Below are 55992 nucleotides of genomic sequence, written 5' to 3'. Positions count from 1 at the left end.
CACCGTCCACGGCCTGGGCCACGCCTGGGCCAAGCAGGTCGTTGACCTTGTCGACGATGCGCTTGGCGGTGGTGAAGTCGGGGCGATTGAGGTTCAGGGTCAGGGTATTGCCCTGGTTGAAACCGCTCGGCACTGCACGCTCGACACTGGCACCACCCGGAATTCGACCCGCCGACGGCACGTTGACGGTGATCTTCGAGCCGTCACGGCCCTCGGCGTCGAAGCCGCCCACCACCAGGTTGCCCTGGGCGATGGCGTAGACATTGCCGTCGATACCCTTGAGCGGGGTCATCAGCAGGCTGCCGCCGCGCAGGCTCTTCGAGTTGCCGATCGAGGAAACGGTAATGTCCACCACCTGGCCAGGCTTGGCGAAGGCCGGCAGGTCGGCATGCACCGACACCGCCGCCACGTTCTTCAACTGCACGTTACCGGAGCCGGCCGGCACCTTGATGCCGAACTGCGACAGCATGTTGTTGAAGGTTTGCAGGGTGAACGGCGTCTGGGTGGTCTGGTCACCCGTGCCGTTCAGGCCCACTACCAAGCCGTAACCGATCAACTGGTTGGAACGCACGCCAGAGATGCTGGCGATGTCCTTCAGGCGCTCGGCGTGGGCCGCGAAGGCACAGGACAGGAGCAGGGTTGCGGCAATCAGCTGCCTCAGGTTGAACATGGTCATCCGTACTCAGAAAGGCCAAAGCGGGCTGATGAAGAAGCGGTCCAGCCACCCGGGCTGGCTGGCGTCGGCGAACGAGCCGGTACCCGAATAGGTGATGCGCGCGTCGGCCACACGGGTGGACGGCACGGTGTTGTCGGTGGCGATGTCGTCGGCGCGCACCATGCCTGCGATGCGCACCAGCTCTTCGCCGGTGTTCAGGGTCAGCCACTTCTCGCCGCGCACGGCGATGATGCCGTTGGGCAGCACTTCGGCCACGGTCACGGTGATCGAACCGGTCAGGGTGTTGCCCTGGGTGGCCTTGCTGTCGCCTTTGGTGGCACGCTCGCCGTTGTAGCCGGCCTCCAGCGACAGATCGCCACCGCCGAACGGGTTGTTGGTGTTCGGCGTGCTGCCAAACAGCGAGGTCAAGCCGATGTCGGCCTTGCTGTTTTTCTGGATCTGCGAACCTGCGTTCTTGCTGGCCGAGGTTTTCTCGTTGAGGGTGATGGTGATGATGTCACCCACCCGGAACGCCTTGCGGTCGCTGTACAGGTTCTGCTCGAAACCGGCCTGGTAGATCGAGCCGTTGTTGGCCGCTGCCGGCAATGGGGTGCGCGGCAACACCGGCGCGTAGTACGGGTCGTTGGGCTTGGGCGTCGGTGCGACGCAACCTGCCAGCAACACCGCCCCCCCCAGGGCGAAAACGGACAACAGACGATTCATGACGCTTACCTCACGGGTGCAACGGAGTGGCTGGGCTTAGAGCTGCTGGGTAACGAACGACAGCATCTGGTCGGCGGTGGAAATGACCTTGGAGTTCATTTCGTAGGCACGCTGGGTGGTGATCATGTTCACCAGCTCTTCCACGGTGCTGACGTTGGAGTTTTCCAGGGTCTGCTGCTGGGTGGTGCCGAAACCGTTCAGGCCTGGGGTGCCGACTTGCGGCGCACCACTGGCGGCGGTTTCCAGGAACAGGTTGTCGCCGATCGCCTGCAGGCCAGCTGGGTTGATGAAGTCGGCGGTCTGGATGTTGCCGATCACCTGTGCGGCCGGGTTGCCGGCGGTGGTGATCGACACGGTACCGTCCTGGCCGACGGTGAAGGTCTGCGCGTCGTTCGGCACCACGATGGCAGGCTCCAGGGCATAGCCGTTGGCGGTGACGATCTGGCCGTCGGAGTTCAGGTGGAAGGTACCGTCACGGGTGTACGACACGGTGCCGTCCGGCTGCAGGATCTGGAAGAAACCACGGCCGTTGACCGCCATGTCCAGCGGGTTCTCGGTGGTTTGCAGGCTGCCGGCGACGAAGCTTTTCTGGGTGCCGACAATGCGCACACCGGTACCGACCTGCAGGCCCGAAGGCAGCTCGCTGTCCTGGGTCGATTGCGCGCCAGGCTGACGCTTGATCTGGTACAGCAGGTCGGCGAACTCGGCGCGATCACGTTTGAAGCCGGTGGTCGAGACGCTGGCCAGGTTGTTGGAAATGACCGTCAGGTTGGTGTCCTGGGCGGACAAGCCGGTTTTAGCGACCCAAAGAGCCGGAAGCATGTAAGTTCTCCTCGTGCGCCTGTTTTACGGCACCCGTTCAAAAGTGATTAGCCGATTTGCAAAACCCGAGCCATGGCTTCATCGCCTTCTTTGGCCGTGTTCATCATCTTGACGTGCAGTTCGAACTGGCGAGACAGCGCCAGCACCGAGGTCATTTCCTCGACAGCATTGACGTTGCTGCCTTCCAGGAAGCCAGCCACCACCCGCACGTTGACGTCGGCATCGGCCGGCTGGCCGGAGGTGGTGTGAATCAGACCGTCCAGGCCCTTGGTCAGGCCTTTGGTGTCCGGGTTGACCAGCTTGATGCGGTCGACCTCGGCCATCACCCGCGGGTCTTCACCCATGGAGCGGATGCTGATGGTGCCGTCGGCGCCCACTTCCACTTTCTGCTCGGGTGGAATGGCGATTGGGCCACCGTTGCCGATCACCGGCATGCCATTGCCGGCACGCAGCACGCCGAGGGCATCGATGTTCAGGCTGCCGGTGCGCACATAGGCTTCGCTGCCGTCCGGTGCCTGCACGGCGATGAAGCCTTTGCCGGTCACCGCCACGTCGAGGTCGCGGCCGGTTTCAACCAGCGGGCCTTCACTGAAGTCGGTGGCCGGGCGCTCGGTCATGGCGAAGGCGCGCGCCGGAAAGCTGTCACCGAACACCGGCATCGAACGGGCCTGCTCCAGGTCACGCTGAAAACCGTTGGTGGAAATGTTCGCCAGGTTGTTGGCGTGGGCCTTCTGCGCCAGCGCGTTCTGGCTGGCACCGGTCATGGCCACATAAAGCAACTTGTCCACAGTATCTCCTCTGCGCGTCGCTGCCGCGCTGTCACTGGGCAGGTTCGAAGCAATAATCGAACCAAGTCTGAAAGCGCCTGTTTACGGGGGTTTCAGCGTGACGAGGGGCAAAAAACGTCAGTTTGTCGGCGGATGTTTGCCGCCTGCGGCAAGGGCATGCTCAAAAGGTGCGGCAAGCGGCGTTGTTGTAGGGGCCGGAATGGCGCACCCAACCTTCGCCCGGGTTGCTGGCCGAGCACATGAAGCGGCCGGTGGCCAGGCTTTGCCATTGGTAGAACGGGGCGGGAGCGGCCGAGAGCGGCAAGGCCATGGCCAGAAGGGCTGTGAGCAGTAGCCGTTTCATCGGCGTGAACCTCAAAAATCTGGGGCCGCTTTGCGGCCCCAATTGCACAACACCCAATCAACCAACAACCATCAGGTCATCTGGATGATGGTCTGCATGATGGTGCTTTCGGTGGAAATGGTCTTGGCGTTGGCCTGGTAGTTGCTCTGCGCCTTGATCAGGTTGACCAGTTCACCGGTCAGGTCGACGTTGGAGTCTTCCAGCGCGCCACCGGTAATCTGGCCCAAGGTGCCGGTGTCTGGGGCGCCGATCACCGGCACGCCCGAAGCATAGGACTCTTTCCAGCTGGTGCCGCCAATCGGGGTCAGGCCCTGCAGGTTGGCAAAGTTGGCGATGGCCACCTGGCCGATCACCTTGTCCTGGCCGTTGGTGAAGTTGGCGAACATGTTGCCGCTTTCATCGATGGTCAGGCCCGACAGCTCACCGGTGGCAAAGCCATCCTGGCTCTTGGCGGTAGTGGCGGAGGCGGCGTTGTACTGGGTGGTGCCAAGCATGTCCAGGTTGACCCCGGCGACGTTGGCGGTAGCACCGTTGGCACCCCATACACCGGCAGCGTTCTTCTGCGCCGGGATCCAGTTGCCGAGGGTAAAGGTCTTGTTGGCCGCGATGGTCAGGCCACCGGTTACCGGGCCGGCGGTCATGGCAGCAGTATCCAGGGTGCCGTCAGACTTGAACGGCAGCTTGTTGGCCAGCGGCGTGGTCGAAGTCGGGTCCGCCGGGTTGCGGCCGTCGATGGTGGTGTACATGGTCCAGGAGTTGCTGGCAGCATCTTTCACGAAGTACTGGTTCAGCTGGTGCGCGTTACCCTGGCTGTCGTACACGTCGGTATTGAACGTGTAGTTGTAGGTGCCGGTGTTGGTCGGGTCGAACGGCGTCTGGGTCGGCGCGGTGGCGGTGGAGTTGAGGTTGACGTTCTCGGAGATGCGCCCAGTCGGGTTCGGCGTCAGGTTCGAGGTGTCGATCTGCAGGTTGGTCAGCACACCCTGGATGATCTTGCCGTTGGCGTCCACCGCATAACCTTGCAGGTTGGCGCCCGACGAGCTGACCACGTAGCCGTCCTTGTCGCTGTAGAAGGCACCGGCACGGGTGTAGATTTTCGAGCCGTTGTCGTTCATCACGAAGAAGCCGTTGCCATCGATGGCCATGTCCAGCGCCTGGCCGGTGCCATTGATGTTGCCTGGGGTGAACAGCTGCGACACGGCGGCCGTCTTCACACCTGTACCCACCACGTTCTTGCCGGCACTGGTGCCGCGAATGGAGTTGGAATACTGGTCGGCGAACTCCGCGCGCGACGACTTGAAGCCGGTGGTGGCGACGTTGGCAATGTTGTTGCCGGTAACGTTCAGGGCCTTGTTCGCTGCATAGAGGCCGCTAAGGCCGATATTGAAAGACATGTGTAACTCCTGTCGTTTTGCTCAGGCCCTAGATGCCGATGCTTTGGATTTTGGAAAGTGCGACACTGCCCAGCCCAGCCAGGTTGAGTGTCATCTCCGAACCGTTGGTACCCATGGTCACACTGGTCACCGAGGCTGGCAGGTTGGTGGTCATGGCCGTGGCCTTGCCATCGATCGAAGCGGTGGCCTTGAAGGTGTAGGTACCCGCAGCCGCTACTTCGCCGTCATCGTTCTTGCCATCCCAGGTGAAGTCGATCTTGCCGGCTTTCTGAGTGCCCAGGTCGAGGGTGCGTACCAGTTTGTCGTCCTTGTCGTAGATGCCCACCGAGGTGGAGGTGCTGGACGACGTCAGGTTGACCGTGCCTTTCATATCCTTGCTGGTGTCGACCACGGCCTTGTCGGTCTGGACAATCACATTGCGCCCGACCAGCGATGAAGCCTGCAGTGCTTGGGAGGATTGCAGCCCTGCCGCGATGTAGGTCACCGAATCATTGAGCGACTGCATGCTCTCGAGGCTGCTGAACTGTGCCAGCTGCGCCACGAACTCGCCGTTTTCCTGCGGGTCGAGCGGGTTCTGGTTCTTCATCTGGGTAACCAGCAACTGCAGGAAGGCATCCTTGCCCAGTGCGCTGCCGGCAGCGCCGGTGCTGCTGTCGTTCTTCGACGTCTGCTTCTGCAGCGAGGTCAGGTACGCACTGCTGACGTCAGAGGTGGAATTGGTAGTGGTCATGTCGGCTTCCTATCACTGCCCCAGGGTCAGGACTTTCTGCATCATGCTCTTGGCCGTGTTCATAAGCTCGGCGTTGGTCTGGAAGGCGCGGCTGGCAGAGATCATGTCAGCCATCTCTTCGACCACATTGACGTTCGGGTAGTAGACGTAGCCGTCCTTGTTCGCCGCTGGGTGGTTTGGCTCGTAGCGCGCCTCAAGGGTGCTCTGGTCTTCGACGATGCCTTTTACCTGCACGCCCTGCCCCGCTTCGCCCTGGTCTTCGAACAGCGACTGGCTGCTGCCGGCCTGTGCGTTCTGGAAGGTGGTGGCGAACACCGGATGGCGGGCGCGGTAGGTCTGGTCGATGCTCGAAGACACGGTCTCAGCGTTGGCGATGTTGGAGGCCACGGTGTTCAGGCGCGTGTTCTGCGCGCTCATGCCGCTACCGGCAATGTTGAAGACACTGGAAAGGGACATGGTCATTCTCCCCGCAGGGCGGAAACCAGCCCTTTGAATTTACTGTTGAGCAAGGTGAAGCTGGCCTGGAAGCCAATGGCGTTTTCGGTGTAGTTCGATTGCTCGATCTGCGCGTCCACGGTGTTCTGGTCGATCGACGGCTGCAGCGGCGTGCGGTACTTGAGGGTTTCATCCGCCATGGCCAGGCCATCGGCCTCGATGTGCCGGCTGTTGGTACGCTCAAGGCTGAAACGGCCGCCGCTCTGCTGCTTGTCGCTTTCAGCGGCGAGCACCGAGGCGAAGTCCATGTCACGTGCTTTGTAGTTGGGCGTATCGGCGTTGGCGATGTTGTTGGCCAGCACTTCGGCGCGCTGGGCGCGGAAGCCCAGGGCCTTTTCGTGAATACCAAGCGCCTTGTCGAAGCTGATGCTCATGTCGGGGAAACCTTCGGAGGTTGACCGGAATTTCGTTGAGCAAGGTGTAGCAAGGGCTGTGCCAACCCAGGAAAAGCCCACAGATACGGGGCTGCGATGCAAGGTGCTGTCAAGGTGATGCCAGAAAAGCGGCAAAGGCCTTCCGCCCTGAGCGGCGAAAGCGGCAATTGCCGGGCGGCAAAAGCGGCAAAACAAAAAATTGACGTCAAACCATCGAGACCACATAGACCGCTGTAGGAGCAGCCTTGTGCTGCGAAGAGGCCGGTGCAAGCACAGTTAATCTACTGTTTGCTCACCGGCCTCTTCGCAGCACAAGGCTGCTCCTACAAAGGCCCTATTTGGCCTGGTAGATGATGCCCGGGCTGCACTGCACCATCTGGTAATGGTCCGGCAAGCCGTTCAGCGCTTCCGAGGCGCCGAGGAACAGGTAGCCACCCGGCTTCAGGGTGCTGTGAATGCGCAGCAAGATGTCCCGCTTCACCTGCGCCGAGAAGTAGATCAGCACGTTGCGGCAGAACACGATGTCGAACTTGCCCAGGCTGGCATAGCTGTCCAGCAGGTTGAACGAGCGGAACTCGACGCGGCTGCGAATTGCCGGCTTGACCGCCCAACGCCCCGGCCCCTTGGGGTCGAAATAACGCTGCAGGCGCTCCTGGGACAAACCACGGGCGATCGCCAGGCTGTCGTACTCACCGGTCTTGCAGTTGTTCAACATAGTGCCCGACAGGTCGGTGGCAACGATCTGCGCGCCCATCTTCAGCTGGCCGAGGTTGCTGCGCTCGAACTCGTCGATGGCCATGGAGATGGAGTACGGCTCCTGCCCCGACGAACAGGCCGCCGACCACATGCGCAGGCGCTGGCCGGGGTTGTTGCGGATGAACTCGGGGATGACCTTGTTCTTCAGCACCTCGAACGGGTAGGTATCGCGAAACCACAGGGTCTCGTTGGTGGTCATGGCATCGACCACCTGCTCGCGCAAACCGCCGCGCGGCTGGGCCTGGATGCGCTGCACCAGCTCACCCAGGCTCTTGATGCCCTGTTGCTCCATCAGCTTGTTGAGACGGCTGGAAACCAGGTACTGCTTATTCTCGCCCAACAGGATGCCACAGGCTTTCTCCAGGAAGACCCGGAACTGTTCGAAATCCAAATTACCCGTAGACACTACTGCCGCCTCTTTTCAATCACTGGTGCCGGGGCACGCCCCGGCTGCTTCATTGCGCTGCCTTGATCCGGTCGACCACCCGCTGGGCCAGGTCGTCCGGCTTGAACTTGGCCAGGAAGTCATCGGCGCCGACCTTCTTGACCATTGCCTGGTTGAACACCCCGGAAAGCGAAGTATGCAGGCAGATGTGCAATTTTTGCATACGCGGGTCGCTGCGGATCTCCGCCGTGAGCGTGTAGCCGTCCATTTCCGGCATTTCAATGTCCGAGATCATCATCAAGAACTCTTCTTCCGGCTTTTTGCCCTCGTCCACCAGCTGGCGCAGGTAGTTCAGGGCCTGGCGGCCATCGTTGAGCGCCACCACTTCGACACCTACGGTCTGCAGGCAACGGCTGACCTGCTTGCGCGCCACCGACGAGTCGTCGACGGTCAGCACCCGCATCAGCACGGCCTTGTCCTGCACCTCGGCATCGATCACCCCGGCCGATACCGACTCGGACGACGGCGACACTTCGGCCAGCACCTTTTCCACGTCGATGATCTCGACCATGCGGTTGTCCACCCGGGTGACCGCGGTCAGGTAGTGGTCACGGCCGGTACCCTTGGGTGGCGGATGGATTTCTTCCCAGTTCATGTTGACGATGCGCTCCACCGAATGCACCAGGAAGCCCTGGGTCTTGGTGTTGTACTCGGTGATGATCACGAAGCTATTGCGCGTGTCTTCCTGCAGCGGTCGCAACCCGGTCGCCATCGACAAGTCGAGGATCGGGATGGTCGCCCCGCGAATATTGGCAACGCCACGCACCACCGGGTGCGCCTTGGGCAGCAGGGTCAGTGCAGGGCATTGCAGCACTTCCCTGACCTTGAATACGTTGATGCCGTAAAGCTGTTCGCCATTGAGGCGGAACAGCAGCAATTCCAGGCGATTCTGCCCCACCAGCTGCGTGCGCTGGTTGACCGAATCCATAACACCCGCCATGCCAGACTCCTTCTATTTCAGCCTTTCGTTGCAACTCAGGTAGCGAGTCGGCACGGGCTTTGCTTTTTTGAGCGTCATGCACACGAAAACGACATTTTTCCGACGATTGACGCGCCTGCTGACTGGCTCGCTGGCCACGCTGTGCCTGCTGGTGCCCGGCGTTCGCACGGTAGCGGACGCGTTTACCTTGCCTGAACAGCTTATCGGTGTCACCCAAGGGTTTCTTGAATTCACCGTCGAAGATTACCTGGCCACCACCCAGACCGCCGGCCGCTATGAAATCCAGGTCAACCCGCTGGACCCGCGTCTGCGCATGCCGCTGTGCAGCCAGCAGCTGGACGCCTCGCTGGAAAGCCCCGCCCAGCCGCTGGGCCGGGTGACGGTGCGGGTGCGCTGTGACGGCGCGGCGCCGTGGACGGTGTTTGTCCCCGCCACCGTGCGGCTGTTCCGCGACGTGGTGGTGGTAACCCGCCCGCTCAAACGCGACAACACGGTAGGCGAAGGTGACGTGGCCCTGCGCGAGCGGGATGTCGGCACCTTGGGCCAGGGCTTTCTGACCGAGCTGGATCAGGCGGTGGGCATGAAGATGCTGCGACCCACGGTGATCGACCAGGTGCTCACCCCACAACACCTGGAACAGGCCGAGGTGGTACGCAAGGGTGACCAGGTGGTGATCATTGCCCGCAGTGGCAGCCTGAGCGTGCGCATGCCGGGCGAAGCCCTGAGCAAGGGCGGCCTGAGCGAGCAGATACGGGTGCGCAACCTCAATTCCAAACGGGTGGTCAAGGCCAGGGTGACCGGCCCCGGCCAAGTCGAGGTCAGTATGTAGGCCAGCCACCAGATTGCGCTGGCAGAGAGGAACCGCTTTTCCTAAACTGTGTCAGAAAACGGGTTCGCGAGCTTGCTGACAGGCGGCAATGCATTTGTGCCTAAAGTTTCTATCGGGTTGGCCGAAAACAAGGCAAGCGTCCAAATACCCAGAGGTTTCTGATCATGGTCATCGACTTCAGTCGTGTGAATAACTCTCCGTCCGTCACGGGCGGCGTGCGCGGCAACAGCGCGCCCGGTAGCGCCGAAAAACCGGCAGCCAGCCAGGAAGCGGCAAGTGCCACCAGCACCAGCGGAGAAGCGGTACACCTCAGCCAAGAGGCACAGCAGTTGCAGAAGATCAGCGACAAGCTGCGCGACGAGCCGGTGGTCAACAGCGCCCGTGTGGCCCAGTTGAAACAGGCGATCGCCGACGGCAGCTACCAGGTCGATGCCGGCCGGGTCGCCAGCAAACTGCTCGATTTCGAAGCCCAGCGCTGACCGTACGGCGCGCTGACTTCACGGACGCTAGAAAAGCCAAGAGTTAGCCATGCACGACACCACCTTGCTGCAATTGATCGAAGATGACATTGCCCCGATGCAGGAACTGCTCGACCTTCTGCACAAGGAGGCGATCGCCCTGCATGGCCGCGACATGCCGTTGCTGGAGCAAATCCTGGCGCGCAAACAGTCGTTGATCATCTTGCTCGAGCAGCATGGCCAGCGCCGCAGCCAGTTGCTCGGCAGCCTGGGCCTGAGTGCCGATCGCGCAGGCGTGCAAGCGGTGGCCGCGCAGTCGCCGCAAGGTGATGTGATGCTGCAGCGGCTCGACATGCTGTCGCAACTGATGGACGACTGCCAACAGGTCAACCAGACCAATGGCCGGATCATCCAGGTGCAGCAACACGTCACCAACAACCAGATCCGCATCCTCATGGGCGGTGATTCGCCTTCGCTCTACGACAGCCGTGGAAGCACCTCGCCGCTGGCCAAGCCGCGGGCCCTCAGCCAAGTGTGATTTTTCTATCAAGGCACGGAACATACTGGCAAAATGCCGTTACTTGCGTGTGTCGCTTTTGCCTGGAGAACGATAAGCCGTGTTCAATGAATCCGATGCCCCGCAACCACCAAAGGTGCTGAGCACCCCCTTGGAGATTGCGGCCAACTTGCGGCAGCTGCAGGAAAGCCACGACCCCCTGATCATCACCTTCCACGACCGCAGCCAGCGCTTCCAGAGCTACGTGGTACACGTGGACCGTGAAAGCAACACCCTGGCACTGGACGAGATGATTCCCCGTGACGGCGAGAAGTTCATCGAGAACGGCGAGCACTTCCGCGTCGAGGGCTTCCACGATGGCGTGCGTATCGCCTGGGAATGCGACCACGCGCTGAAAATCAGCGAAGTCGACGGCCACCGCTGCTACAGCGGCGCCCTGCCGCAAGAGATGACCTATCACCAGCGCCGCAACGCCTTCCGCGCCGCATTGAAGCTGTCGCAGCTGGTCGACATCATCCTCGATGGCGCCCACCTCAAGGGCAACGGCGCCCTGCGCGGCAAACTGCTGGACATCTCGGCCACCGGTTGCAAACTGCGTTTCGATGGCAATGTCGAAGACCGCCTGCAACTGGGCCAGGTGTATGAGCGCTTCAAGGCGGGCAACCCGCTAGGCCTGGTGGACACCATGGTCGAACTGCGTCACCTGCACTATGAAGAGCGCATCAACACCACCTTTGCTGGTGTGCGCTTCCATAACCTGAGCGGGCAGGCACAGCGCAAGATCGAGAGCTTCGTGTACCAACTGCAGCGTGAGGCGCGCCGGTTCGATAAAGACGACTATTGATCGTCGGTTGAATGCAAAAACGCCACCTGTCGAGGTGGCGTTTTCATTTGTGTTCTTTCAGTACCGGCCTCTTCGCGGGCTCGCCCGCTCCCACAGGGATAGCGTCAAACCTGAACCTGTGGGCGCGGGCAAGCCCGCGAAAGGGCCAGTACAGGCTTACACCGACTTGCTGACCTCTTCCGGCTCAGCGGCCTGTGGCTCATCACCCTTGCCTTCATCCTCGGTATCCTCCGCCGCCACCGGCGCCTGCATCACGTCCTGCACGGTCTGCTCATCCACCCGTGGGTCCAACGCTGCCGACAATGGCGAACCGGCGGCCGGCATCGCCACGTGGCCCAGCGGTGCGTCCTGCACCTGATGCAGCCCGGTAACCGCTTTCGGTCGAATGCGCCACACCAGCACCAAGGCAAAGAACACAAAGAACGCATACAGCATCTGTGCGCCCAGCACCTTCATCAGCACGCCTGCCGCCAACGGCCCGATGCACGCGCCCACGCCGTAGGTCACCAGCAGCATGGCCGTCAGCGACACCCGCCGCTCGCTTTCCACATGGTCGTTGGAAAACGCCACCGCCAGCGGGTACAGGCAGAACTGCAGCAACGAAATCAGGAAGCCGATACCGAATAGCAACTCCAGCGGCACACTGGGCAAAATCGCCAAAGGCGCAGCGGCCAGCGCCAGGCCTATCGCCACACTGCGGATCAGCACCGCCCGGTCGTAACGGTCAGAAAGCCAACCCAGCGGCCACTGCACCAGCAGGCCGGCGAAGATGCAGCTACCCATGAACAAGCCGATCTGCTCGGTCGTCATCCCCTGGCTGGAGGCATACAACGGCGCCAAGCCGTAGAACGAGCCGACGATCAACCCCGAACCGAGTACCGTGCTGAGCGACTGCGGTACGCGCTTGATGAAGAACTTCGGCTCCATCGGTGCCGGGCGCAAGGGCGCGGGGTGAATGCGCCGGGTCATCGCCACCGGCACCAGGCAAAGGGCAAAGCACATCGCCACCAGCATCAGCAGCTCAGGGCCGAGCTGCGGGTGCACCACCAGAATCAGCTGGCCCAGCACCAACCCCAGGTACGAGGCAATCATGTAGCCGCTGAACACCGCGCCACGGTGCTTCACATCGGCCTGCTCGTTGAGCCAGCTCTCGATGACCATGTACTGGCACATCATCCCCAGGCCGACAATCATGCGCAGCCCGACCCAGGCCGGCAGCCAGCTCGTCAGGCCATGGCCGAGCACTGCCGCGCCGACGATACCGGCGCAGGTGGCATAGGCACGTATGTGCCCTACTCGGCCGATCAGCCGGTGGCCGACCTTGCCGCCCACCGCCAGACCAAAGTAGTTGGCCGCCATCAACGCACCCACCCACAGGCTGTCGACATGGTCGGCTGCCAGGCGCAGGGCCAGGTAGGTGCTGAGCAGGCCCGAGCCGATCAACATCATCAGCGCGGCGAAATACAACGACTGAAACGGCTTCCATACATTTCGCATACGTCCCGTGGAGCTCCCTGGTCAGGTGGCGGTTGGGTGCTAGAAGCATAAGGGCAAAAACCGCCTGGCGCAGGCCCCCGTCAGCGAATTGTCACCGCGGGGGCGTGTCCGGTGCAGGTCATGTCGCGATCAGGCCTGTGCAGCCAGCACCCGGCGCTCCCACGGGGTAATCTCGTCGAAGAAATCGGTCAGTTCAAGGGTCTTGCTGGCGATGTAGCCTTCGATGAATTCGCTGCCGAACAGTTCCCGCGCCAGCGCACTGCGCTTGAGCCGTTCAAGCGCCGCGTGCAGCGTGCATGGCAGGCTCAGGTGCTCGGGCACTTCGAATTCGCCCTGGATCGCCGGCGCAGACTGCAGGCGCTGCTCGATGCCATGCAGCCCGGCGGCCAGGCTGGCGGCGATGGCCAGGTACGGGTTGGCATCGGCGCCGGGCAGGCGGTTTTCCACGCGCCGCGCCACCGGCGCACTGGCCGGGATGCGCAGGCCGGCAGCGCGGTTGTCTTCGGACCAGCAGGCGTTGTTCGGCGAGGCATAGGGGTGACACAGGCGCTGGTAGGAGTTGACGTTGGGCGCGAACAGCGCGGTGAAGTCGGCCATGCACGCCTGCAAGCCGCCGATGAAGTGATGGAAGGTGTCGGTTGGCAGGCCTTGCTCGTCACTGAACACGTTACGCCCGCTGCTGGCCTCGACCAGGCTCTGGTGAATGTGCATGGAGCTGCCGGGCGTGCGCGCCAGCGGCTTGGCCATGCACACCACGGTCAGGCCGTGCTTGAGCGCCACTTCCTTGAGCAGGTGCTTGAACAGGAACGTCTGGTCGGCCAGCAGCAGCGGGTCGCCATGCAGCAGGTTGATCTCGAACTGGCTGACACCCATTTCGTGCATGAAGGTGTCGCGTGGCAGGCCGAGCGCGGCCATGCACTGGTACACCTCCTTGAAGAACGGGCGCAGGCCATTGTTGGAGCTGACACTGAACGCTGAATGGCCCAGCTCGCGGCGGCCATCGTTGCCGATTGGCGGCAGGAACGGCTGCTGTGGGTCGGTGTTGGGGGCGAAGACGAAGAATTCGAGTTCGGTCGCCACCACGGGCGCCAGGCCCAATGCCGCGTAACGGGCGATCACGGCCTTTAGCTGGCCCCGCGTGGACAATGCCGAGGGCCGACCATCCAGCTCGTTGGCATCGCAGATGGCCAAGGCGCGGCCGTCGTCGCTCCAGGGCAAGCGGTGGACCTGACCGGGAGCGGCCACCAACGCCAGGTCGCCGTCGTCGCTGCCATAGAATTTCGCCGGTGGGTAGCCGCCCATGATGCATTGCAGCAACACCCCACGAGCCATCTGCAGGCGACGGCCTTCGAGGAAGCCTTCGGCGGTCATCACCTTGCCGCGCGGGACGCCGTTGAGGTCGGGGGTGACGCATTCGATTTCATCGATGCCCTGGAGCTGAGCGGTACTCATGACGCTTGTCCTTGTTGTTGTACGCTGACAACAACATAGGCTGGGGGTGTTTAAAATATCAAGCACCCTCTTTTTACCGCACTGGCCCTTTCGCGGGTAAACCCGCTCCCACAACCACTGCCCTCAAAGCCGGCGCCGTACCTGTGGGGGCGGGTTCACCCGCGAAGAGGCCAGCACAGGTGGCAACTATTCGCGCAAGGTCATGCCATTGGCCGGCAATGGCAGAGCAGTCTTGTAGCGCACCTGCTTCAAGGCAAAACTCGACCGGATGTTCGCCACCCCCGGCAACCGTGTCAGGTAATCGAGAAAGCGCTCCAGCGCCTGGATGCTCGGCAGCAGTACCCGCAACAGGTAATCCGGGTCCCCGGTCATCAGGTAGCACTCCATCACCTCGGGCCGCTCGGCAATTTCTTCCTCGAAGCGGTGCAGTGACTGTTCCACCTGCTTTTCCAGGCTGACGTGGATGAACACGTTCACATCCAGCCCCAGCGCCTCGGGCGACAGCAGGGTCACCTGCTGGCGGATCACTCCCAGTTCTTCCATGGCCCGCACCCGGTTGAAACAGGGTGTGGGTGACAGGTTTACCGAGCGTGCCAGCTCGGCGTTGGTGATGCGGGCATTTTCCTGCAGGCTGTTGAGAATGCCGATATCGGTACGATCGAGTTTGCGCATGAGACAAAATCACCGGTTTTTTATGTTTATGCGGAATGTTTATCTGCCCCGCTCAGCAAAGGCAATCAACTTGAGAGAAAAATTCTCCTGCCGGGCCACTAAGATGTAGGGGACGCTGACTTACCAGTCACAAGCCGGTACTCAGCGGCGGCCGCTTCAGAGCTCACAAAAACAAATACCCGAGCGAGCGTAAAAAGCATGAACGAGTACGCCCCCCTGCGTTTGCATGTGCCCGAGCCTACCGGCCGGCCAGGCTGCCAGACCGATTTTTCCTACCTGCGCCTGAACGATGCAGGTCAAGCCCGTAAACCCCCTGTCGATGTCGACGCTGCCGACACGGCCGACCTGTCCTACAGCTTGGTCCGCGTGCTCGACGAGCACGGCGATGCGCAAGGCCCGTGGGCCGAGGACATCGACCCGCAAATTCTCCGCCAGGGCATGCGCGCCATGCTCAAGACGCGGATCTTCGACAGCCGCATGGTGGTTGCCCAGCGCCAGAAGAAGATGTCCTTCTACATGCAGAGCCTGGGCGAAGAAGCCATCGGCAGCGGCCAGGCGCTTGCCCTGAACCGCACCGACATGTGCTTTCCGACCTACCGTCAGCAAAGCATCCTGATGGCCCGCGACGTGTCGCTGGTGGAGATGATCTGCCAGTTGCTGTCCAACGAGCGCGACCCGCTCAAAGGCCGCCAGCTGCCGATCATGTACTCGGTACGCGAGGCCGGTTTCTTCACCATCAGCGGCAACCTGGCGACCCAGTTCGTGCAGGCGGTCGGCTGGGCCATGGCGTCGGCGATCAAGGGCGATACCAAGATCGCTTCGGCCTGGATCGGCGACGGCGCCACCGCCGAATCGGACTTCCACACTGCCCTCACCTTCGCCCACGTGTACCGCGCCCCGGTGATCCTCAACGTGGTCAACAACCAGTGGGCCATTTCTACCTTCCAGGCCATCGCCGGTGGCGAGTCGACCACCTTTGCCGGCCGTGGCGTGGGTTGCGGTATCGCTTCGCTGCGGGTCGACGGCAACGACTTCGTCGCTGTGTATGCCGCCTCGCGCTGGGCCGCCGAACGCGCCCGCCGTGGCCTGGGCCCTAGCCTGATCGAGTGGGTCACCTACCGCGCCGGCCCGCACTCGACCTCGGACGATCCGTCCAAGTACCGCCCTGCCGATGACTGGAGCCACTTCCCGCTGGGCGACCCGATTGCCCGCCTGAAGCAGCACCTGATCAAGATCGGCCACTGGTCCGAGGAAGAACACCAGGCCACCACGGCCGAGTTCGAAGCGGCGGTGATTGCCGCGCAGAAAGAAGCCGAGCAGTACGGCACCCTGGCCAACGGTCACATCCCAAGCGCCGCCTCGATGTTCGAGGACGTGTACAAGGAAATGCCCGACCACCTGCGCCGTCAACGCCAGGAACTGGGGGTTTGAGATGAACGACCACAACAACAGCATCAACCCGGAAACCGCCATGGCCACCACTACCATGACCATGATCCAGGCCCTGCGCTCGGCCATGGATGTCATGCTTGAGCGCGATGACAATGTCGTGGTGTACGGCCAGGACGTCGGCTACTTCGGCGGCGTGTTCCGCTGCACCGAAGGCCTGCAAAGCAAATACGGCAAGTCCCGTGTGTTCGACGCGCCCATCTCCGAGAGCGGTATTGTCGGCACCGCCGTAGGCATGGGTGCCTACGGCCTGCGCCCGGTGGTGGAAATCCAGTTCGCCGACTACTTCTACCCGGCCTCCGACCAGATCGTCTCCGAAATGGCCCGCCTGCGTTACCGTTCGGCCGGTGAATTCATCGCCCCGCTGACCCTGCGCATGCCGTGCGGCGGCGGTATCTATGGCGGCCAGACCCACAGCCAGAGCCCAGAGGCGATGTTCACCCAGGTGTGCGGCCTGCGCACCGTCATGCCGTCCAACCCGTACGACGCCAAGGGCCTGCTGATTGCATCGATCGAATGCGACGACCCGGTGATCTTCCTGGAGCCCAAGCGCCTGTACAACGGCCCGTTCGATGGCCACCACGACCGCCCGGTAACGCCGTGGTCGAAGCACCCGCACAGCGCCGTACCCGACGGCTACTACACCGTGCCACTGGACAAGGCCGCCATTACCCGCCCCGGCAATGACGTGACCGTGCTGACCTATGGCACCACGGTGTACGTGGCTCAGGTGGCCGCCGAAGAAAGCGGCGTCGATGCCGAAGTGATCGACCTGCGCAGCCTGTGGCCGCTGGACCTGGAGACCATCGTCGAGTCGGTGAAAAAGACCGGCCGCTGCGTGGTGGTGCACGAGGCCACCCGCACCTGCGGCTTCGGTGCCGAACTGGTGTCGCTGGTGCAGGAGCACTGCTTCCACCACCTGGAGGCGCCGATCGAACGCGTCACCGGTTGGGACACCCCCTACCCTCACGCACAGGAATGGGCTTACTTCCCAGGCCCTTCGCGGGTAGGTGCGGCATTGAAAAAGGTCATGGAGGTCTGAATGGGCACGCACGTCATCAAGATGCCGGACATTGGCGAAGGCATCGCGCAGGTCGAATTGGTGGAATGGTTCGTCAAGGTCGGCGACATCATCGCCGAGGACCAGGTGGTGGCCGACGTCATGACCGACAAGGCCACCGTGGAAATCCCTTCGCCGGTGAGCGGCAAGGTGCTGGCCCTGGGTGGCCAGCCCGGTGAGGTGATGGCCGTCGGTAGCGAACTGATCCGCATCGAAGTGGAAGGCAGCGGCAACCATGTGGATGTGCCACAGGCCAAACCGACAGAAGCGCCGGCTGCCCCGGTTGCAGCCAAGCCAGAACCGCAGCACGACGTAAAGCCCGCCGCCTACCAGGCGCCTGCCAACCATGAAGCGGCGCCCATCGTGCCACGCCAGCCGGGCGACAAGCCGCTGGCCTCGCCGGCCGTGCGCAAGCGCGCCCTGGATGCCGGTATCGAACTGCGTTACGTGCATGGCAGCGGCCCGGCCGGGCGCATCCTGCACGAAGACCTTGATGCCTTCATGAGCAAGCCGCAGAGTGCCGCCGGGCAAGCGCCGAATGGCTATGCCAAGCGCACCGACAGCGAGCAGGTGCCGGTGATCGGCCTGCGCCGCAAGATCGCCCAGCGCATGCAGGACGCCAAGCGCCGGGTCGCGCACTTCAGCTATGTGGAAGAAATCGACGTCACTGCCCTGGAAGCCCTGCGCCAGCAGCTCAACAGCAAGCATGGCGACAGCCGTGGCAAGCTCACCCTGCTGCCGTTCCTGGTGCGCGCCTTGGTTGTGGCACTGCGTGACTTCCCGCAGATCAACGCCACCTACGACGACGAAGCACAGATCATCACCCGCCATGGCGCGGTGCATGTGGGCATCGCCACCCAAGGTGACAACGGCCTGATGGTACCCGTGCTGCGCCATGCCGAAGCGGGCAGCTTGTGGGCCAACGCCGGCGAGATTTCACGCCTGGCCAACGCTGCGCGCAACAACAAGGCCAGCCGCGAGGAGCTGTCCGGCTCGACCATCACCCTGACCAGCCTCGGCGCCTTGGGCGGCATCGTCAGCACGCCGGTGGTCAACACCCCGGAAGTGGCTATCGTCGGCGTTAACCGCATGGTTGAACGGCCGGTGGTGATCGACGGCCAGATCGTCGTGCGCAAGATGATGAACTTGTCCAGTTCGTTCGATCACCGTGTGGTCGATGGCATGGACGCCGCGCTGTTCATCCAGGCCGTGCGCGGCCTGCTCGAACAACCCGCCTGCCTGTTCGTGGAGTGAGCATGAACCCGACTATCCAAACGACCCTGTTGATCATCGGCGGCGGCCCTGGCGGTTATGTGGCAGCTATCCGCGCCGGGCAACTGGGCATTCCCACCGTACTGGTGGAAGGCCAGGCACTGGGCGGTACCTGCCTGAACATCGGCTGCATTCCGTCCAAGGCCCTGATTCACGTTGCCGAGCAGTTCCACCAGACGTCGCGTTTCACCGAACCATCGCCGCTGGGCATCAGCGTGGCTTCACCACGCCTGGACATCCGCCAGAGCGTGGCCTGGAAGGACGGCATCGTCGACCGCCTGACCACCGGTGTAGCCGCGCTGCTGAAAAAGCACGGGGTGAAAGTGGTGCAGGGTTGGGCCAAGGTGCTGGACGGCAAGCAAGTCGAGGTCGATGGCCAGCGCATCCAGTGCGAGCACCTGTTGCTGGCCACCGGCTCCAGCAGCGTCGAACTGCCGATGCTGCCGCTGGGTGGCCCGGTGGTTTCCTCCACCGAAGCCCTGGCACCCAAAGCCCTGCCGCAACACCTGGTGGTGGTGGGTGGAGGTTATATCGGCCTGGAGCTGGGCATCGCCTACCGCAAGCTGGGCGCGCAGGTCAGCGTGGTGGAAGCGCGTGAGCGCATCCTGCCAACCTACGACAGCGAATTGACCGCCCCGGTGGCCGAGTCGCTGAAGAAGCTGGGCATTGCCCTGCACCTGGGCCACAGCGTCGAAGGCTACGAAAATGGCTGCCTGCTGGCCAGCGATGGCCAGGGCGGGCAACTGCGCCTGGAAGCCGACCAGGTGCTGGTGGCCGTCGGCCGCCGGCCACGCACCAAGGGCTTCAACCTGGAATGCCTGGACCTGAAGATGAACGGCGCCGCCATTGCCATCGACGATCGCTGCCAGACCAGCATGCACAACGTCTGGGCCATTGGCGACGTGGCGGGCGAACCGATGCTGGCGCACCGGGCCATGGCCCAGGGCGAAATGGTCGCTGAGATCATCGCCGGCAAGGCTCGCCGCTTCGAGCCGGCGGCTATTGCCGCGGTGTGCTTCACCGACCCGGAAGTGGTGGTGGTTGGCAAGACCCCGGAGCAGGCCGCCCAGCAAGGGGTGGACTGCATCGTCGCGCAGTTCCCGTTCGCCGCCAACGGCCGGGCCATGAGCCTGGAAGCGAAAAGCGGTTTCGTGCGTGTGGTGGCGCGGCGTGACAACCATTTGATCCTGGGCTGGCAGGCAGTTGGCGTGGCGGTTTCCGAACTGTCCACGGCGTTTGCCCAGTCGCTGGAAATGGGCGCATGCCTGGAAGATGTAGCCGGCACCATCCATGCGCACCCGACGCTAGGCGAAGCGGTTCAGGAAGCCGCACTGCGCGCCCTGGGCCACGCCCTGCATATCTGACACTGAAGCGGCCAAGGCCGATTTTGCCCGCCGCGCCGAGAGGCGCTGCGGGCCTTTTTTTGTTCATGACGCCAGTACAGGCTACTCAGCTATGGTGTTCTTGCCTGCCGCCTTGGCCCGGTACAGCGCCTTGTCGGCCCGTGCCAGCAGCGCATGCGGGTCCTCCCCGTCCTGCCATTGCACCACGCCATAGCTCATGGTCAGCCGGCAATCGCCCACCGGCTCCAACTGCGCCAACGCCTGGCGCAAACGCGCCGCCACATCCAGCGCCTCGGCCAGCGTGGTCTGCGGCAGTACGATGACGAACTCATCGCCACCCCAGCGCGCCAACAGGTCCAGTTCGCGCAGGCACGTGCGCAGGTTTTCGGCCACCCGCACCAGCGCCGCATCGCCACGCGCGTGGCCGTAGCGGTCATTGATGGGTTTGAAATCATCCATGTCCATGGCGATCAAAGACAACGGCTGGCGGAAGCGCTGGGCGCGTTCGCACTCCAGTTGCAACGCTTTCTCCAGCCGATAGCGGTTGGCGACACGGGTCAACGCATCGCGTTCGGCCAGTTCACGGTTTTCGTCCAGTTGCCGCTGCAACTGCTGGTTCACCCAGGACAGCTCGCGGGTGCGTTCGGCCACCTGGCACTCCAGCGACTGGTTCTTCTGCTCCAGTTGAGCCACCAGGCGCTTGCCGGCGTCGATGTTGCGGTGCGCACCGAGCATGCGCGCCACCGAACCGTCTGCGTTATACGCAATGATGTAGCCGCTGTCTTCGATCCAGATGTAGCTGCCATCTTGGCAACGGCAACGGTATTCAATGAGGTAGCGCTCGTTGCGCTGATTGATGTAAGCCTCGAAATGCGCCATTACCCGTGGGTAGTCTTCTGGGTGGATCACGCTTTCCCAGGTGAATACCGAGTTGGCCATGGAGTGGCTGGCATAACCGAGCATGGTGTACCAGCCCGGGTTGCGATAGACGTAGCCGGTGTTGGCATTCCAGTCCCAGATGCCATCGCTGATCAATTCGAACAAAGTGTGCAACTGCTGTTCACTGAAGCCGGCCGGTACCGGCCTGGTTGCCTGATTCATGGACGCTCTCCCTGATGCCCAGCAACTGCGCTCCATTCAAGGGGCTGCCGACAGTGGTGGTAATTGCCGATTGTGGCAAAATCATGCCTGTAACGGGCAAGCATAGGCCCACGCTGCCCCGACCGGAATAGCGCCAGCACCCTGGTTTTCATTATTTTCAATGCGCCCAGGTTGGAAGGCGCGTTTCGTATAAGATATCCGCACCGCCCGTTTGCTGGAATATCCCGTGCCACTGCCGTCTTTCAAAGCCACCGACCTGGGTGCGACACCCTCGATGTCGGAAATCATCGCCAAGCACCTGCGCGAGGCGATCATCTCGGGCCAGTTGGCCGAAGGCGAACCCGTGCGCCAGGACGAAGTGGCACAGGCCTTCAACGTCAGCAAGATCCCGGTGCGCGAAGCCTTGAAGCGCCTGGAGGCTGAAGGCCTGGTGGACTTCCACCGCAACCGCGGCGCGCTGGTTACCCGCATTTCGGAACCTGAACTGGCGCAGATGTTCGAGGTTCGGGTATTGCTGGAGGTGAAGGCAATTCGCCTGGCAATCCCCAACATGACCGAACAGCATTTTGCCCATGCCGAAGCCATTTGCGCGGAGTTCATCGGCGAAGATGACGTTGGCCGCTGGGCCGAGCTCAACTGGGCGCTGCACGCTTGCCTGTACGAACCGGCAAGGCGGCCCTATCTGGTTGGCCTTATCCGTTCGATCCACGACAAGGTGGAACGTTACCTGCGCATGCAGATGAGCCTGTCGGCGGGCAAGCTGCGTGCCGATCACGAGCACCGCGACATCGTTGCCGCCTGCCGTGCGCGCGATGTGGAGCTGGCGGCGCGGCTGATCGAAGAACACATCAATGGGGTGTGCCAGAGCCTCTACGAACACCTGCCCCACAACTGACCCAACAGGCTGTCACCGCCCCTTGTAGGAGCAGCCTTGTGCTGCGAAGGGGCCAGTGCAGCCGACGCATTTCCTTGAGCCTTGCCGCCCTCTTCGCAGCACAAGGCTGCTCCTACAGACGAAAGCATTCCAAACCTCCCTTTTGGCTTTGTTTTTGCTTATCTAGATATCGTATACGAAATACCATATAAGGAATCAGCGGCGCCGGTTTTGCCAGTTCCGCCCTGCCTACTCCTTCTTCCAATAATTACGTATCGGAGTGCAAAACCATGGCCACACCCTCTTCGGCGGCATCGGTGAATGTCGCAAAAACAGCAGACCAGGCCCCAGCGGGCATCAAACGTGTGGTAGCGGCGGCCATGGCCGGCGCAGTCGCCGAGTGGTACGAATTCTTCCTGTACGGCACCGCCTCGGCACTGGTCTTCGGCCAGTTGTTCTTCCGCCAGACCGGCAGTGCCATGGACGGCATCATCGCCGCCTTCGCCCTCTACGCCGTAGGCTTCCTCGCCCGCCCGATCGGTGGCCTGGTGTTTGGCCATTACGGCGACAAGGTTGGCCGCAAGCATTTGCTGCAGATCAGCCTGATCGTGGTCGGAGTGACCACCTTCCTGATGGGCTGCCTGCCCACCTTCGAACGCATCGGCTACGCCGCGCCCATCCTGCTGGTGGTGCTGCGGCTGATCCAGGGCTTTGCCTTCGGCGGCGAATGGGGCGGCGCGGTGCTGCTGGTGTCCGAACACAGCCCGGACAACCGCCGCGGTTTCTGGGCCAGCTGGCCGCAAGCGGGGGTGCCGGCCGGCAACCTGATCGCCACCATCATCCTGCTGCTGCTGTCATCCAACCTGAGCGAAACGCAGTTCCTTGACTGGGGCTGGCGGGTGGCCTTCTGGTTCTCGGCGGTGGTGGTGCTGATTGGCTACTGGATCCGCACGCGGGTCGACGATGCGCCGATCTTCAAGGAAGCCCAGGCCAAGCAGCAGAAACTGGAAAGCCAGCAACTGGGCGTGGTGGAAGTGGTCACCAAGTACTGGCGCGAAGTGCTGATCGGCATTGGCGCGCGCTTTGCGGAGAACATCCTTTACTACACCGTCGTCACCTTCTCCATCACCTACCTGAAACTGGTGGTGCACAAGGATACTTCGCAGATCCTGCTGCTGATGTTCGGCGCCCACCTGCTGCACTTCTTCATGATCCCGGCGATGGGGTACCTGTCGGACATCATTGGCCGCAAGCCGGTGTACCTGATCGGCGCCGTGCTCACCGCGTTCTGGGGGTTCGTCGGCTTCCCGATGATGGACACCGGCAACGACTGGCTGATCATGGCGGCGATCACCCTGGGCCTGGCCATCGAGTCGATGACCTACGCGCCCTACTCTGCATTGATGGCCGAACTGTTCCCCACCCACGTGCGCTACACCGCCCTGTCCCTGTGCTACCAGGTCGCGCCCATCCTGGCCGGCTCGCTGGCGCCGCTGATCGCCGTGACCTTGCTGAAGGAATACAACAGCTCAACGCCCATCGCCTGGTACCTGGTGGCTGCGGCGGCCATCTCGATCGTGGCCGTGGCGGCCGCCAAGGAAACCCGCGGCAAGTCGCTGCGCGCCGTTGACGAAGAATCCGTGGCCCGCAACGCCGGCCGCTAACAACCGACAAGAACCCTGCACCTTGAGGTAACGACCATGAGCAATATCTTCACCGGCACCATGCCCGCCCTGATGACCCCGTGCACCGCCGAGCGCAAACCGGACTTCGACGCCCTGGTGCGCAAAGGCCGCGAGCTGATCGAGGCCGGCATGAGCGCCGTGGTGTACTGCGGTTCGATGGGCGACTGGCCGCTGCTGACCGAGGCCGAACGCCAGGAAGGCGTGGCGCGCCTGGTGGCCGCCGGCATTCCGACCATCGTCGGCACCGGCGCGGTGAACACCCGTGAAGCGGTGTCCCATGCCGCCCACGCCGCCAACGTCGGCGCCGCCGGCCTGATGGTCATCCCCCGCGTGCTCAGCCGTGGTGCTTCACTGATCGCCCAGAAGCACCACTTCTCGGCCATTCTTGCCGCCGCGCCGAAGCTGCCGGCGGTGATCTACAACAGCCCCTACTACGGCTTCGCCACCCGCGCCGACCTGTTCTTCGAGCTGCGCCGCGAATTCCCCAACCTGATCGGCTTCAAGGAATTCGGCGGCGGCGCCGACCTGCGCTATGCCGCCGAGCACATCACCTCCAAGGATGACGATGTCACCCTGATGGTCGGCGTCGACACCCAGGTGGTGCATGGCTTCGTCAACTGCAACGCCACCGGCGCCATCACCGGCATCGGCAACGCCCTGCCCCGGGAAGTGCTGCAACTGGTGAGCCTGAGCAAGCAGGCCGCCAAGGGCGACGCCCGTGCTCGTCGCCTGGCGCGCGAGCTGGAGGCGGCGCTGGCGGTGCTGTCGTCGTTCGATGAGGGCTGCGACCTGGTGCTGTATTACAAGCACTTGATGGTGCTCAACGGCGACACCGAATACAGCCTGCACTTCAACGAAACCGATGTGCTGACCGATGCCCAGCGCAACTATGCCGAGCAGCAGTACGCGCTGTTCCGCAGCTGGTATGCGAGCTGGTCGGCCGAGCAGAACCTGGCCTGACGCCGCCACGGCTTTCTCTGTGGGAGCGGGCGTGCCCGCGAAGCAGGCGACTCGGTGCCTGGCACCGGCTATGCCGGTGTTCGCGGGCGCGCCCGCTCCCACAGTGCCTACTGTGCCTACTGTGCCTACTGTGCCTACTGTGCCTACTGTGCCTACAGGGTCGGGCCAGCACATCGCTCAAGCCAGCTGCAACAGCGCCTCTTCCACAGCGGCCACCACTTGGTTGCCCTTGGCGCCTGGCAGCCGCCACGCCGCAATGGTCATGCCCAAGGGCACTGCACACTCCACCGGGGCGACCAGTTCGCCGCTGTCCAGGTAACGTTGCACCAGGCTTCTGCGCCCTATCAGTACTCCCGCAGCCAACAGGGCTTGCTGCAGTGCGATCGAGTACAGGGAAAACCCCGGCCCACGGGCAATGAACTTGTGCCCGGGCATCACTGCATCGCTCCACACCGCCCAATCGTTCCAACCCACATCGGCAATGCAACGAACGTCGGCGAGGTCCTCGGGGCGGGCAATGTTGGCTGCCAGGGCCGGTACGCACACAGGCAGGATTTCTTCCGTGGCAATCCTGCGCTGCCAGCGCTCCGGCTTTTCGGTGTAGAACAGGCACAGGTCGAAGGGGCTGCGCTTGAGGTTGGGCGGCTCATCCACTGCCGTGACCGAAATCTCGATGGGTGCCAGCAGCCGGGTCAATTCCGGCAAGCGCGGCCCGATCCACAGCTGCGCCAACGCCGGGGAGGTGACGATATGCACGCGCTGCGGTGCGGCCAGGCGACGAAGCGTGCGCGCTGCAGCTTCGACTGCATCGAACGCTTCAGTGAACTGCGCTTTCACGCTTTCGCCCAACGGCGTCAGGCGCACGCCTTTGGCGTGGCGCTCGAACAACGCGGCGCCGTATTCGCTCTCGAGGGTCTTCACCAACGCTGCGATGGCACCGGGGGTAACCTTGAGTTCGAGTGCGGCACGGGCAAAGCCGCCCAGGCGGGCAGACGCTTCGAAAGCGCGCAAGGCATTGAGTTGCAGGGAGTGACGGGTGGGACTATCGAGGTACACAGTTTCAGGCCTATTTTTTTTAGGCCTACTATTTCAGAAATCTGGCGTTGTCGCCAACCGTCACGCGCATTAACGTGGGGGTGCCTGGCTGGCGCCTCCCGAATACTTTCAAGGAACTCAAATGCCGTACCCTAGCGGGACCGAAGCATTCAAGCAGGGTGCCCACAGCGCCCTGCCTTTGACCTCCGGCATCGTGCCCTTCGGCCTGATCACCGGGGTCACCGCCATCGGCATGGGCCTCTCGCCTGCCGATGCCATCGGCATGACCTTGCTGTTCTATTCAGGGTCGGCGCAGATGGTGGTCATGCAGTTGATGCAGAATGCCGCCCTACCCGTGACCATGGTGGTTACCGCGCTGGTCATCAACCTGCGCTTCCTCATGTACAGCGCCAGCCTGGCCCCGCACCTGGGCCAGCTGCCGCGCCGGCAGAAATGGCCGATGGCCTACATGCTGTCCGACCAGTCGTTCGCCCTGTGTACGCTGAAGATGGGCTCGGGCGGGCTTGGGCAGCATGCCTACCCCTACTATGCCGGCACGGCGATCACCATGTTCTTCGGTTGGAACCTCTCGGTGCTGGCTGGCATGTATCTGGGCGCGGGCATCCCAGAAGACTGGTCGTTGGGCTTCGCCATCCCCTTGTCGTTCCTGGCGCTGTTGATACCCGGCATTCGCAATGCAGCCACACTAGGCGCGGCACTGACCGGCGGCGTGCTGGCCGTGCTGGCGGCCGACCTGCCGTACAACCTCGGCCTGCTGACGGGTGCGCTGGGCGGTATCACCGCCGGGTTGGTTATCGAGAACGGGAAAAAACAGCAAGCCATGCCCGAAGCCAACAGCGAGCAGGAAGCATCATGAGCGAAATGACGCAATGGATAACCTTCGCCCTGATCGGCCTGGGCACTTTCTTCATCCGGCTGTCGTTCATCGAGCTGCACACGGTACTGCGCATTCCACCCCTGTTTCGCCGTGCGCTGGCGTATGTACCGGCCAGCGTACTGGCGGCACTGGTACTGCCGGCAGTGGTGCTTCCAGACCGGCATGCCGGCTTCGACTGGGCGAACCCGCAGATACCGGCGGCGGTACTGGCTGCATGGGTGGCATGGCGCACGCGCAGTACATTGCTGACGCTGGTGGTGGGCATGGGAGTGCTGTGGGCGCTTAAGCACTGGGGCCTATAGGCGCGAAGCGTCCTCAGGAAAAATCGGCAGGATGTTGTGCACAGAATTCGTTTGAGGTCCTTGGTCTTGTTGTCCATGGTGGCAGGCTGGTAGCTACTTGCCACGCGTGGACGCAGGCGCATGACGATGCCTGCGTTGGGGACGTTGTCGGATCCCCGATAATAAGAGAGGACAAGGAAATGCAATCCAACAGTTTGAAGCAAAGCCTCAAGCAGCGGCATATCACCATGATCGCGCTGGGTGGGGTGATCGGTGCAGGGTTGTTCATGGGCTCAGGCTCATTGATCGCATCGGCAGGGCCTGCGGCCATCCTGTCGTATTTCATTGGTGGCCTGGTGGTCACCCTGGTCATGTTCATGCTCGGCGAAATGGCCTGTCGCAACCCGGATGCCGGGTCGTTCTCGACCTACGCCAACACCTACCTCGGCGATTGGGCAGGGTTTGCAGTGGGCTGGCTGTACTGGTTCAAGTCGATGATGACCATCACCCTCGAAGCGGTATTGCTGGGCGCCATCCTGCATGACTTTCTACCCTGGCTGCCGATCTGGGCAGGCGCCTTCCTGATGCTGGTGACCCTGATGGCCAGCAATGCCTACTCGGTGCGTTCGTTTGCCGAAGTGGAGTACTGGCTGGCCGCGATGAAGGTCGCCACCATCCTAATCTTCATGCTGCTAGGCCTCTCGATCCTGCTCGGCCTGCACAGCGACATTCCCTCCCCCGGCCTGGTCAACCTCACCGCCCATGATGGTTTCATGCCTAACGGCCTTTCACCCGTGATGGCCGGCGTGATCGTGGTGATCTTCTCCCTGGGCGGCAGCGAAATTGCCGCTGTAGCCGCAGGCGAGTCGGAGAACCCACGGCGCAACGTGATCCGCGCGATCAAGAGCGTCATCTTGCGGGTGATGCTGTTCTACGTAGGTTCCGTGTCGATCCTGATCCTTTGCCTGCCCTGGACCGACAAGGCCAACCTGGCCTCGCCCTATGTTTCGCTATTCAGCCTGGCCGGGTTCGGTGGCGCGGCGGTAGCGATGAAGCTGGTGCTGTTCGTCTCGTTCATGTCGGTGATGAACTCGTTCATGTTCTCCAACTCGCGCATGTTGTTCTCGCTGAGCCAGCGTGGCCACGCCCCCAAGCTGTTCTCGCGCACCAGCGCCAAGGGCGTGCCAATCAATGCACTGCTGCTGAGCCTGTCGATCTGCACCATGATCCTGACCGTGCACTTTGTCAGCGGCGGCGACCTGTTCATGACCCTGGCCAAAAGCACCGGCAGCCTGGTGATGGTGGTGTGGATCTTCATCATCATCGCCCACGTGGCCATGCGCTGGAAAACCCGCCACGAAGCGGTTGACCCGAACGCCTTCCGCGCCTGGCTGTTCCCGTATGCCAATATCGTTGCGCTGTTCGCCTTGCTGGCGGTGATCGGCACTCAGGCATTCGACCCGGTGGCACGTTTCCAGTTCTGGTTCACGGTGCTGACAGTAGTGCTGGTGGTGACGGGGTACTTCGTGATGCGTCAGCGCCTGAGTGGCAAGCTGGCAACCAACTGAGCCGCCTGCGCTGTGCGGTCCGATAAGGACCGCGCGGCGCCGATGCAAGTACGGGCACTGACCCCACAGACAGCCGCAAACACCATTGCGCGTTGCAATGATGGGAGGCGAGCGTAAGGGAGCGGGGAGAAATGGCGTCCCAGGCAGGAATTGAACCTGCAACCTTCCCCTTAGGAGGGGGATGCTCTATCCAATTGAGCTACTGAGACGCAAGCACCGGCAGCAAGCGCTGCACAGCGGGACGGCAAGCATGTTAACCAGCATGCTGGCATTTGTCATGTCTGCGCCGGGCTTTTTCGCGTAATCCTTTTCTGGCATCGCTAAGCCCGAGGCAACACACCCTCATCGCGCAGCAACGCGAACAACCCTTCGACAGCAACCTCCAAGGCAGTGGAATTATCCAGCACATGCACCGACGGGTCGGCTGCCGCCTGCAAACGTACGTTGCGTGCCAGACGCTGCTGCACTTCTTCTGCGGTTTCCCGGCCCCGAGCTAGCAAGCGCTGGCGCAGCACCTCAGGCTTGACCTCGACCAACACGGCCAACACGTCTGGATAGCGCTGACGAGCCTCTGCCAGATAAGCCCGCGAACCATTCACCAACACCGCCCTGCCCGCCGCCAGCCACTGGTCCACCTGCCGGGGTATGCCGTAGTCCAGGCCATTGGCCCGCCAGTGCATGGCAAAAGCGCCCTGCGCGCGCAGGGCCTCGAACTGTTCAGGCGTGACCCCTTGGGCGGCTTCGCCCTTGGCTTCAGCCGAGCGAGTGATGACGCGACGGGCAATTTCCACCCCAGCGGCTGCCAACCGCTCACGCGACGCGTCGATCAGGGAATCTTTCCCAGACCCCGACGGTCCTATCAGAAATATCAACCGGCCTGTCCCTGATCGGCGGTCGCTTGCGTCATGTTGCATAGCCACTATGCTCTACGGAGGGGAACCGGCGCATTCTAGGGGTTTTCCAGGTCTTTTGCTGCGTTTTACCAGTTTTTGACGGCAAAAGACTGACGGTCAGGCAAGCCGGAGTATGTAAAACTTTTCAAACCAGTACTCATTTCTGATAATTGGTACTGGCATAAAGCCTTTATCCGGCTCACTATTTGTCACAGAATTGACGCCAAGGAAACGGCGACCATGAGGCAAGATGAGCATCCATTTTTCACTGACGGTTGAACATTTTGTCGTCGCCACGGTCGTACTTCCACCCCGTGCGGCCAATTTGAGAACCGCTTCCCCTGAACCAAACTCCGGTCAATTTATATGCGCCCAATGAAACAGGCTATTTATTCGAGCCGCACCGCTGACAAGTTTGTCGTCCGCCTGCCAGACGGGATGCGTGAGCGCATTGCCGAGGTAGCGCGCAACCACCACCGCAGCATGAACTCCGAAATTATCGCGCGCCTGGAACAGAGCCTTATCCAGGAAGGTGCGCTGGGTGACGAGTTGAGCATGCGCTTGGACAGCCCTGAACTGTCCCTGCATGAGCGCGAGTTACTGCAGCGGTTCCGCCAACTTTCCCACCGCCAGCAGAACGCCTTGGTCGCCCTCATCGCTCACGATGTGGAAATGGCCGCCGACGCCTCCTGAGGCCGGCCTGCAGCGAATACAAAAAAGCCAGCGTAAGCTGGCTTTTTTGTGGGCGACTGTCTCACACCATCACCCAAACTACCCCGTCCCCCTGTAGGAGCAGCCTTGTGCTGCGAAGAGGCCAGCACAGCCTTTTGCCATGCGGGCCTCTTCGCAGCACAAGGCTGCTCCTACACCGCGCCTGTGTTTGCCTTGGAATCCACCCACAGCCAGGCCAAGAAACGGGTTAAAGCAGGAACAGCGTGGCCAGGCCAAGGAAGATGAAGAAGCCGCCGCTGTCGGTCACAGCAGTGATCATCACACTTGCACCCATGGCCGGGTCGCGCCCCAGGCGGGCCAATGTCATCGGGATCAACACGCCCATCAACGCCGCCAGCAACAGGTTCAAAGTCATCGCAGCGGTCATCACCACCCCCAGCGACCAACTGCCATACAACCAGAAAGCCACCGCGCCGATCACGCCGCCCCAAACCAGGCCGTTGATCAGCGACACTGCCAATTCCTTGCGCATCAGGCGGCTGGTATTGCCAGGCGACACTTGGTCCAGCGCCATGGCGCGGACAATCATGGTGATGGTCTGGTTACCAGAGTTGCCACCAATACCCGCAACAATGGGCATCAACGCAGCCAACGCCACCAGCTTTTCAATCGAACCTTCGAACACCCCGATCACCCGCGAAGCGAGGAAGGCAGTAATCAGGTTGATCGCCAGCCATGCCCAACGGTTGCGAAACGAACGCCAGACCGAGGCGAAGATATCTTCCTCTTCACGCAGACCCGCCATGTTGAGGACTTCGCTCTCGCTCTCCTCACGGATCAGGTCGACCATTTCGTCGATGGTCAGACGGCCGATCAAGCGTTCGCTCTTATCGACTACGGGAGCCGAAACCAAGTCATAACGTTCGAAGGCCTGCGCAGCGTCATAGGCATCTTCCTCGGGCTGGAAGGACACGGGGTCGGTGGCCATGACCTCCGCCACCTTCTTCTCCGGGTCGTTGACCAACAAGCGCTTGATCGGCAATACACCCTTGAGAATGCCGTCGTAATCGACCACGAACAGTTTGTCGGTGTGGTTCGGCAGCTCTTTCAGACGGCGCAGGTAACGCAGCACCACCTCCAGGCTGACATCTTCGCGGATGGTGACCATCTCGAAGTCCATCAGCGCACCGACCTGCTCCTCGTCGTAGCTCAGCGCCGAACGCACGCGTTCGCGTTGCTGGGCATCGAGGGTTTCCATGAGCTCGTGAACAACATCACGCGGCAGTTCAGGGGCCAGGTCGGCCAGCTCGTCGGCGTCCATTTCCTTGGCGGCGGCCAACAATTCGTGATCGTCCATGTCGGCGATCAGGGATTGGCGAACCGCGTCGGAAACTTCCAGCAGAATGTCGCCATCGCGGTCCGAGCGCACCAGCTGCCAGACCGTCAGACGGTCTTCCAGGGGCAAGGCTTCGAGGATATAGGCGATGTCGGCAGGGTGCAGGTCATCGAGCTTGCGCTGCAGCTCGACGAGGTTCTGGCGGTGGACCAGGTTTTCCACCAGATCGTTGTGCGCGCCTTCCTGGCGGTGGGTCAGGTCTTCGACCACGCGCTGACGCTGCAGCAGTTCGACCACCTGGGCCAGGCGATCCTGCAGGCTTTCTTGCGCTTTTTTTACTTCTACTTCAGTCATAGGCGAACTCCACTCCCAGCAGCGGAGCACGCCGGGAGAATCAATCGGTCAGATCTTTCTGTATGAATCTTGTTAGCGAGTAACTACTGGGTAAGTCCATGGTGGTTTTCCACAAGCCCCGGCGGGGCTGACGGGCGCAATCATACACTGCTAAAGCTGTCAGATCGCTTAAATTTTTGGCCAGAACAATCGTTTGCGCGATAAAGCTAGGACAACGCTCGAAGCTATCAGTGCGACGGTTGTCATGGGTGGGAAAGCACATTTGGTTTTTGCAGCCGCGCAGCGGCTCCACGCTACAGCACACTCATTACTGAAGAGCGTAGATCGACATCATCAACAATTCATTGGCGCAGAAAACAAAAAGCCCGCTCAATTGAGCGGGCTTCTTGATGGGATATGGCGGACTCAGCAGGATTCGAACCTGCGACCGCTCGGTTCGTAGCCGAGTACTCTATCCAGCTGAGCTATGAGTCCGTGGTGGTAGTTTTAGACCAGATTACCACTGGTTGACTGAAGCAGCTTTGCAAGCAGAGCCACTTCAAAAGTGGCGGACTCAGCAGGATTCGAACCTGCGACCGCTCGGTTCGTAGCCGAGTACTCTATCCAGCTGAGCTATGAGTCCGTGGTGGTAGTTTTAGACCAGATTACCGCTGGTTGACTGAAGCAGCTTTGCAAGCAGAGCCACTTCAAAAAGTGGCGGACTCAGCAGGATTCGAACCTGCGACCGCTCGGTTCGTAGCCGAGTACTCTATCCAGCTGAGCTATGAGTCCGCGATTGGTAGTTTTAGACCAGCTACCGCTGGTTTATTGAAGCAGCCTTGCAAGCAAAGCCACTTCAAAAGTGGCGGACTCAGCAGGATTCGAACCTGCGACCGCTCGGTTCGTAGCCGAGTACTCTATCCAGCTGAGCTATGAGTCCGTGTCTTGCCGCGCATTATAGGTCGCTGAAACATTATTGCAAGAACATTTTCGTTTAAAAACAACTACTTAGCGTTCTTACCGTTTACAGCGCCCTACGCAAATAATGGCGGTGAAGGGGGGATTCGAACCCCCGATACCCTTATGAGGTATACTCCCTTAGCAGGGGAGCGCCTTCGGCCACTCGGCCACCTCACCGCAACACGAGGCGAATATTAAAGAACCTCTTTCACCTTTGCAACCCTTTTTTTGAAAAAAACTTCAAAAAAATTAAAGGCTTGGCTCTTCATCCTTCTCCTTCTTGATCCGCAGGTAGATTTCCTCGCGGTGAACAGCCACTTCTTTCGGGGCGCTGACGCCAATACGCACCTGGTTGCCTTTGACGCCAAGCACCGTCACGGTGATCTCGCCGTCTCCAATGATCAGGCTCTCGGCGCACCGACGAGTCAGAATCAACATAGCTTTCTCCTTACGCAAACATTCAGGGGTAACAGTCTTGGGTGTCGGGGACGGGTCGTGGACGGCGACCGTAGCCCCGGTTACTCGCCGCACAGGGCAGGACAGGGCCTGCACGGCGAGCAGAAACGCGAAGGGCGCGGCAAGCCGCGCCCTTCCAGGCAGCGCCTTACTCGCCCTGTCGGGCAGGAGCATCAAGCTCGAACGCGGTGTGCAGCGCGCGTACGGCCAGCTCCAGGTACTTCTCTTCGATCACGACCGAAACCTTGATTTCGGAGGTGGAGATCATCTGGATGTTGATGCTTTCCTTGGCCAGGGCTTCGAACATGCGGCTGGCAACACCGGCGTGCGAACGCATGCCGACGCCCACGATCGAGACCTTGGCGATCTTGGTATCGCCGATCACTTCACGGGCACCGATTTCACGGGCGGTGTTTTCCAGCACGCTCTGCGCCTTCTCGTACTCGTTGCGGTGTACGGTGAAGGTGAAGTCGGTGGTGTTATCGTGGGCAACGTTCTGCACGATCATGTCGACTTCGATGTTCGAAGCGCTGATCGGGCCGAGGATCTTGAAGGCCACGCCCGGAGTGTCCGGCACGCCGCGAATGGTCAGCTTGGCTTCATCACGGTTGAAGGCGATACCGGAAATGATCGGCTGTTCCATGGATTCCTCTTCATCAATGGTAATGAGGGTACCCGGACCCTCCTTGAAGCTGTGCAGCACGCGCAGCGGAACGTTGTACTTGCCGGCGAACTCCACCGAACGGATCTGCAACACCTTGGACCCGAGGCTGGCCATTTCCAGCATCTCTTCGAAGGTGATCTTTTCCAGGCGACGCGCCTGCGGCACGACACGCGGGTCGGTGGTGTAGACGCCATCGACATCGGTGTAGATCTGGCACTCGTCAGCCTTCAGCGCCGCCGCCAGGGCCACGCCGGTGGTGTCGGAGCCGCCACGGCCCAGGGTGGTGATGCTGCCGTGCTCGTCGACGCCCTGGAAGCCTGCAACCACGACCACGCGGCCTTCCTTGAGGTCGGCACGAATCTTCTGGTCGTCGATCTGCAGGATGCGCGCCTTGTTGTGCGCGCTGTCGGTGAGAATGCGCACCTGGTTGCCGGTATAGGACACCGCTGGCACACCGCGCTTGATCAAGGCCATGGTCAGCAGGGCAATGGTGACCTGCTCCCCGGTCGACACGATCACGTCCAGTTCACGTGGAACCGGCTGATCGGTGATCTGCTTGGCCAGGTCGATCAGGCGATTGGTTTCACCGCTCATGGCCGACAGCACAACCACCAGGTCGTCGCCCGCCTCACGGTGTTTCTTGACCTTTTCGGCTACCTGCTCGATCCGCTCGATGGAACCGACAGAGGTGCCGCCAAATTTCTGTACGATCAACGCCATTTCAATGGTGCCTCAGCCCATACAGGGCCCCAAAAAACAATCCAACATGAAGGGGTGGACGACTAGACCATCCACCCCTTCATCTCAAAGTCCCTGCTCTGCGAATGGCACGGCCAGCGCCAGGGCCTGGTCCAGTGCAGCGACGTCGACGCCACCGCCCTGGGCCATGTCCGGACGGCCACCGCCCTTGCCACCCACCGCCGCAGCGGCTTGTTTCATCAGATCGCCAGCCTTGAGTTGGCTGGAGAGGTCTTTGGTCACGCCGGCCACCAGCACGACCTTGCCCTCATGCTCGCTGCCCAGCAGGATCACTGCGTGGCCGAGCTTGTTCTTCAGCTGATCGACCAGGGCCAGCAGGGCCTTGCCGTCCTGCCCATCCAGGCGGGCGGCAAGCACCTTGGCACCCTTGACCTCAACGGCCGCATTGGAGAGATCGTCCCCGGCGGCGCTGGCGGCCTTGGCCTGCAGCTGCTCCAGCTGCTTCTCCAACTGACGGTTGCGCTCGAGCACAGCCGACAGCTTGTCGATCAGGTTGTCACGGTTGCCTTTGACCAGCTGTGCGGCTTCCTTGACCTGCTCTTCGGCAGCGTTCAGGTAGGCCAGCGCAGCGGCGCCGGTAACCGCTTCGATACGGCGCACCCCAGAAGCCACGCCGCCTTCGCTGATGATCTTGAACAGGCTGATATCACCGGTGCGCTTGGCGTGGATACCGCCGCACAGTTCCACCGAGAAATCGCCGCCCATGCTCAGTACACGCACGGTGTCGCCGTACTTCTCGCCGAACAGCGCCATGGCGCCTTTGGCCTTGGCGGTTTCGATGTCGGTCAGTTCGGTTTCAACAGCGGTGTTCTTGCGCACTTCGCGGTTGACGATGTCTTCCAGGGCCTTGATCTGCTCTGGCTTCACCGCCTCGAAGTGGCTGAAGTCGAAACGCAGGCGCTGGCTGTCGACCAGCGAGCCCTTCTGCTGTACGTGCTCGCCCAGTACCTGGCGCAGTGCTTCGTGCAGCAGGTGCGTGGCGGAATGGTTCAGCGAGGTGGCGTGCTGCACATCGGCATCGACCTTGGCCTCGACTGGCGAACCGATCACCAGCGCACCGCTGGCGACCACGCCGTGGTGCAGGAAGGCGCCGCCAGTCTTGGTGGTGTCGCGCACGTCAAAACGTGCAGCGCCAGCCTGCAGGAAGCCGGTATCGCCCACCTGGCCGCCGGACTCGGCGTAGAACGGTGTGCGGTCGAGCACGACCACGCCCTGCTCGCCTTCACCCAGCTGGTCGACGGCCTGGCCGTCCTTGTACAGGGCAATGATCTTGCCTTGGCCTTCGGTGGCGTCGTAGCCGAGGAATTCGGTGGCGCTGTCGACTTTTACCAGGCTGTTGTAATCCATGCCGAAGGCGCTGGCGGAGCGGGCGCGCTCACGCTGGGCGTCCATTTCGCGCTCGAAGCCAGCTTCGTCGATAGTCAGCTCGCGCTCACGGGCGATGTCGGCGGTCAGGTCCATCGGGAAGCCGTAGGTGTCGTACAGCTTGAACACCACGTCGCCTGGCACCACGTCGCCTTTGAGCTGGGCCAGGTCTTGCTCGAGGATGCGCAGGCCCTGCTCCAAGGTCTTGGCGAACTGCTCTTCTTCGGCCTTGAGCACACGCTCGATGTGCGCTTGCTGGCTCTTCAGCTCCGGGAACGCTTCGCCCATTTCTGCAGCCAGTGCGGCCACGATCTGGTAGAAGAAGCTGCCCTTGGCGCCCAGCTTGTTGCCATGGCGGCAAGCGCGACGAATGATGCGGCGCAGCACGTAGCCACGGCCTTCGTTGGACGGCAGGACGCCATCGGCAATCAGGAAACCGCACGAACGGATGTGGTCGGCGACCACTTTCAGCGAAGCCTGGCCGTCATTGCTGCAGCCGATGGCCTTGGCCGCGGCAGCCAGCAGGTTCTGGAACAGGTCGATCTCATAGTTCGAATGCACGTGCTGCAGCACGGCGCTGACACGCTCCAGACCCATGCCGGTGTCCACCGACGGCGCTGGCAGCGGGTGCAGCACGCCATCGGCAGTGCGGTTGAACTGCATGAAGACGTTGTTCCAGATCTCGATGTAGCGGTCGCCGTCTTCCTCAGGCGAGCCGGGTGGGCCGCCCCAGATGTCCGGGCCGTGATCATAGAAGATTTCGGTGCACGGGCCGCATGGGCCGGTGTCGCCCATGGTCCAGAAGTTGTCGGAGGCGTACGGGGCGCCTTTGTTGTCGCCGATGCGCACCATGCGCTCGGCCGGCACGCCGACTTCCTTGGTCCAGATGTCGTAGGCTTCGTCGTCAGTGGCGTAGACGGTGACCCAGAGTTTTTCCTTGGGCAGGTTCAGCCATTTGTCCGAGGTCAGGAAGGTCCAGGCGAAGGTGATGGCGTCACGCTTGAAATAGTCGCCGAAACTGAAGTTACCCAGCATTTCGAAGAACGTGTGGTGACGCGCGGTGTAGCCGACGTTTTCCAGGTCGTTGTGCTTGCCACCGGCGCGCACGCACTTCTGGCTGCTGACGGCACGGGTGTAGGCACGCTTCTCCGCACCGAGGAAACAGTCCTTGAACTGGTTCATGCCTGCGTTGGTGAACAGCAGGGTCGGGTCGCTGTTCGGGATCAGCGAACTGGAGGCGACTCGGGTATGGCCTTGCTCTTCGAAGAAGCGAAGGAAGGCTTCACGGATTTCTGCGCTTTTCATAGGTTCTTCCACGGAAACGGCGGCCCTGTTGGGCAAACACGTCGACGAAACGACGGCAAAGGGCCGCATTATATCGGTCCTGCAATCTCGATGCAGTGTGTTTATACGATAGAAACTGTCGTTTGGACGGTTTTTCGGGCTATGCAAACGAAAATGACATGACCGGATGCTAAATCCTGTGTTTCGCCACTGGCAAGCCAATTACCGCTTATGGGGAGGGAAAATGGAACAGGCGGTGAATTAAAAGAGTTTCATGGGGAAAGAGGGATCCAAGAATCAGTGCAGACCTGGGCCTCTCAGCCCAGGCGTTGCCCCGAATCCGGAACGATCAGAATGCCAGCACGCAGGCCATTCCTGACCTTTGGGTTGGGGAAAATGATGCGCGCCCCCTCCTCTTCGACCACCCAGCGCATTTCGGCCAGGTCTTCGGCCAGCAGGTAGCCCTTGCTCAGCTCGGAGAAGTTCTCGATATCCGCCGGCAGGTGCAGGTGGAAGCTGTCGCTGTGCTTGATGATCTCGCGAGAGACACTGAACAGCTGCAGGCCATCCAACGACTCCTCGCCCTCAGGCTCGGTAGCCTCGATGATGCGGATCAGCCGCTCTTCCAATTTATCCAGGTTGACCTGTTCGTTCTGGCCGAACGGGCGCGCCTTGCCCAGTTCGAGGGTGAAGGCTTCGGCATCCAACTGCTCATAAGTGAACGCGCTGAAGGTGATGGACGACTTGCTTTGCAGCAACACCGCTTCCATACCCGCTGCCGCCAGGCGCGCCAGTTCGCGACGGGAGTGCTTGCGCCCTTCTTTATAGGGGTACAAGGCGAATTGTTCGATCTTCGAGCCGCGGATGGCCGTATGCAGGTCGTAATGCAGGCGGCTGCGCCCCGGCTTACTGAAGAACACCCTGGCAAACTGCTCCAGTTCGGCGGCACGCAACGCCTCGAAACCGCTGGAAAGCTCGTGACGACCATTGAAAAGGCGGTTGATGTCCTGTTCGATAAAACGCTCGCCCTTGCGGATTGCCGCCGGGTTGCCGAACAGGAACAGTACCCGCGCCTTGGGTTTGATCTTGCCGTTGGCCACGCCGTGCAGCAGCCGCTCGAGCAATTCGATCGGCGCTGTTTCGTTGCCATGAATACCGGCGGACAGCAGCAAGTCCAGCCCGCAATCCTCGCTTTCGGCCGGGCGCACTTCGAGCGCGCCCTCCCCCAGCCAGCGCAAACGCGCGCCCTTGGGTGTCACTTGGGTCTTCTCGGCCGGTTCGTGATCGGTGAGGGTCAGCTCAAGCAATTTGCCAAGGGCGAGCATAGGTACTTCCTTAGTGATGGTGGCCGCAGTCGGGGCCATGGACGTGATCGTCGTCTTCGCCGAGTTCCGCCGGCTCCATTTCCAGTTGCAGGCTGACCAGGTTGGTGGCCATCGGGCGCAGCAGCAGGTTGGCGTACTCGGTGTCGTCTTCCTCGACATCCACGCCGATCAGCAGTTGGCCACGGCCGTCCTGCTGAATCCACACTTCCTTGCCCTGCCAGACCACGGCAAAGCGGGTGCAGGAAGTTTCCAGCTGGGTGCCGTCTTCATCTTCGAGGATCAGGCGCAGGGCGTCGGTCATTGCAAAGTCTCTCTTCAAGGTTGGCGTTGGAACGGGTACACCGAGCCCAACTTCAGGATCTGGGTCAATTCGTCCAGTGCCGTACGGCATTCCACCAGCAGTTGCGGGTCGGCCAGGTCTGCTTCGCCAAGGCGATCGCGATAGTGCCTGTCGACCCACTGCAGCAGCGTGTCGTACAGCGAGGCCGTCATGATAACGCCTTGGTTGACCGCCGCCAGTTCCGTTTCCTTCAAAGCCACGCGCAAACGCAGGCAAGCCGGGCCACCACCGTTCTGCATGCTCTGCTTGAGATCGAATACCTTGACCTCCTTCACCGGGCCGCCCTGGCTGGTCAACTGGCCCAGGTAGGCCCAGACCCGCTCGTTGTTACGGCACTCTTCCGGCACCACCAGCAGCATGGAGCCATCTTCGCGGCTGATCAGCTGGCTGTTGAACAAGTAGGAACGCACGGCGTCCTCTACCGCTACCGCTGCCCGCGGTACGCAGATGGCCTGGAAGTTGCCACCCTTGCTGGCCAGTTTAGCTTGCAGCTGACCGAGCACCGCGTCGGTGTCGAGGAACGCGTCCTCGTGGTAGAACAGCACTTCGCCGTTACCCACCGAAATCACGTCATTGTGGAACACACCCTGGTCAATTACCGCTGGGTTCTGTTGAGCGTAGACCACACCGTCGTCGCTCAGGCCGTGCAATCGGGCCACGGCCTGCGAGGCCTCCAGGGTTTGCCGCGCCGGGTACTTCTGCGGCGCCGGGTAGCGACTGTCGAAAGCACTGCGGCCGTAGACGAAGAACTCCACGCCAGCCTCGCCATAGGCGCGGCAGAAGCGCGTGTGGTTGGCCGCGCCTTCGTCGCCGAACTGTGCCACGGCAGGCAGCGCTGCGTGGTGGGCAAAGTGTTTCTGGTTGTTGAACATGGCGCCCAGCACGCGGCTGGTGGTCGGGTGCTCGATGCTGCGGTGGTATTTGCAGTTGAGGTTGGCGGCGGTGAAGTGCACGCGGCCGTCCGCAGTGTCGGCACTGGGGCTGACCGTGGCGGCGTTGGCCACCCACATGCTCGAGGCCGAGCAACTGGCCACCAGCAGAGGCATGGCCTCCTTGGCGGCGCGCTGGATCACTTCGGCATCGCTGCCGCTGAAGCCCAGGCGACGCAGTGCAGCCACGTCCGGGCGCTCCTGCGGCGCCAGAACGCCCTGCTTGAAGCCCAGGTCGGCCAGCGCTTTCATCTTCGCCAGGCCCTGCCGGGCGGCTTCGCGCGGGTTGGACCCCTGCTGGCTGTTGCTCTGCGAAGCCACGTTGCCGTAGGACAGGCCGCCATAGTTGTGGGTAGGCCCCACCAGGCCATCAAAATTCACTTCGTAGGATTTCATCGGCTAGGCTCCGTGACCTGTTGTTATAGGGTGACGCCCGGCGTCAGGGTCGCCGGCAAGGCAAGGCTGGCGGTTTCCAGCGAAGCCACGGGGTAAGCGCAGTAGTCGGCCGCGTAGTAGGCGCTGGCGCGGTGGTTGCCGCTGGCACCCACGCCACCGAACGGTGCGCTGCTGGCAGCACCGGTCAGTTGCTTGTTCCAATTGACGATGCCGGCGCGGCTGCGCAACCAGAAGTACTGGTAGCGGGCGCGCGAGTCAGACAACAAACCGGCGGCCAGGCCGTACTGGGTGTTGTTGGCTTCATCGATGGCAGCATCGAAGTCGCCGTAGCGAATCACCTGCAGCAGCGGGCCGAAGAACTCTTCGTCCGGGCGCTCGGCCACGGCGGTGACATCGATGATACCCGGGGTCAGCAGTGCGGCATCGGCCTGCGGCTGGGTCATTTCCAGCAGCTTGACGCCGCCTTTGGCGGCCAGTTCGGCCTGGGCCGCAATCAGCGCCCGCGCCGCCTGCAGCGAAATCACCGAGCCCATGAACGGCGCCGGCTGTGCATCGAACGCCCCCACCGTGATGGTTTTGCATACCTCGACCAGGCGCGCCATCAGCGCATCGCCCCAGGTACCTTGCGGCACCAGCAGGCGCCGTGCGCAGGTGCAACGTTGGCCGGCGGAAATGAACGCCGACTGAATGATGGTGTACACCGCCGCGTCGAGGTCCTTGACCTCGTCCACCACGAGCGGGTTGTTGCCACCCATTTCCAGGGCCAGGATCTTGTCCGGGCGCCCGGCGAATTGTTGATGCAGCAGGTTGCCGGTGCGGCTGGAGCCGGTGAAGAACAGGCCATCGATACCCGGGTTGGCGGCCAGTGCCACGCCGGTTTCACGCGCCCCCTGCACCAGGTTCAGCACACCTGCCGGCAGGCCGGCGGCAATCCAGCAGTTGACGGTGAGCTCGGCGACCTTTGGGGTCAGCTCGCTAGGCTTGAACACCACGCAGTTGCCTGCCAACAGCGCCGGCACGATATGGCCATTGGGCAGGTGCCCCGGGAAGTTGTAAGGGCCGAACACCGCCACCACACCATGGGGTTTGTGCCGCAAAACAGCCGTGGCATCGGCCAGTGGGCCACTCTTTTCACCGGTGCGCTCGCGGTAGCTTTGTACCGAAATCGCCACCTTGTTGACCATGCTGGTGACTTCGGTCGCCGACTCCCACAGCGGCTTCCCGGTTTCCTCGCCAATGCACTGGGCCATGGCTTGGGCATGCACTTTCAGCTGGGCGGCAAACTTCTCCAGCACATCGATACGCGCCTCCAGGCTCAATTGCGCCCAAGCCGGGAAGGCTTGCCGCGCGGCCTGCACGGCAGCATCCACCTGGCTGGCGTCAGCGCCCTGCCCCTGCCAAATCACGGCCTGGGTCACCGGGTTCAGTGACTGCAGGGTTTCGCCCTGGCCGGCCTGCCAATTGCCTGCGATGTAATGCGTGGTCATTTACTGGGCCTCCCGGCTAGCCGACAGCGGCACTGCGCGCACATTGTCGCCAGCGCCCATGCGCAGGCGCTTGGCGGTCAGCGGGTCGACCACCAGCGTGCCGGCGGCCAGCCGCGCAGGTGCAGCCGTGATGCGGCAGTCGTCGCGCTTGCGGTTGTGGATGATGAAAGGGGTGGCATCATCGCCTGGCGTACCTACCGCCAGCACCAGCGTCTGGCTCTCGCGCACGGCGCGGATCTTGGCAGTGTCGCATTCGATGGCGGGGCCGGCGTCGAAGATATCGACGTAACCCTGGTAGTTGAAGCCCTCTTGCTTGAGCATCGCCAGCGCCGGCTCGGTGTCTTTGTGCACGCGGCCGATCACGTTGCGCGCCGCCTCGGACAGGAAGCAGGTGTAGAGCGGGAACTTGGGCATCAGCTCGGCAATGAACGACTTGTTACCCACACCGGTGAGGTAGTCGGCCTGGCTGAACTCCATCTTGAAGAAGTGCCGGCCCAGGCTTTCCCAGAACGGCGAGCGGCCCTGTTCATCGGACATGCCACGCATTTCGGCAATGATCTTCTTGCCGAACAGCTCGGGGAACTCGGCAATGAACAGCATGCGTGCGCGTGACAGCAGGCGGCCATTGAGGCCGGAGCGGTAGTCGCTACGCAGGAACAGCGAGCACAGCTCAGAGTTGCCGGTCAGGTCGTTGGCCAGGAACAGCGTGGGGATTTCGCGGTAGATCTTCAGCTCCTGCGAGGCGCTGACGGTCAGGCCGACCCGGTAGTTGTACCAGGGTTCGCGCAAACCGACGGCACCGGCGATGGCACTGATGCCCACCACCAGGCCTTCGTCGTTTTCCAGCACGAACAGGTAGTCGGTGTCGCCACGCTCGGCTTCGCCACGGAAGCTCTTTTCCGCCCAGCCAACGCGATGCCCCAGGCGCTCTTCGTTGGCCGGCAGCGTGGTCAGCCCGGTGGTGCCGGTGCTGCGTGCCAATTCGATCAACGCAGGCAAATCGCTGCTGCGTACAGGACGAACGATCATGCTATCTCCTTGTGCGGCGGCATGGGCCGGCGCGAAACTCTGCTAACGCATCAATCCCGAAACGTCTGTTGCCAGACCTCAGACCGCGACCAGGCGCACGCTGGCGCCCTCGCCCACGCCCAGCGCGTCGGCAGCCGCCACGCTCAGGCTGACCGGCTTGCCGGGCACCCAGTCGAGGTCCAGCAGCACTGCGCGGTAGTCCTGCAATTGGCCGTTGCACACCAGGTAAGGGCGCCCGCCTTTGGCCGGCCCCTCTTCGATCTTCACCGGCACTACCCGGCTCTGGGCGATCGAGCGAATGCTCGAGGTGCGCGCATGCAGCGTCGGGCCGCCGTCGAAGATGTCGATGTAGTGCTCGGTCTCGAAGCCTTCGCGCATGAGGATGTCGAAGGTGATCTGCGCGCGCGGGTGCACCTGGCCCATGGCTTCCTGCGCCTCGTCGGGCAGCAGCGGCACGTAGATCGGGTAGTGCGGCATCAACTCGGCGAGGAAGGTGCGGCTTTTCAGGCCACACAGGCGCTCGGCGTCGGCATAGTTGAGGTCGAAGAAATTGCGGCCGATGGCATCCCAGAACGGCGATTCGCCTTGCTCGTCACTGAAGCCGACGATTTCGGTCACCACCGAGTCGGCGAAGCGTTCCGGGTGCGCGGCCATGAACAGCAGGCGACCGCGCGAATTGAGTTCGGCCCAGCCACTGTTCACCAGCTCTGGCAACACATAGAAGCTGGTCAGCAGGCTGTTGCCGGTCAGGTCATGGCACAGCGACAGCACGTGGATCTTGTTGTGGATCTTCAGCTCGCGCGAGGCGTGCACGAAGGTTTCGTTGCGGAAGCTGTAGAACGGCTCGGAATAGCCCGCCGAAGCGACGATGGCCGAACAGCCGGCCAGCTTGCCGGTTTCGCTGTCTTCGAGCACGAAGAAGTAGCTTTCTTCACCGTTGAAACTGACCTCGGCAGCGAAGGAAGTCTCGGAAGCGGCGATCTTGTCGCCCAGACGAGCAGCGTCGTCCGGCAGCGAGGTGACACCAATGGGGCTGTCCGCAGCCATGCGCTGCACTTCGTTCAGATCAGCCATTTGCGCGGGGCGCATCACCAGCATGGTGTCACTCCTTTGGAATACGGGCCGCTCACGGCGGCACGGAAAAACGGCAGGTGCACGGGCACCTGACTGGAATCGGGTATCGCCGGCCCGGTTCAGCCATGGCTGGGACCGGCGAAAGGACCGCTGGCGGATCAGCCTTGGGTCAGTGTGGCCACGGCGCGCTCGAAGCGGTCCAGGCCTGCGTCGATGTCGGCGTCTTCAACCACCAGGCTTGGCGCGAAGCGGACCACGTCCGGGCCGGCCTGCAGCACCATTACGCCTTCTTTCTCGGCAGCATTGAGCACGTCCTTGGCTTTGCCTTTCCAGGCGTCGGTCAGCACGCAGCCCAGCAGCAGGCCAACACCACGTACCTGGGTGAACAGGTTGTACTTCTGGCCGATCTGCTCCAGACGGGTTTTAAAGCGCTCGTGCTTGGCCTTGATGCCGGCCAGGGTTTCTGGCGTGTTGATCACGTCCAGCACTGCACAGGCAACGGCGCAGCCCAGTGGGTTGCCGCCATAGGTGGTACCGTGGGTGCCAACGGCCAGGTGCTTGGCCAGCTCGGTGGTGGTCAGCATGGCGCCGATCGGGAAGCCGCCACCCAGGCTTTTGGCGCTGGTCAGGATGTCGGGGGTAACGCCGTAATGCTGGTAGGCATACAGCGAGCCGGTACGGCCCACGCCCGTCTGGACTTCGTCGAAAATCAGCAGGGCGTTGTGCTCGTCACACAGTTTGCGCGCGCCTTCCAGGTAGGCCTTGTCGGCCGGCACCACGCCGCTCTCACCCTGGATCGGCTCGATCACCACGGCGCAGGTCTTGTCGGAAATCTGTGCCTTCAGCGCTTCCAGATCGTTGTAGGGCACGTGGCTGATGCCGGTGATCTTCGGGCCGAAGCCATCGGAGTACTTCGGCTGGCCACCGACACTGACAGTGAACAGGGTGCGACCGTGGAAGCTGTTCACGGTGGCGATGATTTCGTGCTTTTCAGGGCCGAAGCGGTCATGGGCGACGCGACGGGCCAGTTTGAAAGCTGCCTCGTTGGACTCGGCGCCGGAGTTGCAGAAGAACGCGCGGTCGGCAAAGGTGGCGTCCACCAGTTTGTGGGCCAGGCGCAGGGCCGGCTCGTTGGTGAACACGTTGGATACGTGCCAGAGGGTGTTGGCTTGTTCGGTCAGGGCCTTGACCAGTGCTGGGTGGCAGTGACCCAGGGCGTTTACCGCGATGCCACCGGCAAAGTCGATCAGTTCGCGACCCGACTGGTCCCAGACGCGGGAACCCTCGCCTCGCACAGGAATGAAGGCCGCCGGAGAATAATTGGGAACCATGACCTGGTCGAAATCGGCACGTTGCACCGGGGCTTGCTCAACGGACATCTGAGTCTCCTGAAGAGGAACGCTGGCCTGGAAGTGGCGAGCGATGGGGGGATTGTAAGGACTGATCCGCGCCTGTCCTTGCGGCCAAGCGACAACTTGTTACAGCGCAAAACCCAGTTTGGACAAGGCTTTCGGCAATGCGACAAACACTGTCGCAATCGCGCAGTGTACGGCAGAGAGGGGGCTGGGTGAACGGGTGTTCACATAGGTTTGTGAGGGGCGGGGTGTCCGGCGATGTTCGTGTGGCGCCTGTGAGATCGAGCGCCGCCCGCGCGGCGCTTCGCAGCACAAGGCTGCTCCCACATCTGTTTCGGGCCAATCATTCCTGTGCCAGGTGGGTTGCAGCCTGTGTGCATCATCGGAGATGGATGGAGAGCAGCTTTGCTCCTTCAATTTCGAATGGAACAAACAAGGCGGGCAGCGGTGGCCTCACAGGAGTAACTGGCCCGAAACAAATGTGGGAGCAGCCTTGTGCTGCGAAGCGCCGCGCGGGCGGCGCTCGATTTCCGCCCCACCATCAACTCCAAGCCATACGCCCGGAATCCCCCAAAGCCTCAGCCTTTTTCAGCCGGCGCCGAACTCAGCTCGAACGGGCTACTGCTGCGCCGCTGATTACGATCTTCCCGCGGCGTTGCGCCAAAGAAGTTGCGATAGGCACTGGAAAAGTGCGGCCCCGAAGAGAAACCACAGGACAGCCCAATCTGGATAATCGACTTGCTGGTCTGCATCAACATCTGCCGCGCCTTGTTCAACCGCAGCTCCAGGTAATACTGGCTGGGCACGCGGTTCAGGTACTGCTTGAAGATGCGCTCCAACTGCCGACGCGACACGCAGACGTGCTGGGCAATTTCGTCGGTGGTCAGCGGCTCTTCGATGTTGGCCTCCATCAGCAGCACTGCCTGTGTCAGCTTGGGGTGACTGGAACCCAGACGGTTCTGCAGCGGAATACGCTGGCGCTCGCCACCCTCACGGATGCGCTCGACCACCAGTTCTTCCGACACCGCCCCCGCCAGCTCCGCGCCGTGATCGCGCGCCAGTACCGCCAGCAGCAGGTCGGTCACGGCCATACCGCCGCAAGCGGTCAGGCGGTCACGATCCCAATCGAACAGATGGCTGGTGGCGATGACCTTGGGGAAGCGCTCGGCAAAATCATCCTGCCAGCGCCAATGCACCGCTGCCCGGTATCCATCGAGCAGGCCCAGCATTGCCAGCGGATACACCCCGGCAGACAAGCCGCCGATCATGCAGCCACTTCGCGCCAGCTGCTTGAGCGCTGCCGACAAGGCAGCCCCCATCGCCGCGGGCGGCTCGTCAGCCAGCAGAAACAGTTTGTGGCAACCCTCCAGGCGACCAGTCCACGGCTCGCCCGGCAGGCGCCAGGCACTTTCCTGCGCAGCTTCGGCCTGCAGGAACGACAGCTCGTAGACCACATCTGGATGTACCCGCTGCGCCACCAGCAACACTTCTTCGGCCAGCGCCAGGGTCAAAGGCCGGGTACTGGGCCAGATGAGAAAACCGATTCGCTGGGTGGTCATAGGGTGCGGTCCGAAACCTGAGGTCGTTCGAGTCTGTGCGCCGGGTCAGGCTGCGCTCGCCGCGCAGCATGCCCTATTCTGGTGCAAAAATGCAGCTTTTACTTCAGGCTGCCGGAGAGGAACTGCTTCAGGCGCTCCGACTGCGGGTTGGCCAACACTTCACGGGGGCAGCCGGTTTCTTCCACCAGGCCTTTGTGCAGGAACACCAGCTGGTTGGACACCTCACGGGCAAAGCCCATTTCGTGGGTCACCACCACCATGGTCCGGCCTTCCTGGGCAAGCGCCTGCATCACCTTGAGCACATCACCTACCAGCTCGGGGTCGAGCGCCGAGGTCGGCTCGTCGAACAGCATAACCTCCGGCTCCATGGCCAGCGCCCGGGCAATTGCCACACGTTGTTGCTCACCACCCGACATATGCCCAGGGAAGGCATCCTTGCGGTGGGCGACACCGACCTTGGCCAGGTAATGCTCGGCCTTTTCCAGGGCTTCCTTGCGGTTCACCCCCAGCACGTGCACCGGCGCTTCGATGATGTTCTCCAGCGCGGTCATGTGCGACCACAGGTTGAAGTGCTGAAACACCATCGACAGGCGCGAACGCATGCGCTGCAGTTGGCGCGGGTCGGCGGCCTTCAGCGCGCCGTCCTTGCCGGCCACCAGCTTCAGCTCTTCGTTGTTGAGCAGGATCTTGCCGGCGTGCGGCTGCTCCAGCAGGTTGATGCAGCGCAGGAAGGTCGACTTGCCCGAACCGCTGGAGCCAATGATGCTGATGACGTCGCCGGCCTTGGCCGCCAGTGACACGCCCTTGAGCACTTCGTGGCTGCCGTAGCGCTTGTGCAGGTCTTGGACTTCGAGTTTGTACATGCTGTCGATTCTCACAAAGCGGTCAGTGCTTGCGCGGCGCCAGGTAGCCGAGCCAGCGGCGTTCGGCCATCTTGAACAGGCGCACCAGGATGAAGGTCAGGCACAGGTAGAACACGCCCGCCGTGATATAGGCCTCGAAAGGCAGGTAGTACTGGGCATTGACCGTGCGCGCGGCACCGGTGATGTCGATCAGGGTGACGATCGACGCCAGGCTGGTGGTCTGCAGCATCATGATCACTTCGTTGCTGTACTGCGGCAGCGCCCGGCGCAGGGCCGAAGGCAGCAGGATGCGGCGGTACATTTTCATGCGCGACATACCCATGGCCTTGGCGGCTTCGATCTCGCCATGCGGCGTGGCCTTGAGGCTGCCGGCGATGATTTCGGCGGTATAGGCACTGGTGTTGATACCGAACGCCAGGCAAGCGCAGAACGTGGCGCTGGACAGCAGCGGCCAGAGGAAGCTTTCGCGCACGGCCTCGAACTGGGCCAGGCCGTAGTAGATCAGGAACAACTGCACCAGCATCGGCGTGCCGCGGATCACATAGGTGTACAGCCATGCGGTCAGGTTGACCACTGGCTGCTTGGATACCCGCATCAGGCCCAGCGGAACGGCCGCCAGCAGGCCGAAGAACAGCGAAATCGCCAGCAGCTTGAGGGTGGTCAGCAGGCCGCCGAAGTACATCGGCAATGCCTCCCAGACAACGTTGTAGTCAAAGATCATAGTTCAGCCACCTTGACGCCCACCGAGTAGCGGCGCTCCAGATACTTCAGGGCCAGCAGCGAGACGCTGGTCAGCACCAGGTACAGCGCCGCCACCGCCAGGAAGAAGGTGAAGGGTTCGCGGGTGGCGTCAGCCGCCTGCTTGGCCTTGAACATCATGTCCTGCAGGCCGACGACGGAGATCAGCGCGGTGGCCTTGGTCAGCACCAGCCAGTTGTTGGTGAAGCCCGGGATGGCCAGGCGAATCATTTGCGGCACCTGGATGCGGAAGAACACCTGGCGGGGGCTCATGCCATACGCCACGCCCGCTTCCGCCTGGCCCTTGGGAATCCCCAGGAAGGCGCCGCGGAAGGTTTCCGACAGGTAGGCACCGAAGATGAAGCCCAGGGTACCGATACCCGCAATCAGCGGGTTCAGGTCGATATAGTCTTCGTAGCCGAGCAGCGGCGCCACCCGGTTGATGATGTCTTGCCCGCCGTAGAAGATCAGCAGGATCAGGACCAGGTCCGGAATACCACGGATCACCGTGGAATACAGATCGCCCAGCCAGGCCAGCCAGCGCACCGGCGACAAGCGCAGCGCCACACCGATCAGGCCGAGTACGATGGCCAGGGCCATCGACGACAGGGCGAGCTGCAGCGTCAGCCACGCCCCGTCGAGGATGACTGCCCCGTAGCCTTTCAACATGATGAGGTCCTCGACCTAGAGAATGAAAAATGGTGCAAACCTCAGAGCCTCTGCTGTTTGCACCATTGCACAGGTGAAACCCGACGTCTTAGTTCGAGTCTGGACCGTAGATGTCGAAGTTGAAGTACTTCTTCTCGATTTCTTTGTACTTGCCGTTGGCGCGAATGGCGTCGATGGCCGCGTTGATGCGGTCGACGTTGGCCTTGTCGCCCTTGCGCACGGCGATACCGATGCCGTCACCGAAGTACTTGGCGTCGGTGAAGGCCGGGCCTACGAAGGCAAAGCCCTTGCCGGCGTCGGTCTTGAGGAAGCCATCTTCCAGCAGGGTGGCGTCGGCCACGGTGCCGTCGAGGCGGCCAGCCGCCACGTCGAGGTAGATTTCGTTCTGGGTGCCGTAAGGGACCACGGTGGCACCTTTGGCGCCCAGCACTTCCTTGGCGAAGCGGTCGTGGATCGAGCCACGCTGCACACCGATCTTCTTGCCTTTGAGCTCATCCAGGCTGTCGCTGACGGTGGTGCCGTCCTTCATCACCAGGCGGGCCGGAGTCAGGTAGTAGCGCTTGGTGAAGTCAACCGACTTCTTGCGGTCGTCGGTGATCGACATGGACGACAGGATGGCGTCGATCTTGCGCACTTTCAGCGCCGGGATCAGGCCATCGAACTCCTGCTCAACCCAGGTGCACTTGGCTTTCATTTCTTCGCACAGGGCGTTGCCGATGTCGTAGTCGAAGCCGGCGATGCTGCCGTCAGGTTGCTTGAAGGCGAAGGGTGGGTAGGCGGCTTCGATGCCGATTTTCAGCGGTTTTTCATCGGCCTGCGACACCAGGGAAAACACAGACAGCGCCAGGGCGCCAAGCAGTGCGAGCTTCTTCATCAGGTAACTCCATCGGTACGGGGCAATACAAGGCAGGTAACGGCTGCCCGATATGCGAATGAGTACAACGCGAGCCGCGCAGGGTTCGACCAAGGCCGCATACCACGAGCGAGTGAGTGGCATTTTAACGACAGCCCGGTAGTCGATATTTCTTCAAAGCGACAACTACTTACAGAAGCGCTTGAAACCGCTGCGGGCGATGTTGACAGCCGTTGCAAAATGTGCAAAAGCGCAAGAAATAGAACCTATAGACCTAGCAATTCCTGGGCCTATTATTGGCAAAGCCTTGTACGACGGCAAGTGCAGCGTGTTGTATTGCACAAAATGGCTGCGGGAATGCACCGGAACGGGTCGGAATTGTTTCCTGGCGCCCCGGACTTGTGCGGGACCGGTGACAGAAGAGTTACCGATGAATGTCGGGTAACAATGTAAGAGCGGGCTTGCCCGCGACGGCGCCAGACCAGACAACAGCATAGTCTGATCTGACGCTATCGCGGGCAAGCCCGCTCCTACAGGGGGGATTGCCTGGTATCAGGCCGAAGCCAGATTCATCGCCTTGTGGGTATCGATCAGGTGCTGTACCACACCTGGGTCGGCCAGGGTCGAGATGTCGCCCAAGGCATCGTACTCACCGGTGGCAATCTTGCGCAGGATGCGGCGCATGATCTTGCCCGAGCGCGTTTTCGGCAACCCTGGCGCCCACTGAATCACATCCGGCGAAGCGATCGGGCCGATTTCCTTGCGCACCCAGTTCTTCAGTTCCAAGCGCAACTGCTCGCTGGCCTCGATACCGGCGTTAAGGGTGACATACACATAGATGCCCTGCCCCTTGATGTCGTGCGGCACGCCAACCACTGCAGCCTCGGCAACCTTCGCGTGCGCGACCATTGCGCTTTCGATCTCGGCAGTACCCATGCGGTGGCCGGACACGTTGAGCACGTCATCCACACGCCCGGTGATCCAGTAGTAGCCATCTTCGTCGCGGCGCGCACCGTCGCCGGTGAAGTACATGCCACGGAAGGTCTTGAAGTAGGTGTCGACGAAGCGGTCGTGGTCGCCATACAGCGAACGCGACTGACCCGGCCAGGAGTCGAGGATGACCAGGTTGCCTTCGGTAGCGCCTTCGATCAGGTTGCCCAGGTTATCGACCAACGCTGGCACCACACCGAAGAACGGACGGGTTGCCGAACCCGGCTTCAGGCCCGTAGCGCCCGGCAGCGGGCTGATCAGGATGCCGCCGGTTTCAGTCTGCCACCAGGTGTCGACGATCGGGCAACGCTCCTTGCCTACGGTCTTGTAGTACCAGTTCCAGGCTTCCGGGTTGATCGGTTCACCCACCGAACCCAGCAGACGCAGGCTGGAACCATCGGCCCCCTCAACAGCGGCCTGCCCTTCGGCCATCATGGCGCGAATGGCGGTTGGCGCGGTGTAGAGGATGTTGACCTTGTGCTTGTCGACGATCTTCGACACGCGGTTGATGTCCGGGTAATTCGGCACACCCTCGAACAGCAGGGTGGTGGCGCCATTGGCCAACGGGCCGTAGACGATGTAACTGTGGCCGGTGACCCAACCGACGTCGGCGGTGCACCAGTACACCTCGCCTGGACGGTAGTCGAACACGCGCTCGTGGGTCAGCGCGGCGTACACCAGGTAACCACCTGTGGTGTGCAGCACGCCCTTCGGCTTACCGGTGGAGCCAGAGGTGTAAAGGATGAACAGCGCTTCTTCGGCACCCATCTCTTTCGGCGCGCAGTGGCTGGAAGCCACTTTCATCAGGTCTTCGTACCAGATGTCGCGGTGCTGGTGCCAGGCAATGTCGCCACCGGTGCGTTTGCACACGATGATTTTCTGCACGCTGCTGGTTTCAGGGTTGGTCAGCGCCAGGTCGACGTTGGCCTTGAGTGGGGTACGACGACCGCCACGCACGCCTTCATCGGCGGTAATCACCACCTTGGACTTGCAATCGATGATACGGCCGGCCAGCGCCTCGGGCGAGAAGCCACCAAATACCACCGAGTGAATCGCACCGATACGGGCACAGGCCAGCATGGCGACCACGGCCTCGGGAATCATCGGCATATAAATGGTGACCACGTCACCACGGTGCACATCCTGGCCACGCAGGGCGTTGGCGAACTTGCAGACCTGCTCGTGCAGTTCGCGGTAGGTGATGTTGCGGTGCTCGGAAGGGTCGTCGCCTTCCCAGATGATAGCCAGTTGGTCGCCGCGCTCTTCAAGGTGGCGGTCCAGGCAGTTGGAGGAAACGTTCAGAGTGCCGTCGGCGAACCATTTGATATCGACGTGGTGGTCGTCGAAGGAGGTCTGCTTGACCTTGGTGAACGGCTTGATCCAGTCGATGCGCTGGGCCTGCTCGCGCCAGAAGCCGTCCGGGTTGATCACCGATTGCTGGTACATGGCCTTGTAGGTGGCCTCGTCGGTCAGGGTAGTGGCCGCAACCTCGGGACGAACGGGATACAGTGGAGCCGCACTCATCTGTGTTACCTCGGTGTAATAGTTGTTTTTGTATGGAACCGTTTGTAACTGTACCAGAGCGACAAAAGCCATTCGACGTTGGTAGTAATTTGGTACGCCCGTTCCGACATAGCGCTCTGGCGCGCGCATTACAGCCCAGGCAGAGACAAAAAGAAGGGTTTACCAGAGGATTGTTACAGATTCTGTCAAAACACTTTATCAAAACACCCACTGTTTCAGCCTTGGCCACAGCCATAAAATTCACCTCGCCAGCAACGGCAAGGCGATTAACAACTGGTAACAGCCCCCACGAAGGCAAGCGTTGATCTCCATCTCATCCCGATAGTTAAAACTAGCAATACTCGCGGCGCCATAAGCGCCGCGTGCCCCCTCACGACCTTAGACAGGTAAATAGAAAATGAAAGCTTTACTGGTATTGGTACTTGGCAGTCTTTGCGGCGCGGCAATGGCCGGCGAAGCCAAAGATGCCGAGCAGATTCCGGTTGAACAGTACAGTTACTCGCAGCACCTGGACATTGCTCGCGTCATTTCCATGAGCGAAGTGCCCAATGTGTGCGAAGTCGTGCCAGCCCGCATGACCTACGAGGACTCCAAGGGCCAGAAGCACATTCTCGAATACCGCGTGATGGGGAACGGCTGCTCCAACGGCTGATAACCTTTGAATTAGGGGCCCTACGGCCCCATTCGCGGGCACGCCCGCTCCCACAGGCATTGCACCGCCTTCACCTACTGTGCAGTACCTGTGGGAGCGGGCGTGCCCACGAAGAACATGACGCACAACGAACAGGCCATTAACTAACGGCCCGTTAATCCGATGATTTACCCAACGAATAATCCCTCAACTTGTTGGCAATCGTCGTATGCGAAACGCCTAATCTTTTCCCTAAAGCCCGGCTACTCGAAAATTCCCCCATCAAACTTTCCAGCACCGCTTTTTCAAAGCGCCCGACAATCTGCGAAAGATCGCCTTCCAGCGAAAACTCGCCCAACGGTTGCCGCACGCCATAATCCGGCAAACGAATATGCTCGCTTTTAACCACGCCGCCGTCACATAACGAAACCGCCTGGAACAACACGTTTTCCAACTGCCTTACATTACCCGGCCAGTGATATTGCCCAAGCTTGTCCATCGCCGCCGGCGCCAGACGCGGCATGGCGCAACCGATTTGCCGGCTGGCCTGATCGAGAAAGTGCTGCACCAGCCCTTCCAGGCCATCCATGCATTCGCGCAAAGGTGGAATGTGCAGCGACAATACATTGAGGCGGTGATACAGGTCCTGACGAAACTCGCCACGGGCACACAACTCGGACAAATCCACCTGGGTTGCACAAATCACCCGCACGTCCAGGTAGACCTCCTCATCGCTACCTACCCGGCGGAAGCAACCGTCCTGCAGAAAGCGCAGCAGCTTCACCTGCAGGCGCGGGCTCATCTCCCCTACCCCGTCAAGGAACAGCGTGCCGCCTGCGGTCAACTCCAGCAGCCCAAGCTTGCCTTCGGCCCGCGCCCCTTCGAATGCCCCGGGGCCGTAACCGAACAGTTCGGTCTCAGCCATCGACTCGGGTAACCCGGCGCAATTGAGCGCCATCAGCGGCGACTGCCCACGCGGGCTGGCCAGGTGGCAGGCACGCGCCAGCAATTCCTTGCCGGTACCGGTTTCGCCTTCGATCAGCAACGGTGCATCCAGCGGCGCCATGCGCCGCGCCTCACGCACCACAGCGGCCATTACCCGCGAGCTCTGGAAGATGCTGTCGAAACCGCGCAGCTCCTGCTTGCGCACATTGTAGATACGCTCGCCGATGCGATCGGCCCGATGCAGGGTAAGCACCGCGCCAGCCAACGCCTCACTCTCGTCGTGCTCGGATTGCAGCGGTGCGATATCGGCCAGAAACACATCACCCTTGACCTTGATGCGCAGGCCATTGATGCGCGACTTGTTGGCCCGCACCAGCTCCGGCAGGTCAAAGTCCTCCACATAACGCGCCAGCGGCATGCCAGGCACTTCGTCCACTCGCACCCCCAACAGCTGCGCGGCGGCACGGTTGGCGGCCACGATGCTGCCGCCCATGTCGATCGACAGCACCGGAAAGTCCAGCGCCCCCAGCAACGCATTCAACTCCATGTGCCGGCGTTCGCTGGGCATCAGGCCCACACGCTTCACGCCGAACACCCCGGCGATCGCCTCGAACTTCGGTCGCAAGGCTTGGAACTGCAGATTGATCAGGTTCGGGCAATGCAGGTAGATGGCGTTGCCATGGTCACCGCCCACCTCGCCGCGCAGTACGTTGATGCCGTACTCGACCAGCAGGTTGAGGATGTCGCGCAGGATGCCAATGCGGTTCTGGCAGTGCACTTTGATACGCATGAGGGCTCTCGAAGCGCCAATGTTTTTCAACACCGCGCGGAAAAGTCGTAAAGATAAGCTGACAAAAACAGCGCAAACATCAGCCAGATGCCCTGGATTTTCCGACACCTGCACAACTTTGTAAAATTATCGTTACGAAATCACGGCTCCCCAGGCAACGCGGCAGCGGCCCATGCCCGTGCAAAACCGCCAGCGAAGGGATATTTCTTAGGCATGTCCTGCACATAACAAGAAAAGCCCTCACCAGGAGAGCCTCATGAAACAGACGCAATACGCGGCACGCGAGCCCGATGCGCATGGTTTTATCGATTACCCGCAGCAAGAGCATGCGGTATGGAATACCCTGATCACCCGCCAACTGAAAGTGATCGAGGGCCGCGCGTGCCAGGAATACCTGGACGGCATCGATCAGCTCAAGCTGCCACATGACCGCATTCCGCAGCTGGGCGAGGTCAACAAGGTGCTGGGCGCCACTACCGGCTGGCAGGTTGCCCGGGTACCGGCGCTAATCCCTTTCCAGACCTTCTTCGAACTGCTGGCCAGCAAGCGCTTCCCGGTCGCCACGTTCATCCGCACCCCGGAAGAGCTGGACTACCTGCAAGAGCCGGATATCTTCCACGAGATCTTTGGCCACTGCCCGCTACTGACCAACCCCTGGTTCGCCGAATTCACCCATACCTACGGCAAGCTCGGCCTGGCCGCGACCAAGGAACAACGCGTGTACCTGGCGCGCCTGTACTGGATGACCATCGAATTTGGCCTGATGGAAACCGCGCAAGGGCGCAAGATCTATGGCGGTGGCATCCTCTCTTCGCCGAAGGAGACCGTCTACAGTCTGTCTGGCGAGCCGGAGCACCAGGCCTTCGACCCGATCGAAGCCATGCGCACGCCGTACCGCATCGATATCCTGCAGCCGCTGTATTTCGTGCTGCCGAACATGAAGCACCTGTTCGACCTGGCCCACGAAGACATCATGGGCATGGTCCACAAAGCCATGCAGCTGGGCCTGCACGCGCCGAAGTTTCCACCCAAGGTCGCCGCCTGAGCGACCTTGCCGATAACAACTCGAACCGGAAAACACCTCATGAATGCCTTGAACCAAGCCCATTGCGAAGCCTGCCGCGCCGATGCGCCGAAAGTCACCGACGAAGAACTGGCCGAGCTGATTCGCGAAATCCCGGACTGGAACATCGAAGTACGTGACGGCCACATGGAGCTGGAGCGCGTGTTCCTGTTCAAGAACTTCAAGCATGCCCTGGCGTTCACCAATGCCGTGGGCGAAATCGCCGAGGCCGAAGGCCACCACCCAGGGCTGCTGACCGAGTGGGGCAAAGTCACCGTGACCTGGTGGAGCCACTCGATCAAAGGCCTGCACCGCAACGATTTCATCATGTGCGCGCGCACCGACAAGGTTGCAGAGACGGCTGAAGGGCGTAAGTAAGCGCTTGGAAAACGGGGCCGCTTCGCGCCCCTTCGCGGGCTCGCCCGCTCCCACAGGGACCGCTCTGTGGGA

General features: G+C 61.8%; 52 protein-coding genes, 6 tRNA genes and 1 pseudogene (1 of these 59 only partly in view). 18 read left to right on the top strand and 41 right to left on the bottom strand.

The window, feature by feature from the left end; all coding sequences use genetic code 11:
* From ACNFBR_RS23600 to ACNFBR_RS23550, 11 genes are all read right to left on the bottom strand, one after another.
* Positions 1 to 670: the 5' portion of a flagellar basal body P-ring protein FlgI gene (locus tag ACNFBR_RS23600; protein ID WP_416737029.1), read on the bottom strand. 440 nt of this gene lie to the left of the window's left edge; the window shows 670 of its 1110 coding nt (coding positions 1-670); it begins with the start codon at positions 668 to 670; its stop codon lies off the left edge, out of view.
* Between the two features lie 12 nt (positions 671 to 682).
* Complete coding sequence (gene flgH / locus ACNFBR_RS23595) at positions 683 to 1378, bottom strand: flagellar basal body L-ring protein FlgH (protein WP_012273524.1); 696 nt, start codon at positions 1376 to 1378, stop codon at positions 683 to 685.
* 36 nt (positions 1379 to 1414) lie between these two features.
* On the bottom strand, positions 1415 to 2200 hold the full coding sequence (gene flgG, locus ACNFBR_RS23590; RefSeq protein ID WP_416737028.1) for a flagellar basal-body rod protein FlgG: 786 nt from the start codon (positions 2198 to 2200) through the stop codon (positions 1415 to 1417).
* A gap of 47 nt (positions 2201 to 2247) precedes the next feature.
* Positions 2248 to 2988, bottom strand: a complete 741-nt coding sequence (flgF, locus tag ACNFBR_RS23585; protein ID WP_010955101.1) for a flagellar basal-body rod protein FlgF — start codon at positions 2986 to 2988, stop codon at positions 2248 to 2250.
* Between the two features lie 160 nt (positions 2989 to 3148).
* Positions 3149 to 3331: a hypothetical protein gene (locus ACNFBR_RS23580; protein WP_416737027.1), complete on the bottom strand. Its 183-nt coding sequence runs from the start codon at positions 3329 to 3331 to the stop codon at positions 3149 to 3151.
* A 71-nt stretch (positions 3332 to 3402) separates the two neighbouring features.
* Entirely contained in the window at positions 3403 to 4725 is a 1323-nt protein-coding gene (gene flgE / locus ACNFBR_RS23575; RefSeq protein ID WP_416737026.1) for a flagellar hook protein FlgE, read from the bottom strand.
* A gap of 28 nt (positions 4726 to 4753) precedes the next feature.
* Positions 4754 to 5455 (bottom strand): flagellar hook assembly protein FlgD, encoded by a 702-nt coding sequence (flgD, locus tag ACNFBR_RS23570; protein WP_416737025.1) that lies wholly within the window; start codon positions 5453 to 5455, stop codon positions 4754 to 4756.
* A 12-nt stretch (positions 5456 to 5467) separates the two neighbouring features.
* A complete protein-coding gene (gene flgC, locus ACNFBR_RS23565; protein WP_012051596.1) occupies positions 5468 to 5911 on the bottom strand; it encodes a flagellar basal body rod protein FlgC in 444 nt (147 codons plus the stop codon).
* Positions 5912 to 5913: 2 nt separating this feature from the next.
* Positions 5914 to 6324 carry a flagellar basal body rod protein FlgB gene (gene flgB, locus ACNFBR_RS23560; RefSeq protein ID WP_069942257.1) on the bottom strand — a complete coding sequence of 137 codons (411 nt, stop codon included), beginning with the start codon at positions 6322 to 6324 and terminating at the stop codon, positions 5914 to 5916.
* Between the two features lie 334 nt (positions 6325 to 6658).
* Complete coding sequence (gene cheR, locus ACNFBR_RS23555) at positions 6659 to 7486, bottom strand: protein-glutamate O-methyltransferase CheR (protein ID WP_012273532.1); 828 nt, start codon at positions 7484 to 7486, stop codon at positions 6659 to 6661.
* A gap of 49 nt (positions 7487 to 7535) precedes the next feature.
* A complete protein-coding gene (locus ACNFBR_RS23550; protein WP_416737024.1) occupies positions 7536 to 8465 on the bottom strand; it encodes a chemotaxis protein CheV in 930 nt (309 codons plus the stop codon).
* A gap of 76 nt (positions 8466 to 8541) precedes the next feature.
* Here ACNFBR_RS23550 and flgA point away from each other — a divergent pair, with 76 nt between their 5' ends.
* From flgA to ACNFBR_RS23530, 4 genes are all read left to right on the top strand, one after another.
* The gene (gene flgA / locus ACNFBR_RS23545) at positions 8542 to 9294 is read left to right on the top strand and encodes a flagellar basal body P-ring formation chaperone FlgA (protein ID WP_012273534.1); all 753 of its coding nucleotides are present in this window, start codon (positions 8542 to 8544) and stop codon (positions 9292 to 9294) included.
* Between the two features lie 164 nt (positions 9295 to 9458).
* Positions 9459 to 9773: a flagellar biosynthesis anti-sigma factor FlgM gene (flgM, locus tag ACNFBR_RS23540; protein ID WP_416737023.1), complete on the top strand. Its 315-nt coding sequence runs from the start codon at positions 9459 to 9461 to the stop codon at positions 9771 to 9773.
* Positions 9774 to 9822: 49 nt separating this feature from the next.
* Positions 9823 to 10290, top strand: coding sequence for a flagella synthesis protein FlgN (locus ACNFBR_RS23535; RefSeq protein ID WP_416737022.1), 468 nt, complete (start codon positions 9823 to 9825; stop codon positions 10288 to 10290).
* A gap of 79 nt (positions 10291 to 10369) precedes the next feature.
* Positions 10370 to 11113 (top strand): flagellar brake protein, encoded by a 744-nt coding sequence (locus ACNFBR_RS23530; protein ID WP_416737021.1) that lies wholly within the window; start codon positions 10370 to 10372, stop codon positions 11111 to 11113.
* A gap of 156 nt (positions 11114 to 11269) precedes the next feature.
* Here the strand turns inward: ACNFBR_RS23530 and ACNFBR_RS23525 are convergent, their stop codons facing one another.
* The 3 genes from ACNFBR_RS23525 to bkdR all read right to left on the bottom strand — a co-directional run bounded on the left by ACNFBR_RS23525 (position 11270) and on the right by bkdR (position 14734).
* The gene (locus ACNFBR_RS23525) at positions 11270 to 12610 is read right to left on the bottom strand and encodes an MFS transporter (protein WP_416737020.1); all 1341 of its coding nucleotides are present in this window, start codon (positions 12608 to 12610) and stop codon (positions 11270 to 11272) included.
* Between the two features lie 129 nt (positions 12611 to 12739).
* Entirely contained in the window at positions 12740 to 13981 is a 1242-nt protein-coding gene (locus ACNFBR_RS23520; protein WP_416737079.1) for a glutamine synthetase family protein, read from the bottom strand.
* A 267-nt stretch (positions 13982 to 14248) separates the two neighbouring features.
* Positions 14249 to 14734, bottom strand: coding sequence for a Bkd operon transcriptional regulator BkdR (bkdR, locus tag ACNFBR_RS23515; protein WP_012273540.1), 486 nt, complete (start codon positions 14732 to 14734; stop codon positions 14249 to 14251).
* Positions 14735 to 14932: 198 nt separating this feature from the next.
* On the opposite strand from bkdR, the gene ACNFBR_RS23510 reads away from it, so the two are divergent.
* From ACNFBR_RS23510 to lpdA, 4 genes and pseudogenes are all read left to right on the top strand, one after another.
* A complete protein-coding gene (locus ACNFBR_RS23510; RefSeq protein ID WP_012273541.1) occupies positions 14933 to 16165 on the top strand; it encodes a 3-methyl-2-oxobutanoate dehydrogenase (2-methylpropanoyl-transferring) subunit alpha in 1233 nt (410 codons plus the stop codon).
* 1 nt (position 16166) lies between these two features.
* Entirely contained in the window at positions 16167 to 17225 is a 1059-nt protein-coding gene (locus ACNFBR_RS23505) for an alpha-ketoacid dehydrogenase subunit beta (protein ID WP_416737019.1), read from the top strand.
* On the top strand, positions 17226 to 18497 hold the full coding sequence (locus ACNFBR_RS23500) for a dihydrolipoamide acetyltransferase family protein (RefSeq protein WP_416737018.1): 1272 nt from the start codon (positions 17226 to 17228) through the stop codon (positions 18495 to 18497). It begins immediately after the preceding gene.
* A gap of 2 nt (positions 18498 to 18499) precedes the next feature.
* A pseudogene (gene lpdA / locus ACNFBR_RS23495) lies at positions 18500 to 20072 on the top strand (dihydrolipoyl dehydrogenase).
* Here lpdA and ACNFBR_RS23490 read toward each other — a convergent pair.
* Complete coding sequence (locus tag ACNFBR_RS23490) at positions 19961 to 20959, bottom strand: diguanylate cyclase domain-containing protein (protein ID WP_416737017.1); 999 nt, start codon at positions 20957 to 20959, stop codon at positions 19961 to 19963. The pseudogene lpdA and the gene ACNFBR_RS23490 sit on opposite strands and share 112 nt — an antisense overlap.
* 274 nt (positions 20960 to 21233) lie before the next feature.
* Between ACNFBR_RS23490 and ACNFBR_RS23485 the strand changes: the two genes are divergently transcribed.
* The 3 genes from ACNFBR_RS23485 to ACNFBR_RS23475 all read left to right on the top strand — a co-directional run bounded on the left by ACNFBR_RS23485 (position 21234) and on the right by ACNFBR_RS23475 (position 24478).
* Positions 21234 to 21854 carry a GntR family transcriptional regulator gene (locus tag ACNFBR_RS23485; RefSeq protein WP_416737078.1) on the top strand — a complete coding sequence of 207 codons (621 nt, stop codon included), beginning with the start codon at positions 21234 to 21236 and terminating at the stop codon, positions 21852 to 21854.
* Positions 21855 to 22123: 269 nt separating this feature from the next.
* On the top strand, positions 22124 to 23497 hold the full coding sequence (abaF, locus tag ACNFBR_RS23480) for a fosfomycin efflux MFS transporter AbaF (RefSeq protein ID WP_416737016.1): 1374 nt from the start codon (positions 22124 to 22126) through the stop codon (positions 23495 to 23497).
* A gap of 36 nt (positions 23498 to 23533) precedes the next feature.
* Complete coding sequence (locus tag ACNFBR_RS23475) at positions 23534 to 24478, top strand: dihydrodipicolinate synthase family protein (RefSeq protein WP_416737015.1); 945 nt, start codon at positions 23534 to 23536, stop codon at positions 24476 to 24478.
* A gap of 177 nt (positions 24479 to 24655) precedes the next feature.
* Here the strand turns inward: ACNFBR_RS23475 and ACNFBR_RS23470 are convergent, their stop codons facing one another.
* Positions 24656 to 25534 (bottom strand): LysR family transcriptional regulator, encoded by an 879-nt coding sequence (locus ACNFBR_RS23470; RefSeq protein WP_416737014.1) that lies wholly within the window; start codon positions 25532 to 25534, stop codon positions 24656 to 24658.
* 121 nt (positions 25535 to 25655) lie between these two features.
* On the opposite strand from ACNFBR_RS23470, the gene ACNFBR_RS23465 reads away from it, so the two are divergent.
* From ACNFBR_RS23465 to ACNFBR_RS23455, 3 genes are all read left to right on the top strand, one after another.
* Entirely contained in the window at positions 25656 to 26390 is a 735-nt protein-coding gene (locus ACNFBR_RS23465) for an AzlC family ABC transporter permease (RefSeq protein WP_416737013.1), read from the top strand.
* Complete coding sequence (locus tag ACNFBR_RS23460) at positions 26387 to 26713, top strand: AzlD domain-containing protein (RefSeq protein ID WP_416737012.1); 327 nt, start codon at positions 26387 to 26389, stop codon at positions 26711 to 26713. The genes ACNFBR_RS23465 and ACNFBR_RS23460 overlap by 4 nt, the downstream gene beginning before the upstream one ends.
* Positions 26714 to 26892: 179 nt before the next feature.
* A complete protein-coding gene (locus ACNFBR_RS23455; protein WP_416737011.1) occupies positions 26893 to 28260 on the top strand; it encodes an amino acid permease in 1368 nt (455 codons plus the stop codon).
* 132 nt (positions 28261 to 28392) lie between these two features.
* On the opposite strand, the gene ACNFBR_RS23450 is transcribed toward ACNFBR_RS23455, so the two are convergent.
* Positions 28393 to 28469 (bottom strand) — tRNA-Arg (locus ACNFBR_RS23450).
* 111 nt (positions 28470 to 28580) lie between these two features.
* Positions 28581 to 29174, bottom strand: a complete 594-nt coding sequence (gene phnN, locus ACNFBR_RS23445) for a phosphonate metabolism protein/1,5-bisphosphokinase (PRPP-forming) PhnN (RefSeq protein ID WP_416737010.1) — start codon at positions 29172 to 29174, stop codon at positions 28581 to 28583.
* Between the two features lie 345 nt (positions 29175 to 29519).
* Here phnN and ACNFBR_RS23440 point away from each other — a divergent pair, with 345 nt between their 5' ends.
* Complete coding sequence (locus ACNFBR_RS23440) at positions 29520 to 29846, top strand: Arc family DNA-binding protein (protein ID WP_003254499.1); 327 nt, start codon at positions 29520 to 29522, stop codon at positions 29844 to 29846.
* Positions 29847 to 30072: 226 nt separating this feature from the next.
* On the opposite strand, the gene mgtE is transcribed toward ACNFBR_RS23440, so the two are convergent.
* From mgtE to acs, 22 genes are all read right to left on the bottom strand, one after another.
* Positions 30073 to 31515, bottom strand: a complete 1443-nt coding sequence (mgtE, locus tag ACNFBR_RS23435; RefSeq protein ID WP_416737009.1) for a magnesium transporter — start codon at positions 31513 to 31515, stop codon at positions 30073 to 30075.
* Between the two features lie 397 nt (positions 31516 to 31912).
* Positions 31913 to 31989: transfer RNA gene (locus ACNFBR_RS23430), tRNA-Arg, on the bottom strand.
* Positions 31990 to 32060: 71 nt separating this feature from the next.
* Positions 32061 to 32137, bottom strand: a tRNA-Arg gene (locus ACNFBR_RS23425).
* Positions 32138 to 32209: 72 nt separating this feature from the next.
* Positions 32210 to 32286: transfer RNA gene (locus tag ACNFBR_RS23420), tRNA-Arg, on the bottom strand.
* A 71-nt stretch (positions 32287 to 32357) separates the two neighbouring features.
* A tRNA-Arg gene (locus ACNFBR_RS23415) sits at positions 32358 to 32434 on the bottom strand.
* 106 nt (positions 32435 to 32540) lie between these two features.
* A tRNA-Ser gene (locus tag ACNFBR_RS23410) sits at positions 32541 to 32631 on the bottom strand.
* Positions 32632 to 32703: 72 nt separating this feature from the next.
* Entirely contained in the window at positions 32704 to 32892 is a 189-nt protein-coding gene (csrA, locus tag ACNFBR_RS23405) for a carbon storage regulator CsrA (RefSeq protein WP_003254503.1), read from the bottom strand.
* A 166-nt stretch (positions 32893 to 33058) separates the two neighbouring features.
* Positions 33059 to 34294: an aspartate kinase gene (locus tag ACNFBR_RS23400; protein WP_403198594.1), complete on the bottom strand. Its 1236-nt coding sequence runs from the start codon at positions 34292 to 34294 to the stop codon at positions 33059 to 33061.
* 84 nt (positions 34295 to 34378) lie between these two features.
* On the bottom strand, positions 34379 to 37003 hold the full coding sequence (alaS, locus tag ACNFBR_RS23395) for an alanine--tRNA ligase (RefSeq protein ID WP_416737008.1): 2625 nt from the start codon (positions 37001 to 37003) through the stop codon (positions 34379 to 34381).
* Positions 37004 to 37299: 296 nt separating this feature from the next.
* Complete coding sequence (gene astE, locus ACNFBR_RS23390) at positions 37300 to 38307, bottom strand: succinylglutamate desuccinylase (RefSeq protein WP_416737007.1); 1008 nt, start codon at positions 38305 to 38307, stop codon at positions 37300 to 37302.
* A gap of 10 nt (positions 38308 to 38317) precedes the next feature.
* On the bottom strand, positions 38318 to 38608 hold the full coding sequence (locus ACNFBR_RS23385) for a topoisomerase II (protein WP_003254508.1): 291 nt from the start codon (positions 38606 to 38608) through the stop codon (positions 38318 to 38320).
* Positions 38609 to 38622: 14 nt separating this feature from the next.
* A complete protein-coding gene (gene astB, locus ACNFBR_RS23380) occupies positions 38623 to 39972 on the bottom strand; it encodes an N-succinylarginine dihydrolase (protein ID WP_416737006.1) in 1350 nt (449 codons plus the stop codon).
* A gap of 23 nt (positions 39973 to 39995) precedes the next feature.
* Positions 39996 to 41459 carry a succinylglutamate-semialdehyde dehydrogenase gene (astD, locus tag ACNFBR_RS23375; protein WP_416737005.1) on the bottom strand — a complete coding sequence of 488 codons (1464 nt, stop codon included), beginning with the start codon at positions 41457 to 41459 and terminating at the stop codon, positions 39996 to 39998.
* Positions 41460 to 42488 carry an arginine N-succinyltransferase gene (gene astA, locus ACNFBR_RS23370; protein WP_012273562.1) on the bottom strand — a complete coding sequence of 343 codons (1029 nt, stop codon included), beginning with the start codon at positions 42486 to 42488 and terminating at the stop codon, positions 41460 to 41462. It abuts the gene before it with no gap.
* Between the two features lie 78 nt (positions 42489 to 42566).
* A complete protein-coding gene (gene aruF / locus ACNFBR_RS23365; RefSeq protein ID WP_416737004.1) occupies positions 42567 to 43586 on the bottom strand; it encodes an arginine/ornithine succinyltransferase subunit alpha in 1020 nt (339 codons plus the stop codon).
* A 134-nt stretch (positions 43587 to 43720) separates the two neighbouring features.
* Positions 43721 to 44941, bottom strand: a complete 1221-nt coding sequence (locus tag ACNFBR_RS23360) for an aspartate aminotransferase family protein (RefSeq protein ID WP_416737003.1) — start codon at positions 44939 to 44941, stop codon at positions 43721 to 43723.
* 554 nt (positions 44942 to 45495) lie between these two features.
* Positions 45496 to 46476, bottom strand: a complete 981-nt coding sequence (gene argR / locus ACNFBR_RS23355) for a transcriptional regulator ArgR (protein WP_416737002.1) — start codon at positions 46474 to 46476, stop codon at positions 45496 to 45498.
* Between the two features lie 98 nt (positions 46477 to 46574).
* Positions 46575 to 47339, bottom strand: coding sequence for an ABC transporter ATP-binding protein (locus tag ACNFBR_RS23350; RefSeq protein WP_028699586.1), 765 nt, complete (start codon positions 47337 to 47339; stop codon positions 46575 to 46577).
* A 22-nt stretch (positions 47340 to 47361) separates the two neighbouring features.
* Positions 47362 to 48060: an ABC transporter permease gene (locus ACNFBR_RS23345; RefSeq protein ID WP_416737001.1), complete on the bottom strand. Its 699-nt coding sequence runs from the start codon at positions 48058 to 48060 to the stop codon at positions 47362 to 47364.
* Entirely contained in the window at positions 48057 to 48746 is a 690-nt protein-coding gene (locus ACNFBR_RS23340) for an ABC transporter permease (RefSeq protein WP_003254523.1), read from the bottom strand. Before ACNFBR_RS23340 ends, ACNFBR_RS23345 begins: the two co-directional genes overlap by 4 nt.
* Positions 48747 to 48834: 88 nt before the next feature.
* The gene (locus ACNFBR_RS23335) at positions 48835 to 49620 is read right to left on the bottom strand and encodes an ABC transporter substrate-binding protein (RefSeq protein WP_012273569.1); all 786 of its coding nucleotides are present in this window, start codon (positions 49618 to 49620) and stop codon (positions 48835 to 48837) included.
* Positions 49621 to 50151: 531 nt separating this feature from the next.
* Entirely contained in the window at positions 50152 to 52113 is a 1962-nt protein-coding gene (gene acs, locus ACNFBR_RS23330; protein WP_416737000.1) for an acetate--CoA ligase, read from the bottom strand.
* Positions 52114 to 52510: 397 nt separating this feature from the next.
* Here acs and ACNFBR_RS23325 point away from each other — a divergent pair, with 397 nt between their 5' ends.
* A complete protein-coding gene (locus ACNFBR_RS23325) occupies positions 52511 to 52765 on the top strand; it encodes a DUF2790 domain-containing protein (protein ID WP_003260110.1) in 255 nt (84 codons plus the stop codon).
* A gap of 154 nt (positions 52766 to 52919) precedes the next feature.
* Here ACNFBR_RS23325 and ACNFBR_RS23320 read toward each other — a convergent pair whose 3' ends face one another.
* Complete coding sequence (locus tag ACNFBR_RS23320; RefSeq protein ID WP_416736999.1) at positions 52920 to 54479, bottom strand: sigma-54-dependent transcriptional regulator; 1560 nt, start codon at positions 54477 to 54479, stop codon at positions 52920 to 52922.
* A 256-nt stretch (positions 54480 to 54735) separates the two neighbouring features.
* Here ACNFBR_RS23320 and phhA point away from each other — a divergent pair, with 256 nt between their 5' ends.
* Both phhA and ACNFBR_RS23310 read left to right on the top strand, forming a co-directional pair.
* A complete protein-coding gene (gene phhA, locus ACNFBR_RS23315) occupies positions 54736 to 55524 on the top strand; it encodes a phenylalanine 4-monooxygenase (RefSeq protein ID WP_416736998.1) in 789 nt (262 codons plus the stop codon).
* Positions 55525 to 55563: 39 nt separating this feature from the next.
* A complete protein-coding gene (locus ACNFBR_RS23310; protein WP_003254532.1) occupies positions 55564 to 55920 on the top strand; it encodes a 4a-hydroxytetrahydrobiopterin dehydratase in 357 nt (118 codons plus the stop codon).
* The last annotated feature ends 72 nt before the right edge of the window (positions 55921 to 55992 follow it).

It is taken from the genome of Pseudomonas sp. NY11955, assembly GCF_048068035.1.
Classification (GTDB): domain Bacteria; phylum Pseudomonadota; class Gammaproteobacteria; order Pseudomonadales; family Pseudomonadaceae; genus Aquipseudomonas.
Note: the sequence above shows the minus strand (reverse complement) of the source record. Positions and strands in the feature narration are given on the sequence as shown.

What these genes read in the sequence shown, in the direction of transcription:
- ACNFBR_RS23460 (WP_416737012.1), top strand. Translation starts at nt 26,387, where the DNA reads ATGAGCGAAATGACGCAATGGATAACCTTCGCCCTGATCGGCCTGGGC.
- flgA (WP_012273534.1), top strand. Translation starts at nt 8,542, where the DNA reads ATGCACACGAAAACGACATTTTTCCGACGATTGACGCGCCTGCTGACT.
- phhA (WP_416736998.1), top strand. Translation starts at nt 54,736, where the DNA reads ATGAAACAGACGCAATACGCGGCACGCGAGCCCGATGCGCATGGTTTT.
- ACNFBR_RS23520 (WP_416737079.1), bottom strand. Translation starts at nt 13,981, where the DNA reads ATGACCGCCGAAGGCTTCCTCGAAGGCCGTCGCCTGCAGATGGCTCGT.
- ACNFBR_RS23500 (WP_416737018.1), top strand. Translation starts at nt 17,226, where the DNA reads ATGGGCACGCACGTCATCAAGATGCCGGACATTGGCGAAGGCATCGCG.
- aruF (WP_416737004.1), bottom strand. Translation starts at nt 43,586, where the DNA reads ATGCTGGTGATGCGCCCCGCGCAAATGGCTGATCTGAACGAAGTGCAG.
- ACNFBR_RS23485 (WP_416737078.1), top strand. Translation starts at nt 21,234, where the DNA reads ATGTCGGAAATCATCGCCAAGCACCTGCGCGAGGCGATCATCTCGGGC.
- ACNFBR_RS23525 (WP_416737020.1), bottom strand. Translation starts at nt 12,610, where the DNA reads ATGCGAAATGTATGGAAGCCGTTTCAGTCGTTGTATTTCGCCGCGCTG.
- ACNFBR_RS23535 (WP_416737022.1), top strand. Translation starts at nt 9,823, where the DNA reads ATGCACGACACCACCTTGCTGCAATTGATCGAAGATGACATTGCCCCG.
- ACNFBR_RS23400 (WP_403198594.1), bottom strand. Translation starts at nt 34,294, where the DNA reads ATGGCGTTGATCGTACAGAAATTTGGCGGCACCTCTGTCGGTTCCATC.
- csrA (WP_003254503.1), bottom strand. Translation starts at nt 32,892, where the DNA reads ATGTTGATTCTGACTCGTCGGTGCGCCGAGAGCCTGATCATTGGAGAC.
- flgM (WP_416737023.1), top strand. Translation starts at nt 9,459, where the DNA reads ATGGTCATCGACTTCAGTCGTGTGAATAACTCTCCGTCCGTCACGGGC.
- flgB (WP_069942257.1), bottom strand. Translation starts at nt 6,324, where the DNA reads ATGAGCATCAGCTTCGACAAGGCGCTTGGTATTCACGAAAAGGCCCTG.
- ACNFBR_RS23335 (WP_012273569.1), bottom strand. Translation starts at nt 49,620, where the DNA reads ATGAAGAAGCTCGCACTGCTTGGCGCCCTGGCGCTGTCTGTGTTTTCC.
- ACNFBR_RS23505 (WP_416737019.1), top strand. Translation starts at nt 16,167, where the DNA reads ATGAACGACCACAACAACAGCATCAACCCGGAAACCGCCATGGCCACC.
- ACNFBR_RS23490 (WP_416737017.1), bottom strand. Translation starts at nt 20,959, where the DNA reads ATGAATCAGGCAACCAGGCCGGTACCGGCCGGCTTCAGTGAACAGCAG.
- ACNFBR_RS23475 (WP_416737015.1), top strand. Translation starts at nt 23,534, where the DNA reads ATGAGCAATATCTTCACCGGCACCATGCCCGCCCTGATGACCCCGTGC.
- astB (WP_416737006.1), bottom strand. Translation starts at nt 39,972, where the DNA reads ATGAAATCCTACGAAGTGAATTTTGATGGCCTGGTGGGGCCTACCCAC.
- ACNFBR_RS23345 (WP_416737001.1), bottom strand. Translation starts at nt 48,060, where the DNA reads ATGATCTTTGACTACAACGTTGTCTGGGAGGCATTGCCGATGTACTTC.
- ACNFBR_RS23440 (WP_003254499.1), top strand. Translation starts at nt 29,520, where the DNA reads ATGCGCCCAATGAAACAGGCTATTTATTCGAGCCGCACCGCTGACAAG.
- ACNFBR_RS23310 (WP_003254532.1), top strand. Translation starts at nt 55,564, where the DNA reads ATGAATGCCTTGAACCAAGCCCATTGCGAAGCCTGCCGCGCCGATGCG.
- flgE (WP_416737026.1), bottom strand. Translation starts at nt 4,725, where the DNA reads ATGTCTTTCAATATCGGCCTTAGCGGCCTCTATGCAGCGAACAAGGCC.
- astE (WP_416737007.1), bottom strand. Translation starts at nt 38,307, where the DNA reads ATGCTCGCCCTTGGCAAATTGCTTGAGCTGACCCTCACCGATCACGAA.
- ACNFBR_RS23350 (WP_028699586.1), bottom strand. Translation starts at nt 47,339, where the DNA reads ATGTACAAACTCGAAGTCCAAGACCTGCACAAGCGCTACGGCAGCCAC.
- ACNFBR_RS23465 (WP_416737013.1), top strand. Translation starts at nt 25,656, where the DNA reads ATGCCGTACCCTAGCGGGACCGAAGCATTCAAGCAGGGTGCCCACAGC.
- ACNFBR_RS23550 (WP_416737024.1), bottom strand. Translation starts at nt 8,465, where the DNA reads ATGGCGGGTGTTATGGATTCGGTCAACCAGCGCACGCAGCTGGTGGGG.
- ACNFBR_RS23385 (WP_003254508.1), bottom strand. Translation starts at nt 38,608, where the DNA reads ATGACCGACGCCCTGCGCCTGATCCTCGAAGATGAAGACGGCACCCAG.
- ACNFBR_RS23320 (WP_416736999.1), bottom strand. Translation starts at nt 54,479, where the DNA reads ATGCGTATCAAAGTGCACTGCCAGAACCGCATTGGCATCCTGCGCGAC.
- bkdR (WP_012273540.1), bottom strand. Translation starts at nt 14,734, where the DNA reads ATGCGCAAACTCGATCGTACCGATATCGGCATTCTCAACAGCCTGCAG.
- argR (WP_416737002.1), bottom strand. Translation starts at nt 46,476, where the DNA reads ATGACCACCCAGCGAATCGGTTTTCTCATCTGGCCCAGTACCCGGCCT.
- ACNFBR_RS23510 (WP_012273541.1), top strand. Translation starts at nt 14,933, where the DNA reads ATGAACGAGTACGCCCCCCTGCGTTTGCATGTGCCCGAGCCTACCGGC.
- ACNFBR_RS23360 (WP_416737003.1), bottom strand. Translation starts at nt 44,941, where the DNA reads ATGTCCGTTGAGCAAGCCCCGGTGCAACGTGCCGATTTCGACCAGGTC.
- flgD (WP_416737025.1), bottom strand. Translation starts at nt 5,455, where the DNA reads ATGACCACTACCAATTCCACCTCTGACGTCAGCAGTGCGTACCTGACC.
- astD (WP_416737005.1), bottom strand. Translation starts at nt 41,459, where the DNA reads ATGACCACGCATTACATCGCAGGCAATTGGCAGGCCGGCCAGGGCGAA.
- acs (WP_416737000.1), bottom strand. Translation starts at nt 52,113, where the DNA reads ATGAGTGCGGCTCCACTGTATCCCGTTCGTCCCGAGGTTGCGGCCACT.
- flgH (WP_012273524.1), bottom strand. Translation starts at nt 1,378, where the DNA reads ATGAATCGTCTGTTGTCCGTTTTCGCCCTGGGGGGGGCGGTGTTGCTG.
- mgtE (WP_416737009.1), bottom strand. Translation starts at nt 31,515, where the DNA reads ATGACTGAAGTAGAAGTAAAAAAAGCGCAAGAAAGCCTGCAGGATCGC.
- astA (WP_012273562.1), bottom strand. Translation starts at nt 42,488, where the DNA reads ATGATCGTTCGTCCTGTACGCAGCAGCGATTTGCCTGCGTTGATCGAA.
- ACNFBR_RS23580 (WP_416737027.1), bottom strand. Translation starts at nt 3,331, where the DNA reads ATGAAACGGCTACTGCTCACAGCCCTTCTGGCCATGGCCTTGCCGCTC.
- flgC (WP_012051596.1), bottom strand. Translation starts at nt 5,911, where the DNA reads ATGTCCCTTTCCAGTGTCTTCAACATTGCCGGTAGCGGCATGAGCGCG.
- phnN (WP_416737010.1), bottom strand. Translation starts at nt 29,174, where the DNA reads ATGCAACATGACGCAAGCGACCGCCGATCAGGGACAGGCCGGTTGATA.
- ACNFBR_RS23325 (WP_003260110.1), top strand. Translation starts at nt 52,511, where the DNA reads ATGAAAGCTTTACTGGTATTGGTACTTGGCAGTCTTTGCGGCGCGGCA.
- ACNFBR_RS23455 (WP_416737011.1), top strand. Translation starts at nt 26,893, where the DNA reads ATGCAATCCAACAGTTTGAAGCAAAGCCTCAAGCAGCGGCATATCACC.
- abaF (WP_416737016.1), top strand. Translation starts at nt 22,124, where the DNA reads ATGGCCACACCCTCTTCGGCGGCATCGGTGAATGTCGCAAAAACAGCA.
- ACNFBR_RS23340 (WP_003254523.1), bottom strand. Translation starts at nt 48,746, where the DNA reads ATGTTGAAAGGCTACGGGGCAGTCATCCTCGACGGGGCGTGGCTGACG.
- flgG (WP_416737028.1), bottom strand. Translation starts at nt 2,200, where the DNA reads ATGCTTCCGGCTCTTTGGGTCGCTAAAACCGGCTTGTCCGCCCAGGAC.
- alaS (WP_416737008.1), bottom strand. Translation starts at nt 37,003, where the DNA reads ATGAAAAGCGCAGAAATCCGTGAAGCCTTCCTTCGCTTCTTCGAAGAG.